Source organism: Cryobacterium sp. TMT2-14 (genome assembly GCF_004402465.1).
Classification (GTDB): domain Bacteria; phylum Actinomycetota; class Actinomycetes; order Actinomycetales; family Microbacteriaceae; genus Cryobacterium; species Cryobacterium sandaracinum.
Genome location: NZ_SOFV01000039.1, coordinates 1 through 57,671, shown reverse-complemented (window position 1 = coordinate 57,671; position 57,671 = coordinate 1). Strand labels below are relative to the sequence as shown.

47 protein-coding genes and 2 tRNA genes (1 of these 49 running past the window's edge) are annotated in these 57,671 nt (G+C 67.4%); 32 read left to right on the top strand and 17 right to left on the bottom strand.

The annotated features are described in order from the left end of the window. The 7 genes from E3O28_RS13145 to E3O28_RS13115 form a co-directional block, all read left to right on the top strand. Nucleotides 1–992, top strand: the 3' portion of a protein-coding gene (locus tag E3O28_RS13145) for a glycosyltransferase family 4 protein (RefSeq protein ID WP_347232389.1). The gene continues 322 nt to the left of window position 1, outside the view; the window shows 992 of its 1,314 coding nt (coding positions 323–1,314); the start codon falls outside the window, past its left edge; its stop codon occupies nucleotides 990–992. Nucleotides 993–1,525: 533 nt separating this feature from the next. After that, nucleotides 1,526–2,578: a GDP-mannose 4,6-dehydratase gene (gene gmd / locus E3O28_RS13140; protein WP_134416343.1), complete on the top strand. Its 1,053-nt coding sequence runs from the start codon at nucleotides 1,526–1,528 to the stop codon at nucleotides 2,576–2,578. Nucleotides 2,579–2,580: 2 nt separating this feature from the next. Further along, complete coding sequence (locus tag E3O28_RS13135; protein WP_134416341.1) at nucleotides 2,581–3,588, top strand: GDP-L-fucose synthase; 1,008 nt, start codon at nucleotides 2,581–2,583, stop codon at nucleotides 3,586–3,588. A 90-nt stretch (nucleotides 3,589–3,678) separates the two neighbouring features. After that, nucleotides 3,679–4,002, top strand: coding sequence for a hypothetical protein (locus E3O28_RS13130; protein ID WP_134416339.1), 324 nt, complete (start codon nucleotides 3,679–3,681; stop codon nucleotides 4,000–4,002). A gap of 406 nt (nucleotides 4,003–4,408) precedes the next feature. Then, the gene (locus E3O28_RS13125) at nucleotides 4,409–5,722 is read left to right on the top strand and encodes a UDP-glucose/GDP-mannose dehydrogenase family protein (protein WP_134416337.1); all 1,314 of its coding nucleotides are present in this window, start codon (nucleotides 4,409–4,411) and stop codon (nucleotides 5,720–5,722) included. A 56-nt stretch (nucleotides 5,723–5,778) separates the two neighbouring features. After that, a complete protein-coding gene (locus E3O28_RS13120; protein ID WP_166784829.1) occupies nucleotides 5,779–6,765 on the top strand; it encodes an LCP family protein in 987 nt (328 codons plus the stop codon). 76 nt (nucleotides 6,766–6,841) lie between these two features. After that, on the top strand, nucleotides 6,842–8,677 hold the full coding sequence (locus tag E3O28_RS13115) for a DUF4012 domain-containing protein (protein WP_134416333.1): 1,836 nt from the start codon (nucleotides 6,842–6,844) through the stop codon (nucleotides 8,675–8,677). Between the two features lie 84 nt (nucleotides 8,678–8,761). On the opposite strand, the gene E3O28_RS16745 is transcribed toward E3O28_RS13115, so the two are convergent. The 3 genes from E3O28_RS16745 to E3O28_RS13100 form a co-directional block, all read right to left on the bottom strand. Next, nucleotides 8,762–9,511, bottom strand: coding sequence for a hypothetical protein (locus E3O28_RS16745; RefSeq protein ID WP_134416331.1), 750 nt, complete (start codon nucleotides 9,509–9,511; stop codon nucleotides 8,762–8,764). 359 nt (nucleotides 9,512–9,870) lie between these two features. Beyond that, on the bottom strand, nucleotides 9,871–10,374 hold the full coding sequence (locus E3O28_RS13105; RefSeq protein ID WP_134416329.1) for a hypothetical protein: 504 nt from the start codon (nucleotides 10,372–10,374) through the stop codon (nucleotides 9,871–9,873). A gap of 176 nt (nucleotides 10,375–10,550) precedes the next feature. Beyond that, nucleotides 10,551–11,633 carry an acyltransferase gene (locus tag E3O28_RS13100; protein ID WP_166784826.1) on the bottom strand — a complete coding sequence of 361 codons (1,083 nt, stop codon included), beginning with the start codon at nucleotides 11,631–11,633 and terminating at the stop codon, nucleotides 10,551–10,553. A 164-nt stretch (nucleotides 11,634–11,797) separates the two neighbouring features. Between E3O28_RS13100 and E3O28_RS13095 the strand changes: the two genes are divergently transcribed. Both E3O28_RS13095 and E3O28_RS13090 read left to right on the top strand, forming a co-directional pair. Next, a complete protein-coding gene (locus tag E3O28_RS13095; protein ID WP_174721907.1) occupies nucleotides 11,798–14,080 on the top strand; it encodes an ATP-binding domain-containing protein in 2,283 nt (760 codons plus the stop codon). A gap of 564 nt (nucleotides 14,081–14,644) precedes the next feature. Then, nucleotides 14,645–15,451 (top strand): HAD-IIB family hydrolase, encoded by an 807-nt coding sequence (locus E3O28_RS13090; protein ID WP_134416323.1) that lies wholly within the window; start codon nucleotides 14,645–14,647, stop codon nucleotides 15,449–15,451. 10 nt (nucleotides 15,452–15,461) lie between these two features. Here the strand turns inward: E3O28_RS13090 and E3O28_RS13085 are convergent, their stop codons facing one another. The 6 genes from E3O28_RS13085 to E3O28_RS13060 all read right to left on the bottom strand — a co-directional run bounded on the left by E3O28_RS13085 (nucleotide 15,462) and on the right by E3O28_RS13060 (nucleotide 22,899). Then, nucleotides 15,462–16,355, bottom strand: coding sequence for a UTP--glucose-1-phosphate uridylyltransferase (locus tag E3O28_RS13085; RefSeq protein WP_134401256.1), 894 nt, complete (start codon nucleotides 16,353–16,355; stop codon nucleotides 15,462–15,464). A 537-nt stretch (nucleotides 16,356–16,892) separates the two neighbouring features. After that, nucleotides 16,893–17,378 (bottom strand): VanZ family protein, encoded by a 486-nt coding sequence (locus tag E3O28_RS13080; RefSeq protein ID WP_134416321.1) that lies wholly within the window; start codon nucleotides 17,376–17,378, stop codon nucleotides 16,893–16,895. Between the two features lie 222 nt (nucleotides 17,379–17,600). Continuing rightward, nucleotides 17,601–19,070, bottom strand: a complete 1,470-nt coding sequence (locus E3O28_RS13075) for a DHA2 family efflux MFS transporter permease subunit (protein WP_134416319.1) — start codon at nucleotides 19,068–19,070, stop codon at nucleotides 17,601–17,603. A 112-nt stretch (nucleotides 19,071–19,182) separates the two neighbouring features. Then, nucleotides 19,183–19,256, bottom strand: a tRNA-Pro gene (locus tag E3O28_RS13070). Nucleotides 19,257–19,336: 80 nt separating this feature from the next. Beyond that, nucleotides 19,337–20,320 carry a metallophosphoesterase gene (locus E3O28_RS13065; RefSeq protein WP_104099394.1) on the bottom strand — a complete coding sequence of 328 codons (984 nt, stop codon included), beginning with the start codon at nucleotides 20,318–20,320 and terminating at the stop codon, nucleotides 19,337–19,339. Beyond that, nucleotides 20,317–22,899, bottom strand: coding sequence for a transglycosylase domain-containing protein (locus E3O28_RS13060; RefSeq protein WP_134416317.1), 2,583 nt, complete (start codon nucleotides 22,897–22,899; stop codon nucleotides 20,317–20,319). Before E3O28_RS13060 ends, E3O28_RS13065 begins: the two co-directional genes overlap by 4 nt. A 50-nt stretch (nucleotides 22,900–22,949) precedes the next feature. Here E3O28_RS13060 and E3O28_RS13055 point away from each other — a divergent pair, with 50 nt between their 5' ends. Next, nucleotides 22,950–23,114, top strand: a complete 165-nt coding sequence (locus E3O28_RS13055; RefSeq protein WP_134342594.1) for a DUF4177 domain-containing protein — start codon at nucleotides 22,950–22,952, stop codon at nucleotides 23,112–23,114. A gap of 3 nt (nucleotides 23,115–23,117) precedes the next feature. Then, nucleotides 23,118–23,588, top strand: a complete 471-nt coding sequence (locus tag E3O28_RS13050) for a RidA family protein (protein WP_134372168.1) — start codon at nucleotides 23,118–23,120, stop codon at nucleotides 23,586–23,588. Between the two features lie 87 nt (nucleotides 23,589–23,675). Here the strand turns inward: E3O28_RS13050 and acs are convergent, their stop codons facing one another. Further along, nucleotides 23,676–25,631: an acetate--CoA ligase gene (gene acs / locus E3O28_RS13045; protein WP_134416315.1), complete on the bottom strand. Its 1,956-nt coding sequence runs from the start codon at nucleotides 25,629–25,631 to the stop codon at nucleotides 23,676–23,678. Between the two features lie 435 nt (nucleotides 25,632–26,066). On the opposite strand from acs, the gene E3O28_RS13040 reads away from it, so the two are divergent. The 5 genes from E3O28_RS13040 to E3O28_RS13020 all read left to right on the top strand — a co-directional run bounded on the left by E3O28_RS13040 (nucleotide 26,067) and on the right by E3O28_RS13020 (nucleotide 29,798). Continuing rightward, a complete protein-coding gene (locus tag E3O28_RS13040) occupies nucleotides 26,067–27,293 on the top strand; it encodes a TadA family conjugal transfer-associated ATPase (RefSeq protein ID WP_134416313.1) in 1,227 nt (408 codons plus the stop codon). Between the two features lie 107 nt (nucleotides 27,294–27,400). Further along, nucleotides 27,401–28,330 carry a type II secretion system F family protein gene (locus tag E3O28_RS13035; RefSeq protein ID WP_233191126.1) on the top strand — a complete coding sequence of 310 codons (930 nt, stop codon included), beginning with the start codon at nucleotides 27,401–27,403 and terminating at the stop codon, nucleotides 28,328–28,330. Between the two features lie 367 nt (nucleotides 28,331–28,697). After that, a complete protein-coding gene (locus E3O28_RS13030; RefSeq protein WP_233191137.1) occupies nucleotides 28,698–28,862 on the top strand; it encodes a DUF4244 domain-containing protein in 165 nt (54 codons plus the stop codon). After that, nucleotides 28,843–29,325 (top strand): TadE family protein, encoded by a 483-nt coding sequence (locus E3O28_RS16420; RefSeq protein ID WP_166784825.1) that lies wholly within the window; start codon nucleotides 28,843–28,845, stop codon nucleotides 29,323–29,325. The genes E3O28_RS13030 and E3O28_RS16420 overlap by 20 nt, the downstream gene beginning before the upstream one ends. Nucleotides 29,326–29,411: 86 nt before the next feature. Next, nucleotides 29,412–29,798 carry an Rv3654c family TadE-like protein gene (locus E3O28_RS13020; protein WP_241973128.1) on the top strand — a complete coding sequence of 129 codons (387 nt, stop codon included), beginning with the start codon at nucleotides 29,412–29,414 and terminating at the stop codon, nucleotides 29,796–29,798. A gap of 94 nt (nucleotides 29,799–29,892) precedes the next feature. Here E3O28_RS13020 and E3O28_RS13015 read toward each other — a convergent pair whose 3' ends face one another. Next, complete coding sequence (locus E3O28_RS13015; protein ID WP_104099401.1) at nucleotides 29,893–30,132, bottom strand: hypothetical protein; 240 nt, start codon at nucleotides 30,130–30,132, stop codon at nucleotides 29,893–29,895. A 138-nt stretch (nucleotides 30,133–30,270) separates the two neighbouring features. Here E3O28_RS13015 and topA point away from each other — a divergent pair, with 138 nt between their 5' ends. The 16 genes from topA to E3O28_RS12935 all read left to right on the top strand — a co-directional run bounded on the left by topA (nucleotide 30,271) and on the right by E3O28_RS12935 (nucleotide 49,861). Next, entirely contained in the window at nucleotides 30,271–33,294 is a 3,024-nt protein-coding gene (gene topA, locus E3O28_RS13010) for a type I DNA topoisomerase (protein WP_104099402.1), read from the top strand. Continuing rightward, the gene (gene tmk, locus E3O28_RS13005; RefSeq protein ID WP_241973127.1) at nucleotides 33,291–33,947 is read left to right on the top strand and encodes a dTMP kinase; all 657 of its coding nucleotides are present in this window, start codon (nucleotides 33,291–33,293) and stop codon (nucleotides 33,945–33,947) included. Before topA ends, tmk begins: the two co-directional genes overlap by 4 nt. Nucleotides 33,948–34,266: 319 nt before the next feature. Then, complete coding sequence (locus E3O28_RS13000; RefSeq protein ID WP_104099403.1) at nucleotides 34,267–35,430, top strand: DNA polymerase III subunit delta'; 1,164 nt, start codon at nucleotides 34,267–34,269, stop codon at nucleotides 35,428–35,430. Nucleotides 35,431–35,461: 31 nt separating this feature from the next. Next, nucleotides 35,462–37,015, top strand: coding sequence for an alpha/beta hydrolase (locus tag E3O28_RS12995; protein WP_241973126.1), 1,554 nt, complete (start codon nucleotides 35,462–35,464; stop codon nucleotides 37,013–37,015). Between the two features lie 45 nt (nucleotides 37,016–37,060). Beyond that, nucleotides 37,061–37,699: a TetR family transcriptional regulator gene (locus E3O28_RS12990; RefSeq protein ID WP_134416309.1), complete on the top strand. Its 639-nt coding sequence runs from the start codon at nucleotides 37,061–37,063 to the stop codon at nucleotides 37,697–37,699. Between the two features lie 45 nt (nucleotides 37,700–37,744). Continuing rightward, nucleotides 37,745–37,820 (top strand) — tRNA-Thr (locus E3O28_RS12985). A 464-nt stretch (nucleotides 37,821–38,284) separates the two neighbouring features. Then, entirely contained in the window at nucleotides 38,285–39,283 is a 999-nt protein-coding gene (locus tag E3O28_RS12980; RefSeq protein WP_104170793.1) for a Gfo/Idh/MocA family oxidoreductase, read from the top strand. Nucleotides 39,284–39,548: 265 nt separating this feature from the next. Then, nucleotides 39,549–41,906 carry an EAL domain-containing protein gene (locus tag E3O28_RS12975; protein WP_134416307.1) on the top strand — a complete coding sequence of 786 codons (2,358 nt, stop codon included), beginning with the start codon at nucleotides 39,549–39,551 and terminating at the stop codon, nucleotides 41,904–41,906. A gap of 29 nt (nucleotides 41,907–41,935) precedes the next feature. Further along, a complete protein-coding gene (locus E3O28_RS12970; RefSeq protein ID WP_241973125.1) occupies nucleotides 41,936–43,354 on the top strand; it encodes a D-alanyl-D-alanine carboxypeptidase in 1,419 nt (472 codons plus the stop codon). A 28-nt stretch (nucleotides 43,355–43,382) separates the two neighbouring features. Then, the gene (locus tag E3O28_RS12965) at nucleotides 43,383–43,973 is read left to right on the top strand and encodes an isochorismatase family protein (protein ID WP_134416305.1); all 591 of its coding nucleotides are present in this window, start codon (nucleotides 43,383–43,385) and stop codon (nucleotides 43,971–43,973) included. A 110-nt stretch (nucleotides 43,974–44,083) separates the two neighbouring features. After that, nucleotides 44,084–44,830 carry an alpha/beta fold hydrolase gene (locus tag E3O28_RS12960; protein WP_198411605.1) on the top strand — a complete coding sequence of 249 codons (747 nt, stop codon included), beginning with the start codon at nucleotides 44,084–44,086 and terminating at the stop codon, nucleotides 44,828–44,830. A 564-nt stretch (nucleotides 44,831–45,394) separates the two neighbouring features. After that, complete coding sequence (locus E3O28_RS12955; protein ID WP_198411603.1) at nucleotides 45,395–46,681, top strand: MFS transporter; 1,287 nt, start codon at nucleotides 45,395–45,397, stop codon at nucleotides 46,679–46,681. A 155-nt stretch (nucleotides 46,682–46,836) separates the two neighbouring features. Further along, nucleotides 46,837–47,676, top strand: coding sequence for a DUF4397 domain-containing protein (locus E3O28_RS12950; protein ID WP_104170797.1), 840 nt, complete (start codon nucleotides 46,837–46,839; stop codon nucleotides 47,674–47,676). A 28-nt stretch (nucleotides 47,677–47,704) separates the two neighbouring features. Then, on the top strand, nucleotides 47,705–48,364 hold the full coding sequence (locus tag E3O28_RS12945) for a class F sortase (protein WP_134416303.1): 660 nt from the start codon (nucleotides 47,705–47,707) through the stop codon (nucleotides 48,362–48,364). 29 nt (nucleotides 48,365–48,393) lie between these two features. Continuing rightward, complete coding sequence (locus tag E3O28_RS12940) at nucleotides 48,394–49,050, top strand: sigma-70 family RNA polymerase sigma factor (RefSeq protein WP_241973124.1); 657 nt, start codon at nucleotides 48,394–48,396, stop codon at nucleotides 49,048–49,050. Next, on the top strand, nucleotides 49,037–49,861 hold the full coding sequence (locus E3O28_RS12935; protein WP_134416301.1) for an anti-sigma factor: 825 nt from the start codon (nucleotides 49,037–49,039) through the stop codon (nucleotides 49,859–49,861). Before E3O28_RS12940 ends, E3O28_RS12935 begins: the two co-directional genes overlap by 14 nt. 19 nt (nucleotides 49,862–49,880) lie before the next feature. Here E3O28_RS12935 and hpaD read toward each other — a convergent pair whose 3' ends face one another. The 6 genes from hpaD to E3O28_RS12905 form a co-directional block, all read right to left on the bottom strand. Beyond that, nucleotides 49,881–50,957, bottom strand: coding sequence for a 3,4-dihydroxyphenylacetate 2,3-dioxygenase (gene hpaD, locus E3O28_RS12930; RefSeq protein WP_104194199.1), 1,077 nt, complete (start codon nucleotides 50,955–50,957; stop codon nucleotides 49,881–49,883). Nucleotides 50,958–51,039: 82 nt separating this feature from the next. Further along, the gene (gene hpaE, locus E3O28_RS12925) at nucleotides 51,040–52,575 is read right to left on the bottom strand and encodes a 5-carboxymethyl-2-hydroxymuconate semialdehyde dehydrogenase (protein ID WP_104099412.1); all 1,536 of its coding nucleotides are present in this window, start codon (nucleotides 52,573–52,575) and stop codon (nucleotides 51,040–51,042) included. Between the two features lie 18 nt (nucleotides 52,576–52,593). Beyond that, nucleotides 52,594–53,553 carry a 4-hydroxy-tetrahydrodipicolinate synthase gene (gene dapA / locus E3O28_RS12920; RefSeq protein ID WP_134401245.1) on the bottom strand — a complete coding sequence of 320 codons (960 nt, stop codon included), beginning with the start codon at nucleotides 53,551–53,553 and terminating at the stop codon, nucleotides 52,594–52,596. Nucleotides 53,554–53,666: 113 nt separating this feature from the next. Then, complete coding sequence (locus tag E3O28_RS12915; RefSeq protein WP_166784824.1) at nucleotides 53,667–54,473, bottom strand: FCD domain-containing protein; 807 nt, start codon at nucleotides 54,471–54,473, stop codon at nucleotides 53,667–53,669. Next, entirely contained in the window at nucleotides 54,470–56,089 is a 1,620-nt protein-coding gene (locus tag E3O28_RS12910; protein ID WP_134416299.1) for a fumarylacetoacetate hydrolase family protein, read from the bottom strand. Before E3O28_RS12910 ends, E3O28_RS12915 begins: the two co-directional genes overlap by 4 nt. 13 nt (nucleotides 56,090–56,102) lie before the next feature. Next, nucleotides 56,103–57,458, bottom strand: coding sequence for an MFS transporter (locus E3O28_RS12905; protein ID WP_104099416.1), 1,356 nt, complete (start codon nucleotides 57,456–57,458; stop codon nucleotides 56,103–56,105). Nucleotides 57,459–57,671: the final 213 nt, after the last annotated feature.

Below are 57,671 nucleotides of genomic sequence, written 5' to 3'. Positions count from 1 at the left end.
AGGTTGTCGTACTGGTGAGCCCCGCTTTGTTTGCGGTTGCCTTTGCTCAAATCAAGGCGCGAATGCTGCCAAGCCGGCCATCCGTAGTCGTTTGGGTTCAGGACATCTACAGCCTGGGAGTCGCGGAGACCGGTGCAATGGGGAGCCGCGGCGCTCGAATGGTGGCCAAAGTGGAATCCACTATTTTGAAACGCGCAGATCGAGTGGTCGTGATCCATGACCGTTTCAAACGGTATCTGACAAGCTCACTCGGAATTGATCCGTCCAGCATCGAGGTTGTGCGCAATTGGACGCACCTACGGTTGGCCAGTGTGCCCATCGATCGACAGAAGTATCGCGCGAAGTTTGGTTGGTCTGATGAGATCATCGTTCTGCATGCTGGAAATATGGGCGTCAAGCAAGCGCTAGAGAACGTGGTTGAGGCTGCGCGTTTGGCCGATCTGAGCGGATCAAGCATCCGCTTTATTCTCTTGGGCGATGGAAACCAGCGAAGTTATCTTGAAGCCCTTTCCAAGGGCGTAACTCGATTGGAATTTCTAGACTCGCTGGACGAAGAAAATTTCAAGGGGGCACTGGCGGCCGCGGATATTCTCCTTGTGAATGAAAAGGCTGGAGTGAGCGAGATGGCAGTACCAAGCAAGCTGACATCGTATTTCACGTCCGGACGTCCCGTTCTCGTTGCGTCGGGCGCGGACTCGATCACGTCGGAAGAGCTTGCCGCGGCCGAGGCTGGCGTTCGGGTTGACGCGGACGATCCCGCATCGCTCCTCCGGGAGGCGCTCTCCCTTGGAATGAATACCACTCGAGCGGAGGGCCTTGGCCGGAGCGGGATGGCGTTTCAGGTTCGTGTGCTTTCGGAGGAGGCCGCAATATCCCATTACTCCGGTCTGCTGTCCAGCATTGTGCTGGCCAGTGGGGTGCAACCATCGCCCAGCGACGAAACTCCATCCGTTGCGGCTGCAGCAGCATCAGTGAGCGCACGCCTCGACTGAAGTCGAAACCCACTGGGAATCTTCCGTGGAGTCCGTCTTTCTCGAATAAAGGTCCCATAGATGGTGACGGCTCTATGCGAGAAATTCGATTCTCTAGATTGAATTCAACCCGCCGACGAAGGCGAAGAATTTACCGGTGTCTAATGGCGCTTTTGTGGAAGCCGTAAATATCGGCCCTTGTTATTTTGGGCACAGTTGTGAGGAAGCTTTCGGTTATAACGCTCTTCTCACGGTGGTGATGTCTTTTCGCGATGCCACAACATCGATTGCGGTGCGCGTGCCGCTATCTGTGTCGGCAAAGATGCGATTGACGCTTCGGTTTGTTAGCGGCCGTACCACGCTGGGTTCCCCATGATCTCGGGGCTGAATCAGCCGCTCAGAGGACGGCACGTACCTAAGAGAGGAATCGTTTTCCAGGCGTGCAAGTGAACCAATTCGTGGAAAGCTTGGGGTCGCGACAGTGAACTATACTTAGGGTTTTCGACACTGCGCGACGCAGGTCATGCACAGCATGACCACAACTTGGGGGCCCATTGACTAAGCGAGCTTTAATCACCGGGATCACTGGGCAAGACGGCTCCTACTTGGCCGAGCTTTTGCTCTCGAAAGGTTACGAGGTGCACGGTCTGATTCGCCGTGCCTCAACCTTCAATACGTCACGGATCGACCACCTCTATGTGGACCCGCACGACCCTGAGGCGAAGCTTTTCCTTCACTATGGTGACCTGAGTGACGGCAGTCGCCTCGTAACTCTCCTGGTCCAGATCAAGCCTGACGAGGTCTACAACCTAGCCGCGCAGTCTCACGTGCGGGTGTCATTCGATGAGCCGGAGCACACTGCTGACACGACCGGAATGGGCACGATTCGTTTACTCGAGGCCGTGCGAATGTCTGGCATTCATACGCGCTTCTACCAGGCGTCGAGCTCAGAGATGTTTGGAGCCACCCCGCCGCCGCAAAACGAAGAAACACCGTTCTACCCTCGTTCACCGTATGGTGCCGCGAAGGTCTACAGCTACTGGATCACGAAGAACTACCGCGAGGCTTACGGCATGTTTGCCGTCAATGGGATCCTGTTCAACCACGAGTCCCCTCGTCGTGGTGAAACCTTCGTGACGCGCAAGATCACCCGTGCCGTTGCTGCTATTAGGGCTGGCACGCAGGATCACGTATATCTCGGAAACCTGGATTCGATTCGCGACTGGGGCTATGCCGCAGAATACGTCGAGGGCATGTGGCGCATGCTGCAGGTGGATGAACCTGAGGACTTCGTGCTCGCTACGGGGGGTAATTTCACGGTTCGTGACTTCGTAGAGACTTCCTTCAGTCACGCGGGGCTCAACTGGGAAGAGCACGTGCGCTTTGACGAGCGCTATCTTCGCCCGACCGAAGTGGATGCTCTCGTCGGCGACGCGTCCAAGGCCGAGACCAAGCTCGGTTGGAAGGCGACCGTCGATACCGCTCAGCTTGCCCGCATCATGGTCGACGCGGACATCACCGCGCTGGAGCACGCGGGAAGTCGTTGGATCGACGAGGTTAAGCTCGAAAGCTGGGGACCGCAGCTAACGAACGTGGAAACCAGGTAGTCATGACCATCGACTCAGCGAACACAGACGTCGACGATCGCGATCAGGTTCTTTTTGAGCCTGGGCTACTCGAGCGATCCGCACCGTTCTACGTGGCCGGCCATCGGGGGCTTGTCGGCTCCGCGATCTGGCGAAAACTACAGGCTGAGGGATTCAGCAATCTGATCGGTCGATCCTCGAAGGAACTGGACCTCGAAGATCGGAACGCGGTCTTCCCGTTCTTCGCCGAAACTACGCCCCGATACGTGGTTCTGGCTGCAGCCAAGGTGGGTGGAATTCTCGCAAATAACACCTACCCGGTCGACTTTTTGAGCGAGAACCTGCGCATTCAGGTGAACGTTCTCGATGCAGCCCTCGAGCACGGCGTGGAGCGGCTGCTTTTCTTGGGATCCTCCTGTATCTACCCTCGGCTGGCACCACAGCCAATTCGGGAAGAGACTCTGCTCACCGGGCATCTTGAGCCGACCAACGATGCGTATGCGATTGCAAAAATCGCCGGCATCCTTCAGATTCAGGCTGTGCGGCGTCAATATGGCTTGCCGTGGATTTCGGCTATGCCCACGAACCTGTACGGCCCTGGAGACAACTTCTCGGTCCACGGCTCGCATGTCTTGCCTGCGTTAATTCGTCGTTACGACGAAGCAGTCAAATCAGGTGCGAAAAGTGTGACCAATTGGGGCACCGGTGCGCCCAGGCGCGAATTCTTGCACGTGGACGACATGGCGGCAGCCTGCCTGCACCTGCTCGAAAACTATGATGGCCCCTCCCAGGTGAATGTTGGAACCGGCGCCGATGTCACGATCAAGGAAATCGCGGAAACGGTGGCTCGGGTCGTCGGCTATACCGGGGAAACAGAGTGGGACACGACCAAGCCGAACGGCACCCCGCAGAAGCTGCTCGACGTGTCCAAGCTCGCTGACGCCGGCTGGACTGCAGAAATCGCTTTGGAAGATGGCCTCCGCTCCACGGTCGAGTGGTACCGCGAGCACATGGATGCCATCAGATGGTAGCCGTTGCTGCGCTTGTAGAGGGGGTTCATGAAGCGTGATGACGTCCTTGCAGGCGGGATAGATGCAGTTACTACGCGGGGACCCAGGCTCATGGTAATCAAGATTTTCGCAGCGATCGCTCTCGCTGTTGTCGCAATTTTCGCGGTACCGGTAGGCGCAAACGCAGCAAGCTATGTCGCGACCGAAACTAATTCCGTTTCAAGAGCTGTTGTCGCGAGTGGGGCGGTCACTCTTCCCCCCGATGAAGCGGGCAAGTACACGCTGACTGGAGAATCCGATGACAACCAAGTGACGGGCCACAACATTTTTGTCCTTCTCATCTGGGTCGCTTCTGGTGTCCTTCTCCTCGGCGCTGCCCTCGGCGTCGTGCTGACTATCGTTCGTCGCGAGCGCGACAGCCATCGCGTGCGCTAACGCTTGATGCGCGGCGACCGGTACTTGGAAGATGTCGCGTCTTGCGCGGGTGCGTACTCGTCCTGGAGATGATCGTCGATTTGCTGGTACATCAGATTCAGGGGCGTCAAGAACTCGCGCCGTAGCCATGCACGAATTGAGTGTTTCGCTGTACGCATGCAGTAATTTCTGCGCAGTTCGAGATGGGGCCGTGACGGCGCTATCACAACCTCTGACTAGTGAGTTCGGGTAACTCAACGGTCGTTTCTCAGAAGGTACGCTCAGTCTGCCCTCTGCGATAGAGGCGTGTTGCGTGGTTCCACTGCGCCGATCGCAGGGATTCTGTCGCCGGTGTCGAGCGTGGGGGGAAGGGCCATTGGTCCCTCGGGCGCGTAGTGGCAAATAGGCTGACTCATATGGAGAATTCATGAAGATTTCGGTGATCGGCTGTGGCTACCTCGGGGCCGTGCACGCGTCGGCGATGGCCGAACTCGGCCACGAGGTGGTGGGCATCGATATCGACGCCCGCAAGATCGAGCAGCTGGCCGCGGGCAAGCCGCCGTTCTACGAGCCGGGTCTGCCGGAGATTCTTACCTCGGCCATGGCGTCGGGTCGCCTACGCTTCAGCACCGACATTGCCGAAGCCGCCGGCGCCCAGGTGCACTTCATCGGCGTCGGAACCCCGCAAAAGGCCGGCAGCCATGCCGCCGACCTCAGCTACGTCGACGCTGCCATACAGTCGCTGCTGCCTCACCTCGCCGCCGGTGACCTGGTCGTGGGTAAAAGCACGGTGCCGGTCGGCACCGCGGCGCGCCTTGCCGCCGTGATCGAGGCCGCCGGCAGCGGCGCGACCCTTGCCTGGAATCCGGAGTTTCTGCGCGAGGGCTTCGCCGTGAAAGACACCATCAGCCCCGACCGGCTGGTCTACGGCATCGCTCTTGGAGAGGCCGGCGAGCACGCCACTGCCTTGCTGAACGATGTCTATGCCTCGGCGATGGCCGCTCAGACCCCGTTGATCGTCACCGACTATGCCACCGCCGAGCTCGTGAAGGTCTCAGCCAATGCGTTTCTCGCCACCAAGATCAGTTTCATCAACGCCATGTCCGAGATCGCCGACGTCTCCGGGGCGAACATCACGGAACTGGCTGACGCCATCGGCTTCGACGTGCGTATCGGCCGCAAGTTCCTTAACGCCGGCGTCGGTTTCGGCGGCGGCTGCCTGCCCAAGGACATCCGTGCTTTCACCGCCCGGGCGGAGGAACTCGGCCGGGGCGACTCGGTCGCATTTTTGAAGGAGGTCGACGCGATCAACCTGCGGCAGCGGCAGCGGGTCGTCGCGATGACCCTGCAGGCTCTGGACAAGCCCGTTTACACCGCCAAGGTGGCCGTGCTGGGGCTGAGCTTCAAGCCGCACTCCGACGACGTGCGCGACTCGCCAGCCCTCGACGTGGCCGTGCAACTGCGAGGTCTCGGCGCCGATGTGGTGGCGACCGACCCGCAGGGAATTGAAAACTCGAGGTTGCGGCATCCGCAGCTCACCTACTCAACCAGCATCGAGGAGACCTTGCGTGACGCGGACGCGGTCGTGCTGGTCACCGAGTGGGCCGAGTTCAAGCAGATCGACCCGGTCTGGGCGGCCACACTCGTGCGTGTTCCCATCATCATCGACGGCCGGAACACGCTCGATGCGGCCGTGTGGCGGGCTGCGGGCTGGACGTACCTGGGGCTCGGTCGACCGTGATGGCTGATCCAGCTCATACCCCTCTGACGAAGCCGAAACGCCGAGGGCGGCGGATCGTGCTCGTCGCCATCACCGCAGCAATCCTCCTCGTTACCGGCGCCGCGGGTATCTATGCGTGGAGCCTGAGCAATACCTTTGACACCCAGACAGTGAAGATTCCGGATGTTTTTCCCGACGAGGCGTCTCGCCCGACGGCGGCACCCGTCGATGCGGCGAGCGGGCAGAACGCGACAGGGCAGAACATCCTCCTGCTCGGCTCTGACACGCGGGGAGCCAACGATGGGTCCATTGCAGACCTGACCGGCCAGCGTTCGGACACCATCATGGTGGTGCATGTGCCGGCGAACCGCGAAAACATCTACGTCATGTCGATCATGCGCGACAGTTGGCTCGAGATTCCTGGCCGTGGCGAGGCCAAGATCAACGCCGCGATGTCTTTTGGCGGAGTGCCCCTTGCAGTGCAGACCGTCGAAGGCCTCCTTGGTGCGCGCATCGACCATGTTGCGATTGTCGATTTCACCGGTTTCGAGGGCATCACAGATGCGCTGGGCGGCGTGGACATCGACAATCCGATCGGATTCGACTCGTCCCATCTGAAGGGGCATTACTTCGCAAAGGGAACGCACCTCTTGAACGGGACGGAGGCGCTGGCCTTCGTGCGGGAACGCTACGCCTTCTCCGACGGCGACTTTCAGCGCGCACGTAACCAGCAAGCCTTCATCAAGGCTGTGCTCGGCAAGTCGCTGACGGCGGAAACCCTCACAAATCCCGCCAAGATCAGCGACCTGGTTGGGGCGATTGCTCCCTATCTCGCCGTAGACGACGGGCTGGACTCGTCCTACGTAGCCGGTCTGGCCGTCGAACTGCGCGATGTGCGCGTGGGTGACGTGACGTTCTTCACCCTGCCGACAACGGGCACCGGCACCTCACCTGACGGACAGTCCATCGTCGTTATCGATCAAGACAAGCTGAAGGGCGTGCAGAAGGGGTTCCAGACGGACACTCTCGATGCGGTCCAGCCGGAGGTGCAGACTACGGAGTGAACGGGCTGGCACCGCGGAGCCGGCGTGTGCGCCAGCCGACACTGGGCGATCGGCCGGCATGGGTTAGCGTACGTGGGTGACTGATTCAACCGACGACCGCGCCGCCGCTCACGCCCGACCTCGGGGGGTAAAGAGCCGTCACCGGCGAGTTCTGATCACCCTCACCGTGCTTATCGGACTCGTCGTTCTGCTCGGTGCCGCCGGGGGATGGGTCGGCTCTCGGGCGCTGACTGCCAAGGCAGAGCTCGAAAAGGCGCAGACCCTCGTGGGTGGCCTGAAGACCCAGGCCACGGCCATGGACTTTGCGGGCGTCGGTGACACAGCTACGAAACTCTCCGTCGCCACGAGCAAGGCTGTCGATCAGACTCATGACCCGCTGTGGCGGGCTGCGGAAATCGTTCCGTTCGCTGGCCCAAACCTCTCTGCCGTGCGCCAGATGGCAGAGGCCATCGACATGGTGGCGCAGGATGCGGTCGCGCCGATCGCGTCAGTGGCGTCAGGCCTGAGTGCCGCGTCGCTGAAGCCCGTTGACGGAAAGATTAACCTCGGGCCGATCGTGAAGCTGAACACAGCCCTCGCCACGGCGAGCACCGCGCTCGACTCGGCGGCGGTAGTTGTTGCCAATATTGAACTCGACGGCACCATCGAACAGGTCAGCGCGGCCGGCACCAAACTCTCGACTATGCTCGACGGCGCGGCGACTAGCGTGAGGGACGTGAACTCGTTCACCGCGGTGGCACCCGACATGCTCGGAGCCTCGGGGCCACGTACCTACATTCTCGTTTTCCAAAACCTAGCTGAGACAACCGCGCTCGGTGGAACGGCCGCCGCCCTGACCGAGGTCACCGTGCTCGACGGCAAGATCAGCATCGGCCGCCAGGCGTCTAGCCAAACCTTCCTGAAAGACGCCGTGAGTCCGGCGATTGGAGAAGACGCCAAGGTCTCTTCGCTGTTCACCTCGCTGATGTACACCAGACTGAACCTCGCGACCAGCCGGCCCGACTTCCCCACCGCAGCCGAGATCGCGCAGGCGTTCTGGCAACGGGACGTCGGCGGAACCGTCGACGGAGTAATCTCAATCGACCCCGTCGCTCTGGCGCACATGCTGGGCGCTACTGGCCCGGTCACGATGCGTACCGGTGATGTGCTCTCGAAGGACAACGCCGTGGCCCTGCTTCTGAACGAAATCTACTTCCGTTACCAGGGCCGGGATGGGCCTGACCAGACCGACGCTTTCTTCGCCGAGGCCGCTAAAACCATGTTCGACGCCGTGACGAACTCGCAGGCCGAACCGCAGACCATGCTGAAAGCCGTCACCCAAGGTGTCAGCGAGCACCGCATCATGGCGTGGAGCGCGCACCCCGAGGAGCAGAAGATTCTCGAGGGCACCCCCATCGCCGGCATCCTGCCCACAACCAACGATGAGTCGACCACCACGGGCGTGTTCTTCCGGGACATGTCGGCGTCGAAGATGGATTTCTACCTCGAAACCGCCGCGACGCTCAGTACGGATGTCTGCACCGCGGCGACCCCGACGTTCACCACGACGGCCAAGCTGCACTCCACCCTCACGCCGGAACTGGCGGCGGTGCTTCCGAGCTACGTGGCCAGCGGCGCGTGGGGCGTCAAACAGTTCCGCACCGAGGTCTTCGTCTATGGGCCTCCCGGCACGACCTTCGTGTCGTCGTCGATCGACGCCGTCGACGGGGCCGGTCTGGAGACCACCACCGACGACCTCGGCCGGCCCGTGGCACGGTTCTCGGTCATGCTGACCCCCGGTCAGACCAGCGCGGTCACGGCCGTCTTTACCGGCCCCGCCGGCACCTACGCGGCACCGGAACTGCGCACGACGCCGATGCTGAACCCGACAACGGTCACGGTCGACGCCCCCGGCTGCAGTACCGCGAAGTAGACAAGCGGGTGCACGGATAAATGAGCGGCTCACCGATTCGCTGGCAACACGGTAGACGTTCCTGCCTTCCTGTAAGTCTGCGCCTCAGCGGCGGGGGAAAGACCGCGGCTGCTGGCGATTGACGAAGCGAGTGCGATAGAAAAAGTTTCCAACGCCAAGCAGCACGATCAGGCTCAGGCTGCTCACCAGAACAATGACGGCGAGCGGAGACAGGCTCGAGGCCACGGAACTGGCGGAGTCCGCCGAGTCGAGCACCTCGGACGGGGTGGGGGTCGCGGTGGCCTTCGAGGTGGCTGCGGTTTCAGGTTGCAGCTGCAGTTGAAGAGGCGCAGTTGGCGTGGTCGTCGTGATGCCGAGCACGCTCAGGTCTGAGGCATCCACAGCTGTTTTCTCGTCCGAGTCTCGATCGCTGGACCGCGATCTGCTGTAATTCGAGCTGCTGTAATTCGATCTGCTGTACTGCGAGCGGCTCCCCGCCGGCTCTTTATTCGAGGTCGTGGTCGGGCTCTCCTGGGTCACAGGCGCGGGAGCAACGGCTTCGGGTGCAACGGTCAGGTCGGCGGGTGCCGGTTCCGTCGGCGCTTGGCTGACCTCCGGTTCGGGTGTGTCAGTGGCCGGCGTGTCAACCGGGCTCGGGTTGACCGGGGTGGACGTTTCGGGCGGGGTCTCCGGTACTGGAGCGGTCGAATCATCCGACGTTACGACCGGCTCTTCGTTGGTCGCCGTTGAGGGCGGTTCTTCGGCCCAGGCCATGATCGCGGGAGAGCCGATCGAGAGCGCTAAGGCCAACGATCCGGCGGCGATGGCCGCCCCCCAGGCTGCCGACGTAGTCATCTGAAGCCTGTGTCGCTAGAGCGTCATGGTGATAGCGGCAAAACCGGTGATTCCCGCGGCGGCGGCCGCGACGAAGAGAAACGCGTATTGAAGTCGCTTGTGACTGCGCCCACGTCTAAGCAGAGCTTTGTGCCCCATCTGCTCGGGGCGGATCCTAGTCACGTTTTAGCTTATGGCGCGGGTGATGACGTGCAGCACGATCCGTTGTCCCCAAAACGGGGTGGGCGTGCACGAGCGGGCTCTTGGCGTACGCAGCGGTTTCACGTGGTGGCGCACCCCTGAGTGTCACACGCGGCGAACGTGTGCTCCTACAAAATGAACGCACAACGAGGGTCAAGTTCAAATGTGCGGTGCAGACGCTAGGGCAGCAGCGCGCCGCCTTCGAAGCAGGTGCTGGTCGAGCTGAGGTAGATCACCGGAGGAACTGCCGTGTTCGACCCAGTCGAGATACTCAGCCCGGGCGCGTCGTTGGAGCCGCCCGCTGAAACACGAGTCATCGTTCTCGCAGCACCGGTCTCCTCACCCGTGATCTCGTTGCCTGGCACGGTCTTGGTCCAGCCGGCCTTTTCCTTCGTCTTGATCAGCGTGTCGGCCATGGCCAGCGGCTCGGTTCCGTTGTTGAGCCAGACGTAGCGCATGTTCTGCCAGGCGTGCAGCGTGGCCTGCGGGTTGCCGTCGGCGCCCAGACAGCCCACCGCGGCGTTCATCACCTGGTCGACGTGGTCGATCAGGGACTGGTCAATAGCGGCGATGGCCTCGTCGACGGTGCTGGTGGTCGTGGTTTCCTCAACATGTTTCGGGGTGACGCCCTGTGCATCGGAGCCGCCGGCGCATCCGCTCACCATCAGCACGCCGGCAACCACGGCGGCTCCAGCGAGTGCTCTACCCCTGTGACGATTCAATCTGCGCAGCATGCTGGCCCCCAAATCTTGCGGACGTTGCCTCTTGGCGGCTCGCCTTGTTCCTGCGCAGAACACCGCTCGCTGTAAGCCTAGAGGCCGACAAGCAAACGCCCTCACTGTCAAGGTGTTCTTTCCGTTCAGGACTGTTCCAGCAGGGCCGGAGCACTTTGCGCGGGCGTCGAACGCGGAGCGTCGAGCCTCGCCTTCCAGGCGAGGGCTGGGCGCTCCACCAGCCACCAGCTGAGCGTTGCCGCCAACAGAGTGATCGGCAGGGAGAGCAGGGGGCCGTGCGGGATGGCCGGCGTGGCACTCAGCCACAGCACCACCGGGTAGTTCCACAGGTACGCCGCATACGAGATGGTGCCGAGAGCCAGTGCGGGCTTCAGCCACCGTTTCGGGAGGGTCTTCCACTCACGCAGGTGCAAGATGATCACCACCGTCAAGAGAGCCACCAGCGGGCCGATCGCCACGTACGTGAGGTGCCAGCTCTTAGCGATCGGGGAGAACGTGATCACCATCAGAATGCCCAGGCTGAGGAGTGAGAGCGCAGCCCGCGGAATGCCGGATTTGGGGAGGAGCCGGCCCAGAGCATCCTGACCCACGTAGGCGGCGGCGCCGATCACCATCGCGATCGCCCAGGAGCTGGGCAGCGTGTAGATGCGCGTAATGTCCGGGGCTGTCATCAGCATCGACGCGATCATGACGGTGGCGATGGCGAGCACCGATACCGCCAGCACCCAGCGCATGCGACGGAACCGCACCCCGATGGCCAGCAGGATCGGCCAGACGAGGTAGAACTGTTCCTCGGTGGCCAGCGTCCACAGGTGGCTGATGCCCGAACTGCCCAGCGGGATTGGCAGGTTGCCGGTGTAGGTGATGCCGATGAGCAGGGCACGGCCAAGGCCTGCCTTATCACCCCAGGGGTCAAGAATCAGCGTGACCACGGCCAGAACACCCAACATGAGCACCAGCGCGGGAACCAGTCGTAGTGCGCGATTGCGGTAGAAGCGGCCGTATCGCACCCGACCGAAGCGACCGATGTCGGAGAGGAGCAGCCCGGTGATCAGGTAGCCGCTGAGGGCGAAGAACATGACGACACCCACGATGCCGCCGCCGCCGAACGTGGACGGCCACGCGTGGCGCAGCAGGACCAGCCCGATGGCGAGGCCGCGAATGAGGTCGAGGCCTTCGATGCGCCCGTGTCTACGTGTTTCGGGCACCAATGGTCCTTCGTTCAAACGGCAGTGTGACCAGACTACCGAGCGGGCTGAGGGTTCGAGCGAGCCTGACCCTCGCTGGCCGAGGTGCGTCACTGTTTTTTTCTCGGTCAGGTGAATGATTCGACCCGAGTAAGCTTGAGGCTCGGATTTCAAGGGGTGTGCGCGTGGTCGACCGGGAGCTTCAGCGGGAACAGCAGTATGTCGCGAACCTGTATGCGCGCCTCGACGCGCTGCAGCGGGAGGCCGAGCAGCAGCTTGTGGCCGTGCGGCGGCTCGACGTGGGCGGCAACCACCAGTCGCGCTCCGAACGAGACACGTTCGCGCGCCTCTACGAAGACCGCATCGTGCAGCTGCGCGAGGTCGACGACCGGTTGGCGTTCGGCCGGCTCGAAGTGGCCGCCGACTCCTCTGACTCCGACTCTGACTCTGACTCTTCCTATTCTTCCGACTCGACGGATGCCTCCGTCTACCGCTACATCGGCCGACTGGGGCTGAGGGACGAAGACCTGCAGCCCATTCTGCTCGACTGGCGGGTGCCGCAGGCCAGCGCGTTCTACCAGGCCACCGCGGCGACGCCACTCGGGGCCCGCGCCCGCCGGCATCTGCTCTCGAAGGGGCGGGACATCGTGCGCATCGAGGACGAGATCCTCGACGCCGCGCTTCTCGAGGACGATTCGGCAACCCAGCACCAGGGGGAGGGCGCGCTGCTGGCCGCACTCACCGCCCAGCGCACCGGGCACATGAGCGATATCGTGTCGACGATTCAGGCGGAGCAGGACCGCATCATCCGTTCAGACCTGAAAGGCGTGCTCGTCGTGCAGGGCGGCCCGGGCACCGGCAAGACGGCCGTGGCCTTGCACCGCGCGGCATACCTCTTATATACGCATCGGGATCGGCTGAAGAACTCGGGTGTGCTCATCGTGGGGCCGTCAGAGTCCTTCCTGCACTACATCGAGGCGGTGCTGCCGTCGCTGGGGGAGACCGGGGTGGTGCTCGCATCCGTGGGCCAGCTCTACCCGGGCATCGAGGCCACCCGAGAGGATGCCCCGGCCGTCGCCGCGATCAAGGGCCAGACCTCGATGGCCCGGCTCGTTCAGCGTGCCGTGCGGTCGCGGCAGCGGGTGCCGGCGTCGGCGCAAGTGCTCGTCGTGAACGGTGACCGGCTCACGCTCAAGCCGCAACTGATCGAGACCGCGATTCACCGGGCGCGGGCCGGCGGCAAGCCGCACAACGAGGCCCGGGTCACGTTCGTGAAGAACGCGCTCGCCGCGCTCTCCCGGGAGTGGCTCGCGCAGTTGAAGGACCAGGGCCGGTCGATGGATGACACCGATCTGCCCATGCTGCGCGAAGACCTGCGCCTGGCCGACGACGTGCGGGTGGCGCTGAACACGGCCTGGCTGCCGCTCACCCCCGAGAAGCTCGTGCAAGACCTCTACGCCCGACCGCAATGGCTGGCGCAGCTCACCCCCACCTGGACGCCCGCGCAGCGCGCACTGCTGCACCGGCCGCGCGATGCCGAGTTCACCATCTCGGACGTGCCGCTGCTCGACGAGGCGGCCGAGCACCTGGGCGAGTACAACGTGGTCGACGCAGCCCAGAAGCGCGAGCAGAAGGAGCAGCGCAAGCGCGACGTGGAGAACGCCGAGCTGGCAATCTCGAACATGGAGGTGAAGGGGCTCGTGAACGCCAAGGCGCTCGCCGACAACTTCGCCGAGCTCGGCGACCGGGCCACCACGGCCGAGCGCGCTGCGCTCGACCGCACCTGGACTTACGGTCACGTGGTCGTCGACGAAGCACAGGAGCTGTCGCCGATGCAGTGGCGGCTGGTGCTGCGGCGCGGCCCGCTGCGGTCGTTCACGATCGTGGGCGACATCGCCCAGGCGGCGTCGGCCGCGGCCGCGTCGAACTGGCGCGACGCCCTCGAGCCCCTGCTCGGCTCCTCGCTCGAGGCCTCGCGGTGGCGGCTCGAGGAGCTCACCGTGAACTACCGCACGCCGAGCCAGATCGCTTCGGCTGCCGAGTCGATGGCGCTCGCGCACGATCTGCCGATCACCCCAGCCAGGTCGGTGCGGGCGAGCGAGTGGCCGATTGAGACTTTCACGGATGTTGTTTCGGCCGTTAGGCGGGAACGCTCGCTGGGTCTCGGGGGAACCGTTGCAGTGATCGTGCTGGAGCACTTTCTGGCTGGAGTTGTTGGTTCGCTGGCTGCTGCGTTCGGTTCCTTGGGCGTCAGTGTCGGTGTCGGGGCTGCGGGGCTGCTCAAGGATGTGGCGGTGCTCACCCCGCAGGATTCGAAGGGGCTGGAGTTCGACGCCGTGATCGTGGTGGACCCGGCGGGGATCGTGGCGGCGTCTTCGCGTGGGGCCGGGGCGCTGTACGTGGCCATGACGCGTCCGACGCAACGGCTGTATCTCGTGGCGACGGGGGAGTTGCCCGCGGGGCTGTAGCGGTGGTTTCGCGGCTCGGTGGTGGTGCTTGTCGGTGGTTTCGCTTGTCGGTGGTTTCGCTTGTCGAAACCCGGCGAGCCATTCTCTGAACCCGCGACGCGGCATCCGTGCCCCTGCGTTATCTGCGGACTTTTTCGCGACACGCCTTTCCCCGTGGCTGGGGTGACCCGGTCTTTTCGGACGGGGTCACCCCACCCGGGCACATAGGGCGTGTCCCGAAATTCTCCGAGTTAACGTCACGACGGACGCTCCCGCGCGAGCCCCGACGGCTCCCGCCGCCGCGGCACCCGTCTCCCCACACGCAGCCCCGCACCCTGCCCGCACCCGCCCCGAAACCCGCCCCGAAACCCCGCCCCGCCCCGCACCTGCCCCGCACCCGCCCCGAAACCTGCCCCGCGCCCGCCCCGAAACCCCGCCCCGCACCTGCCCCGCACCCGCCCCGAAACCTGCCCCGGCTCGACAAGCAGGGCCCGCTGTACACTTTTTAGGGCGTCGCGCATGGGTGACGTCAAGCTCCGGGCCACGACTACGGCCCCGAGTAACTGAAAAGGATCCACACTTCACATGACGACACTTCCCCGCCTGGTTGCCTTCGATCTCGATGACACGCTTGCCGCCTCCAAATCGCCGCTCGACCCGCGCATGGCGGAACTCTTGGTCAGCCTGCTCGGCGTCGTCGAGGTGTGCGTGATCTCCGGCGGGCAGATCGCCCAGTTCCACATGCAGCTGATCGACAACCTCGAGGCCGTGAGTGACGGCATCCTTTCGCGCCTGCATCTGATGCCCACCTGCGGCACCCAGTACTACCGCCACGTCGAGGGTTCCTGGACCCAGATCTACGCCGAATACCTGACCGACGCCGAGAAGACGGATGCCCTCGCCGCCGTCGAGATCTCCGCGCGTTCACTCGGCTACTGGGAGAGCGACACGTGGGGGCCGATCCTCGAGGACCGCGGTTCGCAGATCACCTTCTCCGCCCTCGGCCAGGCCGCCCCGGTGGCCGCCAAAGTCGCGTGGGACCCAACGGGTGAGAAGAAGAACACCCTGCGCGAAGCCGTTCAGGCGCTACTGCCCGACCTCGAGGTGCGCTCCGGCGGCTCCACCTCGGTGGACATCACCCGTCGCGGCATCGACAAGGCCTACGGCATGCTCAAACTCGCCGCCCTCACCGGCGTTCCCCTCGACGACATGCTGTTCGTCGGCGACCGCCTCGACGAAAACGGCAACGACTACCCGGTCAAGGTTCTCGGCGTCGAATGCGTCGCCGTGGAGGGTTGGGAAGACACGGCCGCGTTCCTCGAAACGCTGATTCCTCAGCTCGAGGCCACCGCCGCCGCAGCAGCCGCTGCCACTGCCTCCGCCTCCGCCTGACGGATTCTGATCAGTCGAACCCCGCGACGAAATCTTGCAACCACGGCCGCAGGTCCGGCCCGAGGTCCTCGCGGTCTGCGGCGAGCCGCACGATCGCCTTGATGTAGTCCAGGCGGTCGCCGGTGTCATAGCGGCGGCCGCGGAAGATCACTCCGAACACGCCACCCGTCGCATCCGGGGTCGTCGCAAGCTCCTGCAGCGCATCCGTGAGCTGAATCTCGTTGCCCTTGCCCGGCAGGGTGTGCTCGAGCACGTCGAACACCTCCGGGCGCAGCACATAGCGGCCGATGATGGCCAGGTTCGACGGGGCATCCGCGGCGCTGGGCTTCTCCACGAGCCCGGTCACGCGCACTACGTCGGGGTCGTCGGTGGGCTCGATCGCGGCACAGCCGTAGAGGTGGATCTGCGACGGATCGACCTCCATCAGCGCCACGATGCTGGCGTTGCGCGCGCCCTGCTCCACCAGCATCCGGGCCAGCAACGGGTCACGGATGTCGATCAGGTCATCACCCAGCAGCACCGCGAACGGCTTGTCGCCGACGTGCATCTTCGCGCGCAGCACCGCATGCCCGAGTCCGAGCGGGTCGCCCTGGCGCAAGTAGTGGATGTCGGCCAGCCGGGTGGGGAGCCGCACCTTCGCCAGGCGGTCGTGGTCGCCCTTCTTCTCGAGCAGCGACTCCAACTCGGTCATGCGGTCGAAGTGGTTCTCCAACGCGTTCTTATGCCGCCCTGTCACCATCAGTAGGTCGGTCAGGCCGGCCGCGGCTGCCTCCTCGACCACGTACTGGATCGCGGGCTTGTCGACGACGGGAAGCATTTCCTTCGGCATGGCCTTGGTCGCCGGCAAAAAGCGTGTTCCCAGTCCTGCCGCGGGAATGACGGCCTTGGTAATCTCGGAGCTCATGAGACTCAGACTAAGGGCGCAGTGTTGCCGCCGCATCTCCCACCGCGGATCTTTCGGTCTGGCGCCGTGATCTGTCTCGGCCACCGGCCACTGCCCGTGAGGTCACCTGCCGCCCGCTCCGGGCTGCCTTGCCGTACCCCTGAGTCGGGCTGGCAGCTGCGGCTAATTCAGGAGAAACTCGGCCACAGTCATCCGTTGCGCCGTATTCCCGGGGGCTGTGCCGCGCATCCAGCCCAGATCTCCTGAGTTAGCCACCTGTGAGTCCGGTGGCCGGTGCCTCAGCTGGCATAACTCCTGCAATTCGCGGCCGGAGGGTCACGCCAGGCCGGGTCGGGCACATCCGTCAGAATCTGCAGGAGTTATGCACGCACGTAGGGGGCTAACTCAGGAAAACCGGGCCGGCTGCGGCTTGCGCCCCCGGAATTACGCAACGGATACCGAGGCCCATCCCGGATCTCCTGAGTTAGCCACAGAAAAGGCAAGTGCACGTGCCGACGGGCACCCCGGCGCACACCCGCACCCGACCTGCAGTCCCCGTCAGCGCCCGCGGCCGCCGCGCAACAGAACCAGCCCGAGCACCGTGCCGACGGCGGCCCCGACCGTGTTCGCGACCACATCGGCGAGGGTGGCGAAGCGGTCCGGCAGGAAGATCAGCTGCCCGAGCTCGATGGTGCAGCTCGCCGCGAACCCGACCAGCACGGCCAGCCACCACCGTCGTGCGCCGGCCACGAGCACGACGAACAGGCCGACCGGCACGAACAGGGCGATGTTGGCGATGAACTCGACCAGGCCGTAGCGCACCCAGCCGGGCGCGCCGTGTTCCTGCAGCCAATCGATAAGGGCCAGGAGTGAATCGTATGCCGCCCGGTCGACCGGCACCGGCCAGAACGCGATGAAGGCCAGCGCGACCAGATAGGCGAGCATGAGCCAGGGCGCCCACCGGCGCAGCCGGGTGGGCGCGGCTCCGCCCGCCGCGGCAGGGCCCGGCGGTCTCGGCGGGGGAGTGCGACTCGCGTCGGTCATGTCTCGCCTCCCGGTACGTCACGATCGGCGAACCGACGGCGCCGGGACCTGACCGCAACACTGTCGATCTATTTACCGTAGACGCATCCGTGCGCGGGGGCTCGCAAATACGCTCTGAGCCGAAGGATGCCCACCGCCGACCACTTCTATTCCGGTCGAGAGTGACTGGTAAAGCGGGCGCTCTCGACCGGAACGGGCACCCTCACGACGGGAACCCCGCCCCTACCGCCCGGCCGACACCCGCTTCGGCAGCACGAAGACGAGCAGCAGTGCCAGCACGCTGAACGCGGCGCTCACGCCCATCGCCGCGGTGGCGCTGTCGGTGAAGCCGGCGGCGACGGCCTCCGCACCGGGGCCGGCCACGACCAGCGTGCCGAAGAAGACGCTGCCGATCACGGCGATGCCCACGGCGCTGCCGACCCGCTGCATCACGCCGACCACGCCGCTGGCCGCACCGGCCTCGGAGCGGTCCACGGTCGCCACGATGAACTGGGCGTTCGGCGCGATGAAGAATCCGCTGCCGAGACCCGCGATCAGCAGCGGCGGCAGCAGCTCCCAGTTGGTGATCGCCGGGCCGATCAGGAGCAGGGCGAGCCAGACCCAGACCAGGCCGATGGTGACCAGGGACACGCCGATGATCAGCACGGTGCGGCCGAGCCGCTGCGCCAGCCGGTTGCTCTGCGAGGCGCCGATGATGGTTCCGATCGCGAACGGGATCGATACCAGCCCCGACTCGAGGGCGGTGTGCCCGAGGCCGGCCTGCCAGAGGATCGAAATGGTGAAGAAGATGCTGGTGAACGCGGCGAAGTAGACCAGCGCGAGCACGATGCCGCCGGTGAACGCCGGGTGCCGGAACAGCCGCGGCGGCACCAGCGGGCTCTTGCCCCACCGGGTGTACGCCACCTCCCAGAAGCCGAATGCCACAATCAACAGCGCCCCCGCCGCCAGGGTCAGGTAGGTCCAGAGCGGCCAGTTCTGGTCCTCGCCCTCGATCAGGGGAACGAGCAGCGCCACGAGCCCGCCGGAGATCAGCAGCAGGCCCACCCAGTCGATGCCGCCGCTCGGGGTGCCCGGGGCACGTTCGGAGCCGGCCGGCAACAGGATCGCCGCCGCGACGAGGGCGACGATGCCGATCGGCAGGTTGACCCAGAAGACCAGGCGCCATCCGTTCTCGTCGCCGAAGGCCTCGATGATCAGGCCGCCGATGATCGGGCCGAGCGCCGTGGATACGCCGATCACCGTGCCCATGATCGCGAACGCCTTGCCGCGGGTGATGGGCGGGAACAGAAGCTGGATCACAGCGGTCACGGCCGGCACGAACATGCCGCCGGCAAGCCCCTGCACGACCCGGGCGATGATCAGCTGCAGATCGTTCTGCGCGAGCCCGCAGGCGAGGCTGGCCAGGGTGAACAGCAGCAGACCGGTGAAGAAGACCCACTTGTGGCCGATGCGGTCGCCGAGCCGCCCGGCCGGGATCAGCGCGATCCCGAAGGCGAGCGCGTAGCCGGAGATGATCCAGGAGAGGGTGGCCTCCGAGGCATCCAGGCTGGTACGGATGGTCGGAAGCGCCACATTCACGATCGTGGTGTCGAGCAGCGCCATGAACATGCCGGCCAGCAGCACGATCAGGGCCTGCCAGGCATGCCGTGGGATAGCGACAGGTGCGGGGAGACCCGGGCTGGAATCGGTCATGACATGATCCTCTCGCGCTTCTGGCCGCGCCGGCCCGGCCGCACCAAACATCAACTACCAAACACCAACTACAAAAACCCCCACTCCGAAGAGTGAGGGTTTTGCATATCTGTCGGGGTAACAGGATTTGAACCTGCGACCTCGTCGTCCCGAACGACGCGCGCTACCAAGCTGCGCCATACCCCGATGGCCCGTAAGCCTTAACAAGTATAACCCCCCGGATGCCGTACCACGACCATCCGGTGCCGAGCCTGCCGATACCCCCGCTACGCCGCCGTCAGCGTGAGCAGGGTCGCCTCCGGCGCGCAGGCGAACCGCACCGGCGCGTAGATCGACGTGCCGAGCCCCGCGGACACGTTCAGGTACGAGGTGTGCAGTCCGGAGTCCCAGAGGCTGAGGCCCTTGACCTGCTTGCGTGGGATGTCGCAGTTGGTGACGAGGGCGCCGTACCGGGGAACGCACACCTGCCCGCCGTGCGTGTGCCCGGCCAGGATCAGTTGGGCACCATGGTTGACGAACGAGTTGAGCACCCGCTGGTAGGGCGCGTGGGCGACGCCCACCGTGAGCGTCGACCGCGGCGGGGTCGCCTCCTCGGGGTCGGGCCAGTGCTCCTCCGACAACGGGTCGTTCGCGCGCAGGTCGTCGATCGCCCGGGTGATCAGGTCGAGGCGGTCGAGCCCGATGTGCGGGTCATCCACCCCGAACAGCTCCAGGTGGGTGCCGTTGATGTCGAGCGCGGCCGCCGCGTTGTCGAGGTCGATCCAGCCGAGGTCGCCGAACACCCGGTGCAGGTGGGCGATGTCGAGCTTCTCGTGAAACGCCGAGCGAAGCGTCGACGGGGCACGAAAGTACCGCATCGGGTTCTTCAACTGCGGCCCGTAGTAGTCGTTCGACCCGTTGACGAAGATGCCCGGAATGCCGCGGAACGGTTCGAGGGCATACTCGATCCCGGAAATGCCGTCGGCGTGACCGAGGTTGTCGCCCGTGTTCACGATCAGGTCCGGCGCGAGGTCGGCCAAGCCGCGCACCCAGTCCTGTTTATCCCGCTGCCACGGTGCCATGTGCAGGTCGGAGAGGTGCAGCACCTTGATCGGGGCGGATCCCGGCGCGAGCACCGGAACGAGAACCTCGCGGAGGGTGAACATGCGGCGCTCCACGAGAGAGCCCCAGGCGAACGCGACGACTCCGGCCGCGGCTACCACCCCGGCGCTGACGGCCAGGGAGGTGCCTGCGGAGTTGGCGCGGGTCATCCGTTGCCCCCGCCGTTCGCGTCGGGTTTCGCGTCGGGCTTCGCGCCGGCGGCAAGCTTGCCGACCACGATCGTGACGGAGCTGCCCGCCGCGGCGCCGGAGCCGGCGGTCGGTGTCATGGAGAGCACCGTGCCGACCTGCTTCGGATCGGTGACGTCCTGCTCCTGCTTGACGATGCCGAAGCCCGCCAGGGTGGAGGTAGCTTCGGCCTCGGTCTTGCCCACGACATCGGGCACGATCTTGAGCACACCGTTGCTGGAGTAGACGGTCACGGTCGAGCCGCGGCTGGCGCTGCTGCCGCCGGCCGGGTCGGTGCGGGCCACGGTGCCGGCGGGCATCTCGGAGTCGGTCACACCGCCGTCGACCACGTCGAAGCCGGCCGAGGTCAGGGTGGAGGCCGCTTCGCTCATCGACTTACCGCGCAGGTCGGGGACCGGAATCTGAACGGCCTGCAGCACCTTGTTGGATGCCTCGGCGAAGGCGTCTCCGCCGTACTTCGCGTTCGCGACGCTCATCACCTCCGGCCACATGCGGTGACGGGCGGTGGCAGCCGTGCCGCCCTCCCAGTCGTCCACAAGACGCTGGTTGATGTCGCCGGTGACGCTGACGACGCCGATCACCGTGGCGACCTTGGTGCTCGCGCCGCTCATCCAGGTGTCCTTGTTGCCGTCGGTGGTTCCGGTCTTGCCGATCATCGGCACCTTCGGGGAGGTCGCGGAATTCGACGCGCGTCCCGAGCCTTCGGTCATCACCTTTTGCATGGCATACGTCATGCCGGCGTCGACCTCAGGGGTGACCGCCTGGGTGCACTTGGTCTGCGGCGGGGTCATGTCGACGCCGTCGCCGCCGACGATCCGGTCGATCACGATCGGGCTGCAGCTGACGCCGTTGTTGGCGATGCCGGCGAAGGCGATGGCCATGCTGAGCGGCGCGACCTCGTTCGTGCCGAGCACGGCCGAGGGGCCTTGTTCGAGAGGCTTCAGGTCGGCGCGGCCCACTCCGAAGGAGTTGGCCATCGTGGCGATGCCGCACTGGTCCAGCTTCTTCGCCATGCCGATGAAGCCGGTGTTGATGGAGTCGATCGTCGACTGCAGCGCGCTGTAGTTGGTGCCGGGCTCGTTCGCGTCGTTCTTGGGGTTGAAGACATAGCTCTGGTTGCCTTCACAGCTGTTCTTGAACACGCCCCAGTCGCTCTTGCGGCGGGAGTCGACGCGCTCGTTGAGCGTGTGCCCCTGGGTCAGCCACTCGGCGAGGGTGAAGACCTTGTAGGTCGAGCCGGGCTGGAACCCGAGCGAGCCGCCCTCGTTGGAGTTGGTGTTGTAGTTGATGCCCGTGTAGTCATTATTGTTCTCGGTCACGGCCGGGTCCTGGCTGTAATCCTTGTTCTGGGTCATGGCCAACACTCGGCCGGTGCCCACCTCGACGCTGGTGATCACACCGCCCACGTCCCAGTCCCCGTACTGCTTCGGCACGTGCTTCTTCATGGTGGTCTCGGCGGCGTTCTGCAGGTCGAGGTCGAGCGTGGTGTAGATCTCGTAGCCGCCACGACGGAAGTTGGCCATGCGGGTGACTTCGTCTTCACCGAAGGAGGGGTCGTTCCGCAGGGTGTTGACGACCAGGTCGCAGAAGTAGGCGCTGCCGCCGGCTGTCGCACACCCGGTGCTGGGTTCCGTGATGGTGGGCTCGATCACGGTGGCCAGGGCGGCGTCGTGGTCTTCCTGGGTGATCTTCTGGTACTTGAGCATCTCGCCCAGGATGTAGTCGCGGCGTTCCTTGTTGGCGGCATACCCGTTGGCGACGCCGTTGGTTTCGCTGTCCGGGTTGTCGAGCTGGAACTTGACCGGGTTGTTCACGATCGCCACCAGGCTCGCCGCCTGCGCCAGTGACAGGCCCGCGGCGGTGGTGTTGTAGTAGTAGTTGGCGGCCGATTCGATGCCGTAGACCGTGCCGCCGAAACCGGCGATGTTCAGGTACTGGCGAAGGATGTCGTCTTTCGCGTACTGCTTCTCCACGCCGATGGCGAGGCGCATCTCCTTGAGCTTGCGGTCGGGGGTGGTCTCCGTGGCCGTGTCGTAGCAGCTCATGCGCTTCTTTTCGTCGGCCAGAGCCTCGCACTTCTGCACCTGCACGTTTTTCACGTACTGCTGGGTGATCGAGGAGCCGCCGCGCGCGGTGCCGGTGGCCACGGTGCTCACGACGCCCTTGACGGTGCCCTCGAGGTCGATGCCGCCATGCTCATAGAAGCGGGGGTCCTCGCCCGCGATCACGGAATCCTTCACGAACGGGCTGATCGCGTCCCACTCGACTTCCACCCGGTTCTGATCGTAGAACGAGGCCAAAAGCAGGGGGCTGCCGTCGGCGTTGGTCGCGTAGATGTTGCTCTTCTGCGCCAGCTGGTCGATCGCGAGGTAGTCGGGGAGGCTCTCGAACATGTTGATCGTGTTCGTGGCTGTCATGCCGGAGAGGGCCAGAGCGGGGGTGACAGCGGCGGCGACGAGGACGCCGGCCACGGCGCTCATCCCGACGAAACCGAGGAACCCGCCGAGCGCTCCACTGACCGTACGATTTTTGGCAGACATACTATTGAGACTAAGTGACAAATCTGAATAACCGCCTGAATCGGAGCCTTATGCCTGCCTGGGAGTACCTTACGACGCCGCTGATGATTCACAACACAGCTGCCATTTTGAACAACTGGGGCTCGGAGGGCTGGGAGCTCGTGCAGGTCGTTCCCGGACCCGAGGGTGGGCTTGTCGCCTACCTCAAGCGCCCCGTCGCCACCGAAGGAGCCTGAAACGTGGCGCAGATCGCTGCCCGGCTGGCCGAGCTCGGCATCGAGCTGCCGAGCGTCGTGCCGCCCGTGGCCAGCTATGTGCCGGCCGTGGTCTCCGGCTCGCTGGTGTTCACCAGCGGTCAGCTGCCGATGATCTCGGGGGCGCTGCCGGCCACCGGCAAGGTCGGCGACGGCCACGGACTCGTGCCGGCCGCCGACGCCTATGACTACGCCCGGCAGTGCGCGCTCAACGCGCTTGCCGCCATCCAGGCCGCGATCGGATCGCTGGACCGAGTCACGCAGGTCGTCAAGGTCACCGGCTTCGTCGCATCCGACCCGTCGTTCACCGGCCAGCCCGGTGTCGTCAACGGTGCCTCCCAGGTGCTCGGCGAGATCTTCGGCGACCGGGGCGTGCATGCCCGCTCGGCCGTCGGCGTCGCTGTGCTGCCGTTGGATTCCCCGGTCGAGCTGGAGCTCATCGTCTCCTTCGCCTGAGCCCCAGAAAGCGGGCAGGCCCACTGGGCCTGCCCGCTTTCGTGTGTCTACTCGGGTGCGTGCCCGAACGAATTGGTTAGACGCTGCTTACTTCAGGGTGGACATGATCGCCGTCATCACCGAGGTGTCAGCGAGGGTGGTGGTGTCGCCGACCTCGCGGCCCTCCGCGACATCCTGCAGCAGACGCCGGATGATCTTGCCCGAGCGAGTCTTCGGCAGCTCGCTCACGATGAAGATCTGGCGGGGCCTCGCGATGGCACCGATTTGCTGGGACACGTGCGCCCGCAGCACGGCCTGGATGTCCGCGTGCGAGGACTCCTCCAGGTGGCTGTACTTGATGATGACGAACGCCACCACCGCCTGGCCGGTCGTGTCGTCGTGCGCGCCGACCACGGCCGCCTCGGCGGTCATCGGGTGCGCCACCAGCGACGACTCGATCTCGGCCGTGGACAGACGGTGCCCCGACACGTTCATCACGTCGTCGACCCGGCCGAGCAGCCAGATCTCACCGTCACGGTCGAGGCGGGCGCCATCACCGGCGAAGTAGCGCGGGTTCTCCGATCCAAACTTCTCCCAGTACGTCTCCTTGAAGCGCTCCGGGTCACCCCAGATGCCGCGCAGCATCGACGGCCACGGTTCGGTCACCACGAGCAGGCCACCGTTGTCGCGGCCCACGTGGTTTCCCTCGTCGTCGAGCACGTCGATCACGACGCCGGGGATCGGGCTCTGCGCCGATCCGGGCTTGGTCGTCGTCACGCCGGGCAGGGCGGAAATCATGATCGCGCCGGTCTCGGTCTGCCACCAGGTGTCGACCACCGGCGCGACATTGCCGCCGATGACCTCGCGATACCACATCCACGCCTCCGGGTTGATGGGCTCGCCCACCGAACCGAGCAGGCGCAGGCTGGTCAGGTTGAAGCCCTGCGGGATCTGGCGACCCAGCTTCATGAAGGTACGGATGGCCGTGGGCGCCGTGTACAGGATGCTCACCTTGTACTTCTCAACGATTTCCCACCACCGGCCGGGGTGCGGGGTGTCCGGGGTGCCCTCGAAGAGCACTTGGGTGGCGCCGTTGGCGAGCGGGCCGTAGACCACGTAGCTGTGGCCGGTGATCCAGCCGACGTCGGCGGTGCACCAGTAGACATCAGTCTCGGGGTGCAGGTCGAACACGTTCTTGTGGGTGAACGCCACCTGCGTGAGGTAGCCACCGGTGGTGTGCAGGATGCCCTTGGGCTTGCCGGTGGTGCCGGACGTGTAGAGGATGAACAGCGGGTTCTCGGCCGGGAAGCCCAGCGCCTCATGCTCTCCCGCGACCGAGGCGAGCTCGTCGTGCCACCACAGGTCGCGGTCGAACCACTCCACGAAGCCGTCGGTGCGCTTGACCACGAGCACGTTGCGCACGGTGGTCTCGCCGCCCTCCAGAGCCGCGTCGACGGCCGGCTTGAGAGCGGACGCCTTGCCCTTGCGGTAACCGCCGTCGGCGGTGATCACGAGCACGGCGCTGGCGTCATCGATGCGCGAACGGAGGCTTTCGGCGCTGAAACCGCCGAAGATGACCGAGTGCACGGCGCCGATGCGGGCCACGGCGAGCATCGAGATGACGGCCTCCGGGATCATCGGCAGGTAGATCGCGACGCGGTCCCCGGCATTCACGCCGAGTTTTGTCAGCACATTCGCAGCACGCTTCACTTCGGCAGTGAGCTCGGCATATGTGATGTCGCGGGAGTCTCCCGGCTCACCCTCGAAGTGCAGCGCGACCCGGTCGCCGTTGCCGGCCAGCACGTGCCGGTCGAGGCAGTTCCAGGCCACGTTCAATTCGCCGTCTTCGAACCATTTGGCGAACGGTGGATTGGTCCAGTCCAGGGTTTTTGTGAACGGCTCATGCCAGTGCAGAAGCTCGCGGGCCTGATCAGCCCAGAATTTCAATCGGTCGTCCGCGGCGTCCTGATAGATCTGCGGCTTCGCGATGGATTGTGCGGCAAATTCCGGTGTCGGCGGGAATCTGCGGGATTCATGGAGAAGGTTATCGATCTTGACGCTCATACGTATGTCGCTCCTTTGCGATGCGCTGCGTGTATCGGGCGCGTGAACCAGCCCCTCCTGAACCCTACACGGCGACATGTGTCGCCCAGGTTGCGCGGAATTGCGGCGAGTTCCCACCCCCAATTGTGGTCTCATCAGGCACCCGGGTTCTGTGTCCTCATTTATGAGGACACGGGGGACTTGCGCATCTGTAATTCCCCTTGTACATTTATCTTTGTCTGAACGAAAGTTTTGACCTGCGGTGTGTCTGGTTCCCCCCAATCAGCGCACTGCCGAGGCGGCACCTGTTCCCCCCAATAGGTGCCGCCCCCCTTTTTAACCAGTGGTTTTTCGCCGTGGTGCGTCCCGGTCCTCCCCAGCCGGCGGTCGGCCCGGGTTCTCCTCGATCCGGCGCAGGGGCCGGGTGCGCTCCCACCGCCGATCTAACGTCGGGGCATGCCCGAGCCGTTCGTCGCCGTCCCGTCATATGGCAGGTCCGCGCCTGCCCGCCCTCCCAACGGTGCTACCGACCGCCGCACGGATGCCCGGCCGCCCGGTGCGCTCAGCCCCGGTGCTCTCAGCCCCGGTGTGCTCAGCCCCGGTGTGCTGCCGGCGATCCGGCCCCTCGACGTGTTCGTGCTCGGCCCGCTCGCCGAATTCGCCGCCGACGGCGAGGTCACCGATCTGTTCGTCAACGGCGCCGCCGGCCTGTGGGTGGATGCCGGCCACGGACTTCTGCACGCCCCGCAGTGGAGCTGCCCGGAACCGGCTGTGCGGGAATTGGCGGTGCGCCTGATCGCCCTCGGCGGGCGCCACATCGACGAGGCCAGCCCCTGCGTCGATGTGCGACTGTCCGACGGCATCCGGGTGCATGCGGTGCTGCCGCCGGCGTCGAGCACGGGCACGCTGCTGTCCATCCGGCTGCCTCGCGCCGAGCGGCTGAGCCTCGCCACGCTCGCCGCCGGGGGTCTGTTCGGGGTGGGGGAGGCATCCGTCGCCGTCGCTGACCGGCTGCGCGTGGCCGTGCACCGGCGCGAGAACCTGCTCATCACGGGAGCCGCCGGCAGCGGCAAGACCACCCTGCTCGCGGCGCTGCTGGGCGAGGCACCGCCTGGGGAACGCATCGTGGCCATCGAGGACGTCGCCGAACTGCGCATAGACCACCCGCATGTCGTGGCGCTCGAGGCACGGCAGCCGAACCTCGAGGGTGCCGGCCGGATCGGCCTGGAGAGTCTCCTGCGCGAGGCGTTACGGATGCGCCCCGACCGGCTGGTGCTCGGCGAATGCCGCGGTGCCGAGATCCGGGAGCTGCTGGCCGCGCTCAACACCGGCCACGACGGCGGCGCCGGTACCCTGCACGCGAACTCCCTGCACGACGTTCCGGCCCGACTCGAGGCCCTCGGCGCTCTCGCCGGACTAAGTCCGGAAGCGGTGGCGCGGCAGGCGGTGAGCGCGATCGGGCTGGTGCTGCACCTCGAGCGCCGCGAGGGCCGCCGTCGGCTCGCTCCGCTCGGCCGGTTCGCGCTGGACGCCCGGGATCGCCTGCTGGTGATCGCCGCGGCCCCGGGGAACCGCTGGGCCCCGGGGAACCGCTGGGCCCCGGGGGAGTCCGGCCCGCCCAGACCGGTCCGCACACACGGGCGGCGGGCCGCCGCGGCCGCCGAGACTGGAGAGTCGGAATGAGAGTCGGCACGAGACTTGGCAGGAGAGTCGGCAGGAGACTCGGCACGTGGCTCGGCGTGAAACGGCGGCACGGTCCGCCCAGCCCGGCCATCGAGGAGGTGGCGCAGGTGACCCAACGCATCGCGGTTCTCCTCGCCGCCGGCGTCTCCCCGGCATCCGCGTGGGCCTACCTCGAACCCGTCGCTTCGCACCCCGTCGGCGAAAAGTCTCTGTCGCCGACACCGCCCTCTTCGGGGGCACAGATCATCCGGGCGGCGGCCGACGCCGGGCGCCGCGGCGACAACATCGCCGACGCCGTGGCCGCCGAGGCCCGCGCACTCGGCGGCCAGATCGGCGCCGCCTGGCTGGGCCTCGCCGCGGCCTGGCAGGTGGCCACCCAGGCCGGAGCGCCGCTGGCCTCCTGCCTGCGGCAACTGGCGTCATCCTTCCGGGACCTCGGCCAGTTGCATGCCGACCTCGCCGTGGCGCTCGCCGGCCCGAGCGCCACGGCACGGATGGTCGCGTTCCTGCCGGTCGTCGGTGTGCTGTTCGGCAGCCTTCTGGGCTTCAACACGCTGCAGACGCTATTCCTCACCGCACCCGGCTGGGCCTGCCTCGCCGGCGGCGGCGCCCTCATGCTGGCGGCGGACCGCTGGAACCGGCGGCTCGTGCACTCCGCCCGGGCACGGGACCCGACCCCCGGGCTCGAACTGGACCTCACCGCCATCGCCATGACCGGCGGCGGCTCCGTCGACCGCGCCCGGACCCTGGTCGACGCGGCGGCAGAGCGGTTCGCCCTGCACCGCGCGGACTCGGCGGCCAGCATCGACCGGGTGCTCGCTCTGTCGGTGCGCGCCGGCGTTCCCGCCGCGGAGCTGTTGCGAAGCGAGGCCGACCAGCTGCGTCGGCAGGCCCGCAGCGACGGCCAGCACCGGGCCGCCACCCTCGCGGTCACGCTCATGATCCCGCTCGGGGTGTGCGTGCTGCCCGCATTCATGCTGGTCGGAGTTCTGCCGCTGTTGATGACCGTCCTCTCGTCCACAGTGCTCGTTTTCTGAAGTTCTGCACCGAAGCGAGCGGCTGTCGGTGTTCCGCCCTCGCCCGCGCCAGTCTGAGACCACTCGTGCCGCCCACACACCGCGTCGCCCGACGCGAGAAGGAGACGAACGAATGCCCACCATCGAACCGACCACCGATTCTGCCCTGACACCGACCACCGATCAGGCCGCCAAACCGACCAGGGGTCAGGCCCTGCGACCGATCGTTGAACCGGCCACCGACGAGGTCACCAACCTGACCAGGAACCTGATCGCCGAGCGCGCCACCGGCACGATCGACGCAGCGACCACCGGCCCCGGCCTCGGCCACGATTCTCTGCGCAAGGCGGCACCGGCACCCCGGCTTCCGCGCCCCGACCGGTTCCGGCTGCCGCGCGGCCTGCGCGCCGAGACGGGTGCAGCCACCGCCGAATACGCCGTCGCAACGATGGCGGCGGTCGGATTCGCCGGCCTGTTGATCGTCATCCTGCGCGGCGACGAGGTGCGCGGCATCCTGACCGATCTGGTGCGCAATGCGCTTTCCGTGGGGTAGCCGCCGGCCGGAAGGGCACTCCGACGGGCACTCCGACGGGCACTCCGACGGGCACTCCGACGGGCACTCCGACGACGCCCCGAGCGCCCGAAGCCGCGCGCGGCGCCGCCCCGGCCCCAGGGACCGCCCCCGCGACCGCGGCAGCGTCACCGCCGAGTTCGCGACGGTCGTTCCGGCTGTACTGCTCGTGCTCGCCTGCTGCCTGGGCGCCCTGCAGGTGATCGGCCAGCAGGTGCGCCTCACGGATGCCGCGGCCGATGCCGCCCGGTCCCTCTCCCGCGGCGACAGCGTCGACCGGGCCTCTGGGCTGGTGCAGCGGGCGGTGCAGGGGGCCTCGATGACCCCGGAGCGCCGGGGTGAGTTCGTCTGCGTGAACCTGCGCGCACCGAGCTCGTTCGGCGCTTTCGCGGCCTTCGGCCTCACGCTCCGGGCCGGGTCCTGCGCGCTCGGCGGTGGCCGGTGAGGCCCCGCCGGGGGAGGTCCCGGACGCTGACTTCCCGGGCTCTGCGGCGGCGGACCGTGACTCGCCGGGCTCTGCGGCGGCGGACCGTGACTCGCCGGGCTCTGCGGCGGCGGCACTGGTCAGCACCCGAGCGCGGCTCGGGCACGGTGCTAGCTGTCGGGGTGCTGGGCGCGGTCATGCTCCTGACGGCGGTGCTGCTGCCGCTGTTCGCCGCGCTGGTGGTCGGTCAGGCGGTGCAGGGGGCAGCGGATGCCGCGGCGCTCGCCGCCGCCGACACCGCCTCGGGCGCCGTGGCCGGGATTCCCTGCGCGGCGGCGGCCGAAGCCGCGAGGCTGAATGGGGCATCCGTCACCGTCTGCACGGTGGAGGGATTGATCGCATCGGTGACCGCGGTGCGCGGCTACCTCGGGTTCGAGCTGGGCGCGCAGGCACGGGCCGGGCCGCCCGATTCGCCCGGCGGCCCCGCCGGCTGACTTCGTCTCAGCGGGCGCGAAAGCTTCCGGCGGGAAAGCCGCCGGCGGGAAAGCTTCCGGCGGGAAAGCTTCCGGCGGGAAAGCCACGGGCGGCTCAGTCGAAGAGGGCCTCGATGTAGCGGTAGTCCACGGCGGTGGGTCGAGCCGGGAATGTGCTGGAGTCGAATTCGAGGCCGGAGCCGCGTAGATAGAGGTAGCGCTTGTTGCCGTCGGCAGGGATCTCGAGTCGCGGCCGCGGATCGCCGGATTCCAGGAACTGGGTAGTGACTGTCTTGCCTTGGAGGGGGCCGTCCGTGAGCTTCGCGGTGTACGTGCCCGTCGCTGAATTCGCCATGCTCCAATTGTCTCCGCCAGCGCAGGCCTGGCAACCCCCAATGGTCTCGCGCGGCGTGGTCGATTAGGCAGGCACCATATTGAAGTGTGTATGGTGTGCCATGGCCCACTTGGACCCGTACCCATAAAGAGGAGTCTGGTGCCAGGCACTAAGAAGCTGGTCATTGTCGAATCGCCGACGAAGATGAAATCGATCGCCGCGTATCTGGGCGACGGCTACGAGGTCTTGTCCTCGGTCGGCCATATTCGCGACTTGATCGAGCCCAAGAACCTGCCACCCGAACTGAAAAAGGGTCCGCTCGGCAAGTTCTCGGTCGACGTGGAAAACGGTTTCGAGCCGTACTACGTCGTGTCCGACGCGAAGAAGAAGACCGTGGCCGAACTCAAACGGGCCATGAAGAACGCCGACGAACTCCTGCTCGCGACTGATGAGGACCGCGAAGGCGAGGCCATCGCTTGGCACCTGCTGCAGGTCCTCCAGCCCAAGGTGCCGGTCAAGCGCATGGTCTTCCACGAAATCACCAAGGAAGCCATCCTTCAGGCGAAGGACAACACCCGCGACCTCGACACCGCCCTCGTCGACGCGCAGGAGACCCGGCGCATCCTCGACCGCATCTACGGCTACGAGATTTCCCCCGTGCTTTGGCGCAAGGTCGGCCCGGGCCTGTCCGCCGGCCGCGTGCAGTCCGCGGCCACCCGCCTCGTCGTCGAACGCGAACGCGAGCGCCTCGCGTTCGTGTCGGCCGGCTATTGGGACCTCATCGCCCAGCTTGCTACCGGCGCGTCCCGGGCGGATTCCGCATTCCAGTCGAAGCTCGTGCGCCTGGGCGGAGAGCGCATCGCCTCCGGCGGCGACTTCGACGACCTCGGCCGGCTGAAACCCAAGGTGACGGCGGTCACGCTCGACGAGGCATCCGCCCTCGCCCTGGCCACCGCCCTCAAGGAACCATCGGTCGCCCTGACCGTGACGAAGGTGACCGCCAAGCCCTACCGTCGTAGCCCGGCCGCGCCCTTCACCACCTCGACCCTGCAGCAGGAGGCGGCCCGCAAGCTGCGCTTCACCGCCCGCCAGACCATGAGCGTGGCCCAGTCGCTCTACGAAAACGGGTACATCACCTATATGCGAACCGACTCGCCGTCGCTGTCGCAGCAGGCGATCACGGCCGCGCGCACCCAGGCGGCGGCGCTCTACGGCCCCGAAACGGTGCCCGACAAGCCCCGCCTGTACAAGGGCAAGAGCAAGAACGCTCAGGAGGCGCACGAGGCGATCCGTCCGTCCGGCGACACTTTCCGCACCCCTTCGGCGCTCGCATCCACTCTGCGCGGCAACGACTTCAAGCTCTATGACCTGATCTGGAAGCGCACCGTCGCCTCGCAGATGGCGGATGCGACCGGCTCGACCGCGTCGGTGACCATCGCGGCCGGGCCGACCGGCACGTCCACGCACCCCGCGACATCCGGGGTGCTCGCGGAATTCGCCGCCAGCGGCACCGTGATCACGTTCCGCGGCTTCATGCTGGCCTATGAGGAATCCCGTGACGAGGAGCGCAACGCACCCACCGACGCCACCGAGTCCAAGCTGCCGCCGCTCGAAGAGGGCCAGAAGCTGACCCTGCTCGACGTGGAAGCCAAGGGCCACGAGACCACCCCGGCCGCCCGCTACACCGAGGCGAGCCTGGTGAAGAAGCTCGAGGAGCTCGGCATCGGCCGCCCCTCGACGTACGCGTCGATCATCTCCACGATCACCGAGCGCGGCTACGTCACCCCCCGCGGCCAGTCGCTGGTGCCCAACTGGATCGCCTTCTCCGTCGTTCGCCTGCTCGAGGAGTACTTCTCCGACCTGGTCGAATACGACTTCACCGCCGAGATGGAAGACGACCTCGACCGCATCGCCGACGGCAAAGCCGACCGGGTGGACTGGCTGACCAGCTTCTACTTCGGTTCCGACAAGCACCGCGGCCTGCGCCAGGTCATCGACAACCTCGGCGAGATCGACGCGCGCTCGATCAACTCGATGCCCATCGGCGACGACATCACCCTGCGCATCGGCAAGTACGGTCCCTACCTCGAGGTCATCGACCCGGGCGCGGCACCGGATGCCCCGCCGCGCCGGGTGAACATCCCGCCGAACCTGGCCCCCGACGAGCTGACCCCGGCGAAAGCCCGCGAACTCATCGACGCGCCGGTCATCACCGACCGCGTGATCGGCGAGAACCCGGAGAACGGCAAGCGGATCGTGGCGAAGGACGGCCGGTTCGGCCCCTACGTCACCGAGCTGGAGCCCGAGGTCGAGGTCGTCGAACCCGGCGAGACCATCGACCCGGTCACCGGCGAGGTGACCCTGCTTGCCGATTCGGCCGCCGCCGAGGCTGCCTCCACGACCAAAACGACGGCCGCGGCCGCGAAGCCCAAGCGCAAGCCCCCGGCGAAGAAGGTCGCCGCGGTGAAACCGCGCACGGCCTCGTTGTTCAAGACCATGGACCTCGCAACGATCGACCTCGACACGGCCCTGCATCTGCTCGCCCTGCCGCGCGTGGTCGGCCTCGACCCGGAGACGGGCGCGGAGATCACGGCCCAGAACGGCAAGTTCGGCCCGTATCTCAAGAAGGGCGTGGACACCCGGTCACTGACCAGCGAGGACCAGATCTTCGAGATCGATCTGGCCGGTGCGGTCGACCTGTACGCCCAGCCCAAGTACGGCGCCCGGCGGGCGTCGAGCGCGCTCAAGGAGTTCGAGGCTCCCGACCCCGAGAGCGGCAAGGCGATCAAGATCAAGGACGGCCGGTTCGGCGCCTACGTCACCGACGGCATCACCAACGCCACCATCCCGAAAGCCGAGACGGTGGAGGAGGTCGACTTCGACCGCGCCGTGCAGCTGCTCGCCGACAAGCGCGCCAAGGGCCCGGCCGTCAAGAAGGCGCCGGCGAAGAAGGCCCCGGCCAAGAAGACGGCGGTCAAGAAGGCCCCGGCGAAGAAGACGGCGGTCAGGAAGGCCCCGGCTCGGAAGTCGGCCGTCAAAAAGCCGACTCCGTCGGGTGCCACCACGACGGTGCGCGCTCAGCGCACCCCGGCTCAGAAGGCCGCGACGGCGGCCAAAGCTGCGGCGACCCGGGCGGCCACCGCGGCCGCGAAGGCCGCGACCCAGGCGTCGTCGCTGTCGTGACCCGAGAAGTTCCGGAAGCCGTGACCGGTCCCGCCGCTGCCGGGCTGTTCATCACCCTCGAGGGTGGTGACGGGTGCGGCAAGACGACCCAGTCGGAGCTTCTCACCGACTGGCTCCGGCAGAGCGGGCGCACCGTGCTGCGCACCCGCGAGCCCGGCGGAACGGATGTCGGCGGCGCCATCCGTGAGATCGTGCTGCACCACCGCGGTGAGATCGCACCGCGGGCCGAGGCGCTCCTCTACGCCGCCGACCGGGCCCAGCACATCGCGACCGCGGTGCGGCCGGCGCTCGCCCGAGGCGAAGTGGTGATCCAGGACCGCTACCTGGACTCATCCGTCGCCTACCAGGGTGCCGGACGGGTGCTCGACGCCGCCCCGGTGCGTGATCTGTCGCTCTGGGCGGCGGAGGGACTGTTGCCCGCGCTGACCGTGCTGCTCGACCTCGACGAGACCGTGGCGCGCGGCCGCCTCGACGCTGAGAACAAGCCCTTCGACCGGCTCGAGGCGGAGAAGATCGACTTTCACCGCCGGGTGCGCGCCGCGTTCCTCGCCCTGGCCGACGCCGAGCCGGAGCGGTTTCTGGTCGTGGACGCCGGGCGTCCGGTGGCCGAGATCGCCGCCGTCATCCGCGACCGGGTCGCCGCGCTGCTCTAGAGGCGAAGTGAACGGATGTCCGAGGCCGCTGCGGCCCGGCGGCCCGCCGCTGCGGCGGCATCCGTTTCACGCGCGGGCTCGCCGTGCGCCGTGCGCCGTGCGAATTCGACGGAGATTTTGGCCCTGGACCCCGTTATCGGCCCCAAACCGGCCGTTTTCGGCAAAATCTCCGTCGAATTGGTTCGGCATCAGGCGCGGTGCTGCGCCGGCTGGACGGAATGCGCCGACTGGACGGGCCCTGCCGGGGGCGCAACCAGCTGACGGCGCCGGCTGGACGAGCTCTAAGCCCTCTGTCACCGACGAAAGGTACTCTGGTCCGATGACTGTGTGGGATGGCCTGACGGGTCAGGCGAGAGCGATCGCGATCTTCCGCGCGGCGGCCGAACGTCCGAGTGACGGAGACGCCGAGGCGCGCGCCGGGTCGGCCATGACGCACGCCTGGCTGATCACCGGGCCGCCCGGCTCGGGCCGCTCCAACCTCGCGTTCGCCTTCGCGACCGCGCTGCTCAGTCCCGGCACCGAGGCCGGTGACGAGAGCGCCCGCCGCCTGGTCGACGCCCGGACGCATCCCGACCTGACCGTGCTCTCCACCGAGGGCGTCATCATCAAGATGGACTCGGTCAAAGAGGCCGTGAAGCGCTCGCAGTACTCACCGTCGGTGGGCCGTTACCGGGTGGTCGTGGTCGAAGACGCCGATCGCATGGTCGAGCGCACCTCCAACGTTCTGCTCAAGGCTTTGGAAGAGCCGCCGGAGCGCACCGTGTGGATTCTCTGCGCTCCCAGCGAGGCTGACCTGCTGCCCACGATCCGGTCCCGCGTGCGATCGGTGCGGTTGCGGGTGCCGAGCATCGACGACGTCGCCGAGCTGCTCGTGGCCCGGGACGGTGTCGACCGGGCCACCGCGGAACGAGCCGCTCGGGAGGCGCAGAGCCACATCGGCATGGCCCGCCGCCTGGCGACGAACCCCGAGGCGCGAGCGCGACGCGAGGAGACCCTGCGGGCGGCCCTCGGCATCCGCGGCGTGTCGGCGGCGGTGAATGCGGCGGCCCGGCTGCTCGCCATCGCCGGTGACGACGCGAAGGCGATCACACTCGAGCGCGACGCCGCCGAGCGTGAGGGCGTGTTGCGCTCCCTGGGCGTCGAGCCGGGACAGTCGGTCCCGCCCGGCCTGCGCAGCCAGATCAAGGCCCTCGAAGATGACCAGAAGCGGAGGGCCACCCGCAGCCTCCGCGACGGGATCGACCGCATCCTGGTCGACCTCACCTCGCTGTACCGCGACGTGATCATGGTGCAGCTCGGCCGGGAGACCAGCGTCATCAACCGGGAACTCCTCACGGAGGTGCGGGCGGCGGGAACCGTCTGTGCGCCCGCCGCCACGCTGTTCACCCTAGACGCGATCGCCCAAGCCCGGCAGCGGATCGAATCGAACGTGGCGCCGGCGCTGGCCCTCGAGGCCATGCTCGTATCGGCAATCCGCCGGTGACCGAGAACACGTCCCAGAAAAGGGGAATCCGTTGACCAGACGAACTCGCGTGCGCACCCTGTCGGCGCGTGCCAGGGCCACCGCCCTGGCACTGGTGCTCGCCATGGGCCTCAGCGGCTGCGTGCCGCTGTTCCTGCCGGGGCAGGCGCCGACCACCTCGGTCCCGACCGGGGAGAAGGTCGACGCCGACCTCGAACCGTTCTATGACCAGGTGCTGAAGTGGGCGGACTGCGACTCCGGCCTGCAGTGCACCACGGCTTCGGCGCCGCTCGACTGGGCCGACCCGGGCAGCGGCGAGACGGTCGACCTGGCGCTGGTGCGGCATCCGGCCACGGGCACCCGGGTGGGTTCCCTGCTGGTCAATCCCGGAGGCCCCGGCGGCTCCGGTTACGACTTCGTGAAGGATTCCCTCGACTACGCCACGGATGCGAAGCTGCAGGCCGGTTTCGACGTCGTCGGTTTCGACCCGCGCGGGGTGGGCCGTTCCTCGGCGGTGAGCTGTTACGAACCGGCTGAGATGGACGAGTACCTCTACGGCTTGCCCGCCGCGGTGCGGGGGAGCGACGCCTGGATCCAGGAGCTGTCGACGGCCGCCGTCGACTTCGGGGCCGCCTGCCAGGAGAATACCGGCGCCCTGCTCGCACACGTCGACAGCGTCAGCGCAGCCCGCGACCTCGACCTGCTGCGCGCCGCGCTCGGTGACGAGAAGCTCAACTTCCTCGGCTACTCCTACGGCACCTTCCTCGGTGCGACCTACGCGGACCTCTACCCCGAGCGGGTCGGACGCCTCGCCCTCGACGGCGCCCTCGACCCGTCCACCAGCAACGCCGATGTGACCCGGGTGCAGGCCACCGGGTTCGAGAACGCGCTGCGCTCCTATCTGGCCGACTGCCTGGCCGGCGAGGAGTGCCCCTTCGATGGCACCGTCGACGAGGCCATGACTACCATCGGAGCCCTGCTCGCCTCGGTTGACGTCAGCCCGATCACGGCCACCGACGGCCGTCGACTCGGCGCGAACACGCTGCTCACCGCCATCATCTACCCGCTCTACCAGGCCACCGCGTGGCCGAACCTGAGCGAGATGTTCGCGAGCGTTCTGCAGGGCGACGCCGACATGGCCTTCCAGTTCGCGGACGGCTACAATGGCCGGTCCGCCGACGGCACCTACCGCGACAACGCGACCGAGGCCTTTCTGGCAATCAACTGCGTGGACTACAGCTACAACGACGATCCCGCCTCGATGCGCGCGCAGGCCGCCGAGATCGAACAGGCCGCCCCGACGATCGGCAAGTACATGGCGTTCGGCGACATCGGCTGCGCCAACTGGCCCTACCAGTTTGACGGGGAGCGGTCCGAGATCGCCGCCGAGGGGGCCGACCCGATCCTGGTCATCGGCACCACCAACGACCCGGCCACACCCTATGTGTGGGCCGAGAACCTGTCGGAGCAGCTCGCCAGCGGCCACCTCGTCACCTTCACCGGCGAAGGGCACACCGCCTACAACAAATCGAACGACTGTGTGAACTCGGCCGTCGACGATTACCTGCTGAAGGGCACGGTGCCGGCCGAAGACCCGATGTGCTGAGCATCCGCCTGGCTGCAGATTTGCGCGCTGTGTAAGAATTGAGGCATGTCGCTGCACCACGAGGAACCGGGCCTACGCGAACGTAAGCGGCTCGCAACGCGACGCGCCATCCAGCGCGCCGTGTTGACGCTCTCCTGCGAGCGGGGGCTCGAGAAGGTGACCGTCGAGGACATCAGCCGGCTCGCCGATGTGTCGCCGCGCACCTTCTTCAACTACTTCCCCTCGAAGGATGCCGCGCTGGTCGGCGACGAACTCGACCTCGCGTCCGAAGAGCAGATCGAGGCCTTCGTGCACGGCGGCCGCGATGGGGACATCCTGGCCCAGCTGGCCGCGCTGCTCTCGGTCAGCCTCAGGAACACCGAGGGTGACCGGGAGATCCACCAGCTGCGGCGTCAGGTCATGAAGGAGAATCCCTACCTGTTCGGGATGCGGATGGCCACCCTGCGCAACTTCGAGGGTCGACTGCAGGAGATCGTCACCCGGCGCTTCGTCGTCGACCACCCCGAGCTCGGCGCCGGCTCGGCGCAGCTTGAGCAGCGGGCGCTCCTGTTCACCCTGGTGGCCGTGGCTGCGCTCCGCCACGCCTGGCGGTGCTGGGCCGACTCCGACGCGGCCCGCCCCCTGGCCACGCACGTCGCGGCATCCTTCGCGAACCTGTACGAGATGACCCTGAAGACCAGCTAGACTGTGTAGCTGTGTCCGAGGTTTTCCGAGAGGAATAATCGTGACGCCGCCTTAGCTCAGTCGGTAGAGCGTCTCACTCGTAATGAGAAGGTCATCAGTTCGATTCTGATAGGCGGCTCCATCTCAACTCAGGCAGCCGTGGCTTTCGCTCGCGCCGCGCACACCCGCCACGCGAGTGCGCACTGCGAAGTCACCCGAATCGCGTACAGGGGCGTTGGGCTCGTGGCCGGGACGAAATCGACCGCCTCATCGACCGAAGTCGCCTCACCCGCGTGGTCGCCAACCGCAACCTCGCGGAAAGCCACTTCGTGCAGGCGCGCACGCACGCGGCGCGGCTCATCGAGCTGATACCGCCCTATTGAGCCGCAACCTGAGGCTGACTGAGCCGACCGGGGCATCCGTCGTCACGTAAACGCGGAGATTTTCGGGAAACGCCGGTTCTACGGCCCGGCCGAGCGGCGTGTTGCGAAAATCTCCGGAGTCACCGTGCTGTCCCCACGGATGCCCGGTGCCGGGCCGGCGGACCAGGTCTCCGGGTCGTGACGGGCTCGACCGCCGGCCGCCCGCGATCGCTAGGCTGATCCCATGACCGACACAACCCGCACCGACACTATTCGCTGGGGAATCCTGGCCACGGGCGGGATCGCCCACGCATTCACGAACGACCTCGTCCGGAACGGTTTTCAGGTGCAGGCAGTCGGTTCCCGCTCGCAGGCGTCGGCGGATGCCTTCGCGGCCGAGTTCGGCATTCCCACGGCTCATCCGAGCTACGAGGCCCTGGCCGCGGACCCGGATGTCGACATCATCTACATTTCGACCCCGCATCCGTTTCACGCCGAGAACGCCAAGCTCGCCCTGAATGCCGGCAAGCATGTTCTGATCGAGAAGCCGATTACCCTGAACGGCGCCGAGGCCCGCGAGGTCGTCGACCTCGCCGCGACCCTGGGGCTGCTGGTGCTCGAGGGAATGTGGACCCGGTTCCTGCCGCACATGGTGCGCATCCGCGAGATCCTCGCCGAGGGCACCCTCGGCGACGTGCGCACCCTGATCGCCGATCACACCCAGGACCTGCCGGATGACCCGGCGCACCGGCTGAACGCCATGCACCTGGGCGGCGGGGCGCTCCTCGACCTCGGCATCTACCCGCTCACCTTCGCGTCCGAACTGTTCGGACGCCCCGAGACGATCCTCGCGACCGCCACCTTCAAGGCCACCGGCGCCGACGCGCAGATCGCCACGACCTTCCGCTACGCGGGCGGGCAGATCGCCCAGACCCTGTCGGCCAGCAACACCACCGGCCCGAATACGGCCACCATCCTCGGCACGCTGGGCCGCATCGACATCGACCGGGTCTGGTACTCGCCCACGGACTTCCGGGTGCTCAACAGCGCCAACGAGGTCATCGAGACCTTCACCGCCGAGATCAACGGGCGCGGCATGCACTACCAGGCGGCCGAAGCGGAGCAACTGATCCGGGCCGGCAAGATCTCGAGCGACATCCTGCCGGTCGAGGAAGTGGTGGCGATCATGGAGACGCTCGACCTGGTGCGCGCGCAAATCGGCCTGCGGTACCCCGGGGAGTAAGCGGGAGTCCGTGCGCTGTGCTCCGGTCGATAATCTGACCAGTAGAGCGGGAGGGGGCAGAATGGCGCCGCGTGGATCCAGTGGTGGTGTCACGAACCGGCCTCACCGCCCCCATACGTGGCCGTTGCGGCTCCTCGGCGCGCTGGTCGCGTGCTCCGTCGTCGAGCCGCTCGAGTTCGTTCCGCCCGTCGGATGACGCCACCCCCGTTTTGGGGTGGTCGTACTCGGGGGCGTTGGTCCATCGGCCCATGACGGCTCGGCTAGCGTGTACGCAACGGGAGCGGGGGATCCGATGCACGCCAACGCGCACGCGGATCGAATCGATGACCGCTCCCTTCGCCATGCGCGGCTCGGCCGCTGGATCCTGTGGCTGATGTGGGTGCTGCTGATCGGTTACGCGATCGGCCTGTTCGCCTCCTTCGGCCCGGTTTTCACCGGCTCCTTGTCGCTAATCACTGCGGGGCTCCCGGCCCTGCTCTGCTGGGCAGCCGCGCTCTGCGCGGAGCGCGGCCGCACGCAGCTGATTCTGGTGTCGGCCGCGATGACGGCCTTTACCCTCGGCAGCACCTATTACCTGCTCGCGGGCGCGGCGACCCTCTCGTTTCCGTCTCCGGCCGACATCGGTTACACGCTTTTCTATCCGCTGATTCTGGCCGGACTGGCTGTCCTGGTCCACCGTCAGCGTGGTGAAATACCCCGGTCGGTCCTGGTGGACGGAGCCATCGGGTCGCTTGGCGCGGCATCCGTGCTGGCCGTGTTGCTCAGCCCGGTGATTGCATCCGCGGGTGTCTGGCCGCCCTCCCCGGCCGCCCTGGTGTCCGCCAGCTACCCTCTGCTCGATCTGTTGCTCGTGTCGGTCATCACGGGGATTGCCGCCGCCCGCGGACTCGACGTGGGCCGACGGTGGGCCCTGCTGGTGCTCGGACTCCTGATCTTCGCGGCAACCGACGCCGTCTACGCCTTCCAGGTTTCCGCCGGAACGTACACCTTCGGGGAGCCGTTGGATGCGGGCTGGGCGCTCGGCCTCACCCTCATTGCGGTCTGGGCGTGGGACCTGGCTCGGCCCGGTGTCACCGCCCGGCGCCCCCTGAGCGGCGTGTGGACTCTCGCGGTGCCCGGGGCAGCCACGATCGCCGGGATGGCGGTGCTCGTCCTCGGCACGCAGGTGAAGATCTCCACAGGCGCCGTGCTCCTCGCAGGCGTGACCCTGGTGCTCGGGACCGTGCGCACTCAGCTCGCCTCCCGGCAGATCGGGCGGATAGCCGACCTTCACCGCCAGGCGAGCACCGACGACCTGACCGGGCTGCCGAACCGGCGCGCCCTCTACGCCGAGGCATCCGCTCACCTCGTGCCCGGGGACGGCCACCGGAGCGCCCTGCTGCTCCTGGATATCGACCGGTTCAAGGAAGTGAACGACAGTCTCGGCCACGACGTCGGCGATCTGCTGCTGGTGCAGGCCGGATCGCGCCTGTTCGATCAGCGACGACCGGGCGATCTTCTCGCCCGGCTCGGCGGCGACGAGTTCGCGCTTTTGATCCAGGACGCCGGCCACGACGAGGCTGTGGCGGCGGCCGTGCGGCTGCGGGCGGTCCTGGCCCGGCCGTTCACGCTGGAGGGCATCGCGATCGAGTCCAACGTCAGCATCGGCATCGCCCTATTCCCCGACCAGGGTGACACCCTCAAGGTGCTGCTGCGCAAGGCCGACATGGCCATGTACAAGGCCAAGTCCTCCCGCAGCGGGCACCACGTCTTCGTCTGCTCCGACGACGATCACGGCGACTCCAGGCTGCGGATGATGGAAGACCTGCGCGGCGCCCTCGCCATGGACGAACTCGTGCTGCACTACCAGCCCAAGATCGAGCTGGCCACCGGGCACGTGCACGGTGTGGAGGCGCTGGTGCGCTGGCAGCACCCGAGCCGGGGTCTGCTGCCTCCCGACGTGTTCCTGACCCTGGCCGAAGACGTCGGGCTCATGCGCGACCTGACCCGGATCGTGCTGGGAAAGGCGCTCGACCAGGCCGCGGTCTGGCGTGCGCAGGGAACACCGCTGACCGTTGCGGTCAACATGTCTCCCAGCACCCTGATCGAGTCTGATCTGCCCGCACGCATCGCCGCCATGATCCAGGTGCGGGGGTTGTCGGCCGCCGACCTGATGCTGGAGATCACCGAAGAGTTCCTGATGGAAGACCGGGCCAGGGCCAGGGACATCCTGATCCGCCTGCGGGAGAGCGGCATCCGCATCGCCGTGGATGATTTCGGCACCGGCTACAGCTCCCTCGCCTACCTCCGGGACCTGCCGATCGACGAGCTCAAACTCGACAAGTCCTTCGTGTTCCCGATGGCCGACGACGCCAGGGCCGCGGCCCTGGTGGCCTCGATCATCGCGCTCGCGCACAGCCTCGGCGTGCGCATGGTGGCGGAGGGCGTCGAGGACGCCGTCGCCTACGCCGAGCTGACCCGGTACGGCTGCGACGAGGCCCAGGGCTTCCACATGTCCCGCCCGCTTCCGGCCGCGGCACTGGATGCCTGGCTCGCCGCCCGGCACGCGCCGGCGGCCACGCGGGCGCCGTCGCAACGCCGCAGTAACGCCGTTGCAACGCCGTGGGCACGAGGCACAGGCTGACTCACAAGCCCGGCGGGTAGGGTTCACGGGTGGAAGAATCGAAGCCTCGCAAACGCCTCGCGGCCGTCCTCGTCGCCGTGGCGGTGCTGCTGGGCGCGGGTGCCGTCCTGATCGGGGCGTCGACCCGGGCCCCGGATGCCGCGGCCACCGCCTCCATCGCCGCCGCGAACACCGGTGCGAGCGTGAACGTGCCGGCCGCGGAACCCGTTTCGGAGCGCCCCGTGCCGGCCACCGCCTCCGATGCCAGAAACCTGCGTACGTGTTCGGTCTCAGCGCTGGCCGCCGACCCCCGGTTGGCTGATTTCCAGGCCCAGGTGGTCAACGCCAGCACCGGCGAGGTGCTCTTCGACCGCGGCGGCGATACCTCCTCACGCACGGCGAGCGTGCTCAAGGTGCTGACCAGCGCCGCCGCCCTTGAGGTGCTCGGACCGGACTACCGAGCCACGACCACCGTCGTCACCGGCAGCACACCGGGGTCTGTCGTGCTGGTCGGCGGGGGAGACCTCACCCTCACGCGCCTGCCCACCGGCACGGAATCCGTCTACCCCGGCGCAGCCCACGTCGATGAGCTCGCCCGCCAGACCCTCGCCGCCTGGCGGGCGAACCCGGCGAACCCGCCGATCACCTCCCTCGTGCTGGACGCCTCGTTCTTCGGCGGGCCCGGCTGGGAACCGAGCTGGGATGAACTGGAACGCAACGCCGGTTCCATGCCCGACGTGACCGCCCTGCAGGTCGACGGTGACCGCGACGACCCCTCGCGTCAGAGCTCTTCCCGCAGCGCCGACCCCGTCGGGCGCGCCGGCGCGGCCTTCGCCGCCGCGCTCGGCGGCGGCGTGAGCGTCAGCGTCGGCACCGCGCCGGCCGGGGCCGAACAGCTCGCCGCCGCCCGGTCCCAGCCCGTGTCCGTGCTGATCGGGCAGTCGCTGATCGTGTCGGACAACACCCTCGCCGAGATGCTCGCCCGGCTCGTCGCGGTGGAGTCCGGGGCCGGCAACACCTTCGGCGCCCTGCAGGAGTCCGTCGTCGCGGCGCTCGACGCCTATGGCATCGACACGACCGGCATCATCATCCGGGACGGCTCAGGCCTCAGCGACGACAACGCCGTACCGCCGTCGTATCTCACCCGGCTGTTCGTCAAGATCAACGCGCGCGACGGCGACCTCGGCGTCATCTTCGACGGCCTACCGATCGCCGGTGGACCCACCGGATCGCTGTCCTACAGCGACCGGTTCACGGGCGACAACGCCGTCGCCGACGGCGCCGTCTTCGCCAAGACAGGCTGGATCGACACCGGCTACACGCTCTCCGGCATTATCCGGGCGGCCGACGGCACGCCGCTCACCTTCGCCGTTTACGCGCTCGGGGATGTGAGCGATAATGCGAAGCAGGCGCTCGACACCATCACCGCCGGGTTCTTCCGCTGCGGCGACAACCTGTCGAACTCCTGACTTCAACCGGCGACAGAAGGAGCAATCCGTGACCAGGGCCCTGTTCATCATCGACGTTCAGAACGATTTCACCGAGGGCGGGGCCCTCGCCGTCGAGGGTGGGTCTGCGGTGGCCGCGGGCGTCAGCGCGCTGCTGGCGGAACATCCGGATGCCTATGACGTGATCTTCGCCTCCCGCGACTGGCACGACCCCGACAACGACAACGGCGGACACTTCGCCCGGGCCGGCGAGCCAGGCTCCACGGACTCCTGGCCCGTGCACTGCGTGGCGGGCACCCCTGGCGCCGAGTACCACCCCTCGCTGCTGTTGCCGGACACGACCATCCACATTCGCAAGGGGCAGGGCCACGCGGGCTACTCCATTTTCGACGGCATCTCGGTGGGCGGCGAGAAGACGGGCGAGCTGCTCATCGCGAACGGGGTGACCGACATCGACATCGTCGGCCTCGCCACCGACCACTGTGTGCGCGCGTCCGGCCTGGATGCGCGGGGCCACGGCCAGCATGTGCGGGTACTGACCGACCTCGTCGCCGGCGTCGCCCCGGACACGAGTGACGCGGCCCTGGGCGAGCTGGCCTATGCCGGTGCCGTGCTCGTCACCTCCGACGTGGTCGTCTGAGCGTGGGGGTGACCGGCCGGGCGAGTCCGGCCCCGGTGGGACCGGCCGCGGCGGGACCGGCCGCGGCGGTTTCTGCTCCGGCGGTTTCTGCTCCGGCGGGCTCTACTCCGGTGGGCTCTGCAGGCGGGGCGCTGTTCGCGCAGCGCCTCGACGGCGTGCGGATCGCCTACGACATCGTGCCCGGCGAGCGCCCGATCCTGCTCGTGCACGGGTTCGCGTCGACATCGCAGGTCACCTGGGTCGGCACCGGCTGGGTGCGAGCCCTGCAGGACACCGGGCGCGGCGTGATCACCCTCGACCTCCGCGGTCACGGCCGTAGCGACAAGCCGCACCGCAGCATCGACTACCTGCCCCGGCAACTCGCCGCCGACCTCGTGGTCGTGCTCGACGCCCTCGGGCTGGAGCAGGTCGACGTGGTCGCCTATTCGATGGGCTCGCGCGTGGCGGCGGCGCTCGCGCGGCTGGCGCCGTCCCGGGTGCGCCGACTGGTGCTCGGCGGAGCCGGGCCGGACGAACTGTTCGAGACGTGGCATCCGGATGCCGTGCGCCGGTTCGTGACCGACGGCACCGCCGGCGCCGACCCGTCGATCGCGGCGATACTGGGTGCCGCGATCACCGCCGGCGCCGACCGTGAGGCCCTTGTGGCGTGCGTCGGCGGGGTGGCCGGCTCCTCGCTGGACGTGCCGGTCGAGATTCCCGTGCTCTACGTCGCCGGCGGCGCCGACTCCATCCCGGCCGGGGTCGCCGAACTTGCCCGCGCGCGCGGTGCCGACTACCTCGAACTGGCGGGCCGGGACCACGTGAACACGCTCACCTCCCGCGAGTTCAAGCGCGCCGCACTGCAGTTCCTGGCCTGAGCGCCCTGAGCGCCCTGAGCGCCCTGAGTCCGGGCACTCGCTCGCCTCTCACGCCCCTAACGAATTCGACGGAGATTTTGCCTGCATCGCCCTAAACACCTTCAGAAACCCGCACATATCGCAAAATCTCCGTCGAATTCGTTCGCGCTGTGGGGCGGAGCGCGTGGGGGCTGCCCGAACCGCACAAGAGATGCTGCGCATCCGGCTGGCGCTGCTGGGCAACCGGCCGGTGTTGGGGCTAACTCAGGAGATCCGTCCGGGCCGGCCCGGACATCCGCGCTGGTTCCGCACTGGTCCGGGGCGGCCGGGCCACCGGGCGACGGATGTCCTGAGTTGGCCACACGCGCGAGCTCGGCTGGCCCTGGCCCTGACCCTGACCCTGACGAATTCGACGGAGATTGTGCCCATAACCGCGTCCAACACTCTGAAAACCCGCACATATTGCAAAATCTCCGTCGAATTGGTTCGCCGCCGGCTGGGGGGAGTGAGCCCCGGCGCCTCCCCTAGGCTGGGGGCGTGCGGGCCTCGCTGCCGAGGCCGCCGAATGCCGACCGGGGGACCGTCATGACAACCGACATCCAGGATGCGATGGGTTCGGTTTCGACAGGCTCGACCACCGGATCCGTCTCGTTCACCGGCGCCCGGGGCAGGAAGTACTGGCTCGCGCCGGCCGCCGCGATCTTCGCCGTCGCCTGGGGCGGCAACGAATTCACCCCGCTGCTGGTGATGTACCGACAGGCGGACGGGTTCTCCAATCAGCTGGCGAACCTGCTGCTCGGGGCCTACGTACTCGGCATCATCCCGGCGCTACTGATCGCCGGCCCGCTGTCGGACCGGTTCGGCCGCCGACCGCTGATGCTGCCCGCGCCCTGGGTCGCGATCGCGGGGAGCGTGCTGCTGGCCCTGTCCGCGGGCAATGTGCCCATGCTGCTGGCCGGCCGCATCCTCTCCGGCGTCGCCCTCGGCCTGGCCATGGCCGTGGGCACCAGCTGGGTGAAGGAACTCTCCGCGAGACCGTTCGACTTCGGGGCCGACCGTTCCTCGGGGGCACGACGGGCGACCATCGCGCTGTCCCTCGGTTTCGCACTCGGCGCGGCGAGCTCCGGAGCGCTGGCCCAGTGGGCGCCGTTCCCCGGCGTGCTGCCGTACGCGGCGCACACCGTCATCGCCGTGCTCTTCGGCCTTCTGCTGTTTTGCACCCCGGAGTCCCAGGGGCGGGGTATCGCGGCCGGGGCCCTGCCGGCCGTCCACCCGGCCATCTCCCCGTACCCGCGGTTCCTGCTCCTGATCGTGCCGGTGGCGCCGTGGGTGTTCGGAACGGCCACGACCGCCTACGCCATTCTGCCGGCGCTCGCCGCGACCGAGATCCCGTCCGCGCCGGTGGCATTCGCGGCCCTGCTCTGCGTGGTGGCTCTCGTCGCGGGGGCGTCGCTGCAGCTCTTCAGCCACCGCATCACCGCCGGGCACAATGCCCGAGGAATCATGTTCGCGCTGATGCTGACCGTCGGGTCGCTGCTGCTCGCATCCGTCGCCGTGAGCCCACCCGTGCTCTGGCTGATTTTGCCGGCGGCGGCCCTGCTCGGCGCCGCGTACGGCCTGCTGATGGTGTCGGGGCTGCAGGAGGTGCAGCGGATCGCGCCGCCCGACCACCTCGCCCGGCTGACCGCGATCTACTACGGCATCACCTACCTGGGGTTCTTCGTGCCGTTGGCGCTGTCCCTGCTCGAGCCTTGGCTCGGCTACCCGGCGATGTTCGCGGGCGGGGCCGCGTTCTCGGCCGTGTCGCTGGTGGTGGTGATGCTGGTCTTCCGCCGGGACATCTCCCTGCATCGCGCCGCGGCGAGCCGATGAAATCGCGCGCGACCTGCAGCCCGCAAAAAAAGTTTTACAGAGATTTCCATGCATGTGCATCCGTTTGGGGACGTGCGAGAGAAGTAGGGGTTAAAGAGGTTTCAAGAATCTCTTCAGAGTGACCCACTCACAGATCCATTACGCAGGAGGAAACGATGCACAAGTCCCTCAAGATCGGAATGACGGCCAGCGCTCTCGGTGCTCTCGTCGCCCTCGGCGGTCTCGCTCCGGCACAGGCAGCCGAAGACGTCGCGAAGCTGTCTGTGTTTCACGGAGTTCCCGGCCTCACCGTCGACGTCTACGTGAACGACAAGCTGACCCTGGACGACTTCAAGCCGGGCGACCTCGCCGGTCCGCTCGACCTCGCTCCCGGCACCTACAAGGTGGCCATCACCGCGTCGGACGCAGCGGATGCCAGCGCACCTGCCATCGGCCCGGTCGACCTCCCGCTCGAAGCCGGCAAGAACTACACCGCCGCCGCGCACCTCGACGAGGCCGGCAAGCCCACGGCGTCGCTGTTCACCAACGACATCTCGCAGCTCGCCGCCGGGGAGGGCCGCCTGACGGTTCGCCACGTGGCAGCAGCCCCCGCGGTCGATGTTCTCGCCAACGGAGCCGTCGCGATCACCGCCCTGGTGAACCCGAAGGAATCCGTGCTCACGTTGCCGGCCGGCACCATCTCGGCCGCCGTCGCCGCAACCGGAACGACTGACCCGGTGATCGGCCCGGCAGACGTCAACGTCGCAGAGGGCACGAACACGATCGTCTACGCGTGGGGCAGCCTGACCGACAAGAACCTGGCCCTGGCCGTTCAGACCATCGACGGGCTTCACTCCAACCCGGACAGCATCCCCGCCGGTGAGGCCGGTCTCGTCGCCACCAACCAGGCGGACGACTCCACGGGGCTCATGGTCGGTGGGTTCGCCGCCGCGCTGATGGGTCTGGTCGCCGCCGCCGTCGTCGGTATGCGTCGCCTGTCCGCGGCTCGCCGCTAGTCACGCCAGTCAGAAAGGGAGATCCACAATGAGAGCCACAGCGGGCACTTTCACAGTGCTCGCTGTGGCTCTCGCCCTGCTCACGGGCTGCAGCAGCGCCCCGAGCGCATCATCGCCCACGGCCTACGTTCCCCCGACGAACGCAGCGCCGACTCCGACGCCGTCGGCCCCGCTGCCCGTCGCCGAGGTCGACGTGCCGACCGTCAGTTCCTCGCTGGATCAGAACCAGACCCCGCAGGCCCGGCCGCCCCAGACCATCCGAGTCGACTCCCTCGGAATCGACATGGCCATCGAGTCCGTCGGTCTGGCCGACGACGGGGCGATGGAGCTGCCAAAAGACCCCTCGCTCGCCGCCTGGTATCGCTTTGGACCGTCACCGGCCAGCACCACCGGCGCGACCGTGATCGCCGCTCACGTCGACTCCCTGATTTACGACATCGGACCGTTCGCCCAGCTCGCCTCGGCGCGTGCGGGCACCGAGATCGTGGTGACCACCGACGACGGTCAGGAGCGTCGCTATTCCGTGGAATCCGTTCAAACCGTGGTCAAACAGGATGTGCCCTGGAACTCGATCTTCGACCGGTCCGGTCCCAACCGGCTCACCCTTGTGACCTGCGGCGGCGAATTCGACTACGACGCCCGCACCTATCTGTCCAACGTAATCGTCTCGGCGAGTCCAATCGCATGACCCAGGCACCATGACGCAGAGGGGTGGCTATGCTGGTCATCACGGTGGTCGAGGCTTGCTCTCCGGCGGAGTCTGACATGTACGACCTCCCGATGCGCTCACCAACCGGGGGAAACCGATACGACGTGACGGCACTCACCGACGAAGACGACCACGCCCAGCTCGTTCTCGCGTTTCGGGCGGGAGACGAACGTGCGCTCGCCGAGGCCTACGCCCGCTGGTCATCCCTCGTCTACACGATCGCCGTTCGTTCGCTCGGCGATCCCGGCGAAGCCGAAGACGTCACCCAGAAGGTCTTCATCGCCGCCTGGCGCGGGCGGGACGGATTTGATGCGTCGCGGTCGCCTCTGCCGGCCTGGCTCGTCGGGATCACTCGGCACACCGTTGCGGATGCCCACGAGGCCCGCTCACGACGGCGGCGGGTCGAGGAAGCTGCCCTCGTTGACACCGCGCTCAGCCAGACCGACGAATCCGCCGACATCGCGGATCGTGTGCTGATGAGCGACGAACTTCGCCGGCTCGGACCCGTTCCGCAGCAGGTGATGCAGCTGGCCTTCTACGACGATCTCACGCACACCCAAATCGCCGATAACCTCGGACTGCCGCTCGGCACCGTTAAGAGTCACATCCGCCGAAGTCTTTCGAGACTGCGCACCAGATTGGAGGCGAACGATGACACACATTGACCGGGAAAACCTCGCTCTCATTGCAATGACAGAGTTCGACCTCACCGAACCCGAACGCCAGCACCTGTCGGAATGCCCCGAGTGCTCCCTGGAACTCATCGCCCTGCAGCACACCGCCCACGTCGGCCGGTCCGCGCGCAGCGTGCAACTCGTGGAGCCCGGCGATCGAGTCTGGGCCGGTATCCACGCCGCCCTCGGCCTGTCCGACGCCGTGGCCGCCACCCCTGGGCGCAGCGGCTACGAGGCAGCGGACCAGCCCCCTGCAGCGGTCGAGCCTGTCGAGACCCCTGCACCGGTGGTCGAGCCTGTCGAGACCCCGTCCGCCACGGTCACCGACATCGGCTCCGCCCTGCGCCCCCTCCCACGACGCCGCAACTGGATGCCGAGGGCCGTGGCCGCCGGCATCGCCGGGCTGCTCGGCGGCCTCGGCGGCGGCATCTGGTGGCAGTCCGCACAGCAGCAGGAACCCGCGCCGGTGCTACTCGCCGAGGCCCAGCTGGACCCGTACCCCGGCTGGGACGCCGCCGGCAGCGCCTACGTCGCGAAGACGGCCGACGGCCACCGGGAGGTCGTGCTCGACGTCACCGGGGTGAGCGCCGACACCGATCTGCGCGAGGTGTGGCTGATCAAGGCGGATGCGTCCGGGCTGATCAGCATCGGACTGCTCGACGGTGAGTCCGGGCGCTTCGCCATCCCCGACGGCGTCGACCTGTCGCAGTACCCGCTGGTCGACGTCTCCGCGGAACCCGACGACGGCGACCCGCAGCACTCCGGCGAGTCGATCCTGCGCGGGGAACTGCGCACGGCCTGACACCACCCGCACGTGAGTGTCAGAGCGTATTGCCGAGCTTGAAGCCGTGCTCCACGTCGTTCTTGCGGGTGTACGAGAACCCGTCGGCGCCGACCGTGACGGCCATCTCGCTGGACTCGGTGCGGGCCATGACCGGCTGGGGGTTGCCGTCCAGGTCGAGCACCAGTGAGGCATCCGTGTACCAGCTCGGCACGACCGCGTTGCCCCACCAGTCGCGGCGCTGGTTGTCGTGCACGTCCCAGGTGACGACGGGGTTGTCGGGGTCGCCGGTGTAGTAGTCCTGGGTGTAGATCTCGACCCGGTGGCCGTCGGGGTCGCGCAGGTAGAGGTAGAACGCGTTCGAGACGCCGTGGCGGCCGGGGCCGCGCTCGATGACGTCCGACATCCGCAGGGCGCCGAGCTTGTCGCAGATGTAGATGATGTTGTGCTTCTCGTGCGTGGAGAAGGCGATGTGGTGCATCCGCGGGCCGTCGCCGCCGGTCAGGGCGGTGTCGTGCACGGTGTCCTTGCGGCGCATCCAGGCAGCGTAGGTGACGCCGTCTTCGTCCTGGATGTCCTCGGTGACGCGGAAGCCGAGGTCCTCGAGGTAGCCGCGGCCGAGTCCCACGTCGGGGGTGACCTGGTTGAAGTGGTCCAGGCGCACGAGGGCGCCGGGACCCTGCAAGTCGTAGCGCCAGGCCAGGCGTTCGACGTGGTCGACCGAGTAGAAGAACTCGTAGGGGAAGCCGAGCGGGTCTTCGACGCGCACGGAGTCACCGACACCCTTCACGAACCCGTTGATGCGGCGTTCGGTGCGGCAGCCGAGCTCCTGATACCAGGCCTCGGCCAGACCCACGTCTTCGGGGGCGCGCACCCGGAAGGCCATCGCGGCGACTGCGGCGACCGGGCCCTGGCGCAGCACCAGGTTGTGGTGGATGAACTCCTCGAAGCTGCGCAGGTAGATCTCGGTGTCGCTCTCCTCGGTCACGACGAGGCCGAGCACGTCGACGTAGAACGCACGCGAGCGGGCCAGGTCGGTGACGACGATGTCCATGTAGGCGCAGCGCAGGATGTCCGGCGGGGTCGCGGTCGGCGTGGGGATGGGGGTGGTGGTCATGGAATCCTCCTCATTGAGATGTCGCGGTGGTCGAGCGTGTCGGTGGTCGAGCGTGTCGGGACCCGGGACCGGGGACCCGAGATCAGTGGGCGCCGAAGCGGGCGGTGTGCACAGGCCCGAGGGAAACGTGCACGGCCTGCTGCTCGGTGTAGAAGTCGATCGAGCGGTAGCCGCCCTCGTGGCCGAGGCCCGAGGCCTTGACCCCTCCGAACGGGGTGCGCAGGTCCCGCACGTTGTGTGAGTTGAGCCAGACCATGCCCGCCTCGATCGACTGCGCGAAGGTGTGCGCCCGGGTGAGGTTGCTGGTCCAGATGTATGCGGCCAAGCCATACTTGACGCCGTTGGCCAGCTCGAGGGCTTCTTCGTCGGTGTCGAACGGCGTGATCGCCACGACCGGTCCGAAGATCTCCTCCTGGAAGATGCGGGCCGTCGGGGCGACATCCACGAACACGGTCGGGGACACGTAGTTGCCCTCCGGCAGGTTCTGGGGGCGGCCGCCGCCGGCGAGCAGGCGGCCCTCGCTCTTGCCGATCTCGACGTAGCTCATCACCTTGGCGTAGTGCTCGGGGTGCACGAGCGCGCCGACCTCGGTGGCAGGGTCGTGTGGGTCGCCGACGACGATGTTCTGTGCCCGGGCCGCATAGCGGGCGCAGAAGTCGTCGTAGATCGGGCGTTCCACCAGGATGCGGCTGCTGGCGGTGCAGCGCTCGCCGTTGAGCGAGAACACCCCGAACAGGGTCGAGTCGAGCGCGGCCTCGAGGTCGGCGTCGGCGAAGACCACGGCGGGGGACTTGCCGCCGAGCTCCATCGACATGCCCTTGAGGTTCGCGGCGCAGTTGCGGTAGATGGTCTGACCCGTGGTGGTCTCGCCCGTGAACGAGATGAGGGGGACATCCGGATGCTTGACCAGCGCGTCCCCGGCCTCCTCACCCAGCCCGTTGACCAGGTTGAAGACCCCGTCGGGCAGCCCGGCGGAGCGGAAGATCTCCGCCCACAGGCTCGCCGACAGCGGCGTGAACTCGGCCGGCTTGAGCACGACCGTGCAGCCGGCGGCCAGTGCGGGGGCGAGCTTCCAGCTCTCCAGCATGAACGGGGTGTTCCACGGGGTGATCAGCCCGGCCACGCCGACCGGTTTGCGGAAGACGTAGTTGATCTGGCTGCCTGGCACCTGGTAGGTGTCGTCGGTCTGCGCCACGATCAGGTCGGCGAAGAAGCGGAAGTTCTCGGCCGCCCGCTTGGCCTGGCCGAGGGCCTGGGTGATCGGCAGGCCGGTGTCGAACGTCTCGAGTTCGGCGAGGCGGGCATCCTGGGCCTCGACGGCGTCGGCGATCTTGTTCAGGATGCGGGAGCGTTCGCGCGGCTTCATCCTCGGCCACGGCCCGGCTACGAAGGCGTCGGTCGCGGCGGCGACGGCGAGGTCCACGTCTTCCTTCTGGCCGGCTGCGGCGGTGGCGTAGGTCTGGTTCGACACCGGGTCGAGCACGTTGAAGGTCGCGCCGGAGACGCTGTCGACGAACCGGCCGCCGATGAAGTGCTGGATGCGGGACGGCAGGTTCTCGGGCACGTGCTGCGCGCGGGTTCTCGTGGTGGTGGTGTCGGTCACGGCGGTCTCGGTCATGGTGGTGTCGGTCATGGCTCAGGCTGCTTTCGGGGTGAAGCCGGCGACAGTGAAGCCGTCGACGGGGGAGAGGTACTGCTCGCCGGCGGCCAGGAGCGCCTGCATTTTGGCGATGCCCGCATCCGTCGGGGTGATCAGCGGCGGGCGCACGAAGCCGCTCTCGATCAGGCCGCGCTGCTCGAGCACCCATTTGCCCGGGGCCGGGTTCGTCTCGACGAAAAGCAGGTCGACGAGTGGGTGCAGGCCGTAGTGGATGCGCCGGGCCGTCTCGATGTCGCCGGCCATCCACGCGTTGTACATCTCGACGTGCGCGACCGGGGCGATGTTGCTCGTGGCGCTGATGTATCCCACGCCGCCGAGGGCCAGCAGAGGCAGGCAGAGCAGTTCGATGCCGCTCCAGACCAGCAGTTCGGGGCCGCAGAGCTGCAGCACCCGGGAGAAGTGCTCGAAGTCCTTGGTGGTCTCCTTGACGCCGACGAAGTTGTCGAAATCGCGGTAGAGGCGGGCGATGGTCTCCGGTGCGATGTCCACGGCGGTGCGGCTGGGCACGTTGTAGGCGACGATCGGCAGGTCCGGAAACTCCTCGGCCACGGTCTTGTACCAGAAGTAGAGGGCTTCCTGGGTGGGGCGGGCGTAGTAGGGGGTGATGATCAGGGCGGCGTCGACGCCGGCGTCCTGGGCCGCGGCGGTGAGCTCGAGGGTCTCGTCGAGCTTGGCCGAGCCGGTGCCGGGCATGAACGGCACCCGGTCGCCGACCGCGGCGGCCACGGTGCGGATCGCGCTGGCACGTTCGATGATGGTCTGCGAGCTCGGCTCGCCGGTGGAGCCGCCGAGCGAGATCCCGTGCGTGCCGGAGGCGAGCTGCCAGTTCACGAGGTTGGTGAGGCCGGCGTGGTCGACGGCGCCGTCGGCCGTGAACGGGCTCATCAGGGGCGCGATAGAGCCTGTGATCTGACTCGGGTCGGTGCGGAACTTCATTGTTCTTCCTTTCGAGGGCAACGGATGCGTCCGCGACTGTTGCCGAATCGGACGAATGTTCCCGGTGTGCGGGCAACAGTCGTCCGTTACGGGAACAGTTGCGGGATTGGCTGTTAGGGGGTGGAGGCGGTGGGGGCGGTGTGCTGCTGGGCGAGGAAGGCGTTCAGGGTGCCGAGCCGGTGGTCGCGCGCGGCCAGTTCTATCTGCAGGGGATCGGCGCCGTCCTTGATCAGGTCGAGCAGCGCGGTGTGCTCGGCGACGGACTCGTGCGCCCGACCGGGCACGAAGCTGAACGTGGATTCGCGCAGGGTGCCGAGCCGGCTCCAGCCCCGCTGCACCAGGTCGAGGATATGCGCATTGCTGCAGGCCTCGAACAGGGCCGAGTGGAACTCGCGGTTCAGGCAGGTGAAACGCACCGGGTCGAAGTGGTGCAGGCACTCGTCCATCTCCGCGTTGATCTCCCGGGCGCGCAGCAGCGTCTCCGGGTCGAGCCGCGGCGCCGACAGGGCGGTGGCGTAGCCCTCGACGAGGGCCAGCGTCTGCATCGTGTGGGTGTACTCGGTGACGTCGAGCATGGCCACCTGGGCGCCGACGTTGCGCTCGAACGTGACCAGACCCTCTGCCTCCAGCAGGCGGATGGCCTCCCGCACCGGCACGGTGCTGACACCGATCTCCCGGGCGATCTGCCCGAGCACCAGGCGGTAGCCCGGGCTGAAGCTGCCGTCGGAGATGCGGGCCCGGATCCACCGGTGGGCGAGCTGCGCCTTGCTCAGCGACGCCTCCGCGCCGGTGGTCGAGACGCCGTTGGTCGAGCCAGTCGCAACGCCAGTCGAGCCCGCCGAGCCTGTCGATCCAGTCGAGCCCGCCGAGCCTGTCGATCCAGTCGAGCCCGCCGAGCCTGTCGAGACCGAGGCCGTCATGCCTGCTCCTCCAGCCAGACCCGATAACGGGCCTTCCACTCGGCGTTCATCGGGTAGAGCCCGTCGACGCCGTGCCCGGCCGTGACCATGGCGGCGATGAAGGTCTCCTCGCGCTCCTGCACGATGGCTGCGGCGACCACCTCCTCAACCAGGTGCGGCGGGATCACGATCAGCCCGTCGGCGTCCCCGACGATCACGTCGCCGGGCTGCACGGATGCCCCGCCGCAGGCCACGGTCAGGTCCGTGTCCCACGGCACGTGCCGGCGTCCGAGCACGGCAGGGTGCGGTCCGGCGTGGTAGGTCGGGATCTCCAGGGCGGTGACGGCCGCGAGATCGCGCACACCGCCATCCGTCACGATGCCGGCCGCGCCGCGCATCTGGGCGCGCAGGGCGAGGATGTCGCCGACCGTGCCCGTGCCGCGCTCGCCGCGGGCCTCGATCACGAGCACGTCGCCCTGTCCGAGCGAGTCGAAGGCGCGCTTCTGGGCGTTGTAGCCGCCGCCGTGCGACTCGAACAGGTCCTCCCGCGCCGGAATGTACCGGAGTGTGCGGGCCCGGCCGACGAGACGGGCGCCCGGCCGGGTCGAGCCGAGGCCGTCGATCGACACCGAGTTGAGCCCGCGCTTGCGCAACTGGGCGCTGAGGGTGGCGGTGCCCACACTGTTGATCCGGGCCTTCAGCTCGGGGGTGAGGGCTAACGGCGGGGGCGTCTGCTCCGCTGTGGGTGCGGTGACGGATGTCGGTGCGAGCCCGGCCGCCTCCGCCGAACCCCACGCCTCGGTGCGCTGCAGATCGTCGACCCGCGGGCCGGCCCCGAACGCGCCGAACGGCACCGTGCCCTGCCGAATCGGGCTGACGAGGCGGCCGGTGCGGGGTGCGCCCGGGGCTCCTGGGGCATCCACTTCGACCTCGACGATGTCGCCGGGCACGACGACCGACGATCCGGCCGGCGTGCCGGTGAGGATCAGGTCGCCGGGCTCGAGCGTGAGCAGCTGCGAGAGGTCGGCGACGAGCCGGCCGAACCCGAAGAGCAGGTCGGCGGTCGTGTCCTCCTGTACGAGCGTGCCGTTGACCCAGGTGCGGATGCGCAGCGCTGCCGGGTCGAGGCCGGCCGCCGGCAGCAGTGTCGGCCCGACGGGGGTGAAGCCGTCGGCGCCCTTCGAGCGCAGGTTCGAGCCCTTGTCGGCGTAGCGCAGGTCGTACACGCCGAAGTCGTTGGCGCAGGTCACGTGCGAGACCGCCGCCCAGCCCTCCTCGGGCGAGACGCCGCGGGTGCGGTGCCCGATCACCAGCGCGATCTCGCCCTCGAACACCAGCAGCTCGCATCCGTCGGGCCGTTCCACCGGCGTGCCGCTGGAACTCCGCGACGACGCCGGCTTGAGGAAGTACGACGGCTGCTCCGGCGTGCGGCCGCGCTGGGCGGCCCGGCTCGGGTAGTTGAGGTGCACCGCAATGATCTTGCCCGGTGTGGCGAGATCGGTGGTGGCGGTGACGCTGATACCCGCGCTGTTGCTTGCGCTGCCGGTCGCGCTGGGGCTTGCGCTGGTGCTTGCGCTGTTGCTTGCGCTGTTGCTTGCGCTGACGTCGGCGGCGCCCACGGAGGTCGAGTTCGGCATGTTTTGCGGCTTTCTAGTCGTGCTGGGAAATGCCGAGCGGGACTCCACGGGTTTCCTTCACCACGGAGACCGCGACGAAGGAGATCGTGGCCAGCACCATGATGTAGATGCCGATCGACGGTGACCAGGCGGTCTCGTCCAGCAGCAGCTGCGCGATCAGGGGAGCGAACGCCCCACCGAGGATGGCACCCATGGCGTAGCCGATGGACACGCCCGAGTAGCGTACCTGAGCCGGGAACATCTCCGCGTAAAGCGCCGCCTGTGGACCGTACGAGAAGCCGAGCCCGCTGGCCAGCACGACGAGCGCCACCGTGAACCAGAGGATCTCGCCGGTGTCGATCAGCAGGAACATCGGGATGGCCCAGAGGAACAGCCAGGCGTAGCCGAACTGGAACGTGCGGATGCGCCCGATCTTGTCGGAGAGGATGCCGCCGATCATCGTCGACGCGAGCCAGAACGCGGCGGCGATGGTGCTGGCCAGCAGCACGGGGGAGCGTTCCATGCCCAGGCCGCCGGCCTCGACCGGCTTGGTGGCGTAGGAGGAGAAGAACGCGATCAACAGGTAGCCGGCGGCGTTGTTGGCGATGAAGATCAGGGCGGTCAGGATGACCTGGCGCCAGTGGCCGCGGAAGAGCTGGCGGAGGGGGGCGGCCGATTCCTTCTTGCGATCCTGCATCTCCTTGAAGACGGGGCTCTCGTCGACCGAGCGGCGAATGATGAAGCCGACCACGATAAGCAGCACCGAGACGAGGAACGGGATGCGCCAGCCCCAGGCGAGGAAGGCCTCCTCGCTCATCGTGCTGGTCACCAGGAGCATGACGCCGGTGGCGAGGATGAGCCCGGTCGGCACGCCGATCTGCGGGTACGCGCCGAAGAATCCGCGCTTGTTGACCGGGGCGTGCTCAACCGACATCAGGGCGGCACCGCCCCATTCCCCGCCGGCCGAGAAGCCCTGCAGGATGCGCAGCACGATCAGCAGGATCGGCGCCCAGACGCCGATCTGCTCGAAGGTCGGCAGGAGGCCGATCAGTGCCGTGGCCGCGCCCATGATGACGAGGGTCAGCACGAGCATGGCCTTGCGGCCGAGGCGGTCACCGAGGTGGCCGGCCACGACCGCGCCCAGCGGGCGGAAGAGGAAGCTGATGCCGAGGGAGGCCCAGGCCACGAGCTGCGCCAGACCGGCGTTGTCGTTGGCGAGCGGGGCGAAGTACAGCCCGGCCAGCACGAGGCCGGCGGCCTGCGCGTAGATGAAGAAGTCGTACCACTCGATGGTGGTGCCCACCATGGTGCCTGCGAGGACCCGGCGTTCCTCGTGTCGTTTCGCGGCGGTCGCTTTCGCGGCGCTCGCTCGGTCGGTCGTCAATGCCATGGAATACCCCTTTGTATTTCCCTGTGTGGTGCTGGAATCGTGCGATCTCGAAACGGTATCACAGATCGTATATTATCTACAGGGCTAGGAACGGGGTTGTCCGGGGGGCCTGGATGGTGCCGCCGTCTCGTGGTCCGGATGCCACCGTGCACCGGGCCGGCTGCCGGCGCCCGCCCGGTCGGCGCCCGCCCGCCCGGCTGCCGGCGCCCGGTC

Bases quoted from the DNA above. Each gene is read 5' to 3' on its own strand.
- E3O28_RS13135 (WP_134416341.1), top strand. From the start codon at position 2,581: ATGACCATCGACTCAGCGAACACAGACGTCGACGATCGCGATCAGGTT.
- E3O28_RS13130 (WP_134416339.1), top strand. From the start codon at position 3,679: ATGGTAATCAAGATTTTCGCAGCGATCGCTCTCGCTGTTGTCGCAATT.
- E3O28_RS13125 (WP_134416337.1), top strand. From the start codon at position 4,409: ATGAAGATTTCGGTGATCGGCTGTGGCTACCTCGGGGCCGTGCACGCG.
- E3O28_RS16745 (WP_134416331.1), bottom strand. From the start codon at position 9,511: ATGACTACGTCGGCAGCCTGGGGGGCGGCCATCGCCGCCGGATCGTTG.
- E3O28_RS13090 (WP_134416323.1), top strand. From the start codon at position 14,645: ATGACGACACTTCCCCGCCTGGTTGCCTTCGATCTCGATGACACGCTT.
- E3O28_RS13085 (WP_134401256.1), bottom strand. From the start codon at position 16,355: ATGAGCTCCGAGATTACCAAGGCCGTCATTCCCGCGGCAGGACTGGGA.
- E3O28_RS13080 (WP_134416321.1), bottom strand. From the start codon at position 17,378: ATGACCGACGCGAGTCGCACTCCCCCGCCGAGACCGCCGGGCCCTGCC.
- E3O28_RS13075 (WP_134416319.1), bottom strand. From the start codon at position 19,070: ATGACCGATTCCAGCCCGGGTCTCCCCGCACCTGTCGCTATCCCACGG.
- E3O28_RS13065 (WP_104099394.1), bottom strand. From the start codon at position 20,320: ATGACCCGCGCCAACTCCGCAGGCACCTCCCTGGCCGTCAGCGCCGGG.
- E3O28_RS13060 (WP_134416317.1), bottom strand. From the start codon at position 22,899: ATGTCTGCCAAAAATCGTACGGTCAGTGGAGCGCTCGGCGGGTTCCTC.
- E3O28_RS13055 (WP_134342594.1), top strand. From the start codon at position 22,950: ATGCCTGCCTGGGAGTACCTTACGACGCCGCTGATGATTCACAACACA.
- acs (WP_134416315.1), bottom strand. From the start codon at position 25,631: ATGAGCGTCAAGATCGATAACCTTCTCCATGAATCCCGCAGATTCCCG.
- E3O28_RS13040 (WP_134416313.1), top strand. From the start codon at position 26,067: ATGCCCGAGCCGTTCGTCGCCGTCCCGTCATATGGCAGGTCCGCGCCT.
- E3O28_RS16420 (WP_166784825.1), top strand. From the start codon at position 28,843: ATGCGCTTTCCGTGGGGTAGCCGCCGGCCGGAAGGGCACTCCGACGGG.
- E3O28_RS13015 (WP_104099401.1), bottom strand. From the start codon at position 30,132: ATGGCGAATTCAGCGACGGGCACGTACACCGCGAAGCTCACGGACGGC.
- E3O28_RS13000 (WP_104099403.1), top strand. From the start codon at position 34,267: ATGACTGTGTGGGATGGCCTGACGGGTCAGGCGAGAGCGATCGCGATC.
- E3O28_RS12990 (WP_134416309.1), top strand. From the start codon at position 37,061: ATGTCGCTGCACCACGAGGAACCGGGCCTACGCGAACGTAAGCGGCTC.
- E3O28_RS12980 (WP_104170793.1), top strand. From the start codon at position 38,285: ATGACCGACACAACCCGCACCGACACTATTCGCTGGGGAATCCTGGCC.
- E3O28_RS12955 (WP_198411603.1), top strand. From the start codon at position 45,395: ATGACAACCGACATCCAGGATGCGATGGGTTCGGTTTCGACAGGCTCG.
- E3O28_RS12950 (WP_104170797.1), top strand. From the start codon at position 46,837: ATGCACAAGTCCCTCAAGATCGGAATGACGGCCAGCGCTCTCGGTGCT.
- E3O28_RS12945 (WP_134416303.1), top strand. From the start codon at position 47,705: ATGAGAGCCACAGCGGGCACTTTCACAGTGCTCGCTGTGGCTCTCGCC.
- E3O28_RS12940 (WP_241973124.1), top strand. From the start codon at position 48,394: ATGCTGGTCATCACGGTGGTCGAGGCTTGCTCTCCGGCGGAGTCTGAC.
- E3O28_RS12935 (WP_134416301.1), top strand. From the start codon at position 49,037: ATGACACACATTGACCGGGAAAACCTCGCTCTCATTGCAATGACAGAG.
- hpaD (WP_104194199.1), bottom strand. From the start codon at position 50,957: ATGACCACCACCCCCATCCCCACGCCGACCGCGACCCCGCCGGACATC.
- hpaE (WP_104099412.1), bottom strand. From the start codon at position 52,575: ATGACCGAGACCGCCGTGACCGACACCACCACCACGAGAACCCGCGCG.
- dapA (WP_134401245.1), bottom strand. From the start codon at position 53,553: ATGAAGTTCCGCACCGACCCGAGTCAGATCACAGGCTCTATCGCGCCC.
- E3O28_RS12915 (WP_166784824.1), bottom strand. From the start codon at position 54,473: ATGACGGCCTCGGTCTCGACAGGCTCGGCGGGCTCGACTGGATCGACA.
- E3O28_RS12910 (WP_134416299.1), bottom strand. From the start codon at position 56,089: ATGCCGAACTCGACCTCCGTGGGCGCCGCCGACGTCAGCGCAAGCAAC.
- E3O28_RS12905 (WP_104099416.1), bottom strand. From the start codon at position 57,458: ATGGCATTGACGACCGACCGAGCGAGCGCCGCGAAAGCGACCGCCGCG.